38 protein-coding genes and 6 pseudogenes are annotated in these 45,436 nt (G+C 45.9%); 26 read left to right on the forward strand and 18 right to left on the reverse strand.

Features of this window, described 5'->3' with window-relative positions; all coding sequences use genetic code 11:
- Positions 1–78 precede the first annotated feature (78 nt).
- A pseudogene (locus FS806_RS16825) lies at positions 79–507 on the reverse strand (class I SAM-dependent methyltransferase); the annotation flags it as partial.
- A 341-nt stretch (positions 508–848) separates the two neighbouring features.
- On the opposite strand from FS806_RS16825, the gene FS806_RS16830 reads away from it, so the two are divergent.
- A complete protein-coding gene (locus FS806_RS16830) occupies positions 849–1,592 on the forward strand; it encodes a GNAT family N-acetyltransferase (protein ID WP_260982136.1) in 744 nt (247 codons plus the stop codon).
- Positions 1,593–1,632: 40 nt separating this feature from the next.
- On the opposite strand, the gene map is transcribed toward FS806_RS16830, so the two are convergent.
- Positions 1,633–2,379 (reverse strand): type I methionyl aminopeptidase, encoded by a 747-nt coding sequence (gene map, locus FS806_RS16835; protein ID WP_144939029.1) that lies wholly within the window; start codon positions 2,377–2,379, stop codon positions 1,633–1,635.
- Between the two features lie 6 nt (positions 2,380–2,385).
- Positions 2,386–2,988, reverse strand: coding sequence for a TetR/AcrR family transcriptional regulator (locus FS806_RS16840; protein ID WP_144938966.1), 603 nt, complete (start codon positions 2,986–2,988; stop codon positions 2,386–2,388).
- Between the two features lie 297 nt (positions 2,989–3,285).
- Between FS806_RS16840 and FS806_RS16845 the strand changes: the two genes are divergently transcribed.
- A complete protein-coding gene (locus tag FS806_RS16845) occupies positions 3,286–3,651 on the forward strand; it encodes a P-loop NTPase family protein (protein WP_144938968.1) in 366 nt (121 codons plus the stop codon).
- A gap of 193 nt (positions 3,652–3,844) precedes the next feature.
- Here FS806_RS16845 and FS806_RS16850 read toward each other — a convergent pair whose 3' ends face one another.
- From FS806_RS16850 to FS806_RS16860, 3 genes are read right to left on the reverse strand one after another with little or no spacing between them, the layout of a single operon-like run.
- On the reverse strand, positions 3,845–5,026 hold the full coding sequence (locus tag FS806_RS16850; RefSeq protein ID WP_144938970.1) for an MFS transporter: 1,182 nt from the start codon (positions 5,024–5,026) through the stop codon (positions 3,845–3,847).
- Between the two features lie 2 nt (positions 5,027–5,028).
- Positions 5,029–6,309, reverse strand: coding sequence for a hypothetical protein (locus tag FS806_RS16855; RefSeq protein ID WP_144938972.1), 1,281 nt, complete (start codon positions 6,307–6,309; stop codon positions 5,029–5,031).
- Positions 6,310–6,327: 18 nt separating this feature from the next.
- Positions 6,328–7,500: an ROK family transcriptional regulator gene (locus FS806_RS16860; protein ID WP_144938974.1), complete on the reverse strand. Its 1,173-nt coding sequence runs from the start codon at positions 7,498–7,500 to the stop codon at positions 6,328–6,330.
- An 813-nt stretch (positions 7,501–8,313) separates the two neighbouring features.
- Between FS806_RS16860 and FS806_RS16865 the strand changes: the two genes are divergently transcribed.
- On the forward strand, positions 8,314–8,787 hold the full coding sequence (locus FS806_RS16865; RefSeq protein WP_144938976.1) for a DinB family protein: 474 nt from the start codon (positions 8,314–8,316) through the stop codon (positions 8,785–8,787).
- Positions 8,788–8,811: 24 nt separating this feature from the next.
- On the opposite strand, the gene FS806_RS16870 is transcribed toward FS806_RS16865, so the two are convergent.
- The 4 genes from FS806_RS16870 to FS806_RS16885 form a co-directional block, all read right to left on the reverse strand.
- On the reverse strand, positions 8,812–9,462 hold the full coding sequence (locus tag FS806_RS16870; protein ID WP_144938978.1) for an HD domain-containing protein: 651 nt from the start codon (positions 9,460–9,462) through the stop codon (positions 8,812–8,814).
- 42 nt (positions 9,463–9,504) lie between these two features.
- A complete protein-coding gene (locus FS806_RS16875) occupies positions 9,505–10,179 on the reverse strand; it encodes a hypothetical protein (RefSeq protein WP_144938979.1) in 675 nt (224 codons plus the stop codon).
- A 513-nt stretch (positions 10,180–10,692) separates the two neighbouring features.
- Complete coding sequence (locus tag FS806_RS16880) at positions 10,693–11,250, reverse strand: NADPH-dependent FMN reductase (protein WP_144938981.1); 558 nt, start codon at positions 11,248–11,250, stop codon at positions 10,693–10,695.
- Positions 11,247–12,605, reverse strand: coding sequence for an MFS transporter (locus FS806_RS16885; RefSeq protein WP_144938983.1), 1,359 nt, complete (start codon positions 12,603–12,605; stop codon positions 11,247–11,249). The genes FS806_RS16880 and FS806_RS16885 overlap by 4 nt, the downstream gene beginning before the upstream one ends.
- Positions 12,606–12,727: 122 nt before the next feature.
- On the opposite strand from FS806_RS16885, the gene FS806_RS16890 reads away from it, so the two are divergent.
- The 11 genes and pseudogenes from FS806_RS16890 to FS806_RS16940 all read left to right on the forward strand — a co-directional run bounded on the left by FS806_RS16890 (position 12,728) and on the right by FS806_RS16940 (position 26,984).
- Positions 12,728–13,831: an ATP-binding protein gene (locus FS806_RS16890; protein WP_144938985.1), complete on the forward strand. Its 1,104-nt coding sequence runs from the start codon at positions 12,728–12,730 to the stop codon at positions 13,829–13,831.
- Entirely contained in the window at positions 13,789–17,307 is a 3,519-nt protein-coding gene (locus FS806_RS16895; RefSeq protein ID WP_260982137.1) for a DUF5682 family protein, read from the forward strand. Before FS806_RS16890 ends, FS806_RS16895 begins: the two co-directional genes overlap by 43 nt.
- Positions 17,308–17,666: 359 nt before the next feature.
- A complete protein-coding gene (locus FS806_RS16900; protein WP_144938987.1) occupies positions 17,667–18,680 on the forward strand; it encodes a phosphotransferase family protein in 1,014 nt (337 codons plus the stop codon).
- 188 nt (positions 18,681–18,868) lie between these two features.
- Complete coding sequence (locus FS806_RS16905) at positions 18,869–19,120, forward strand: SDR family NAD(P)-dependent oxidoreductase (protein WP_144938989.1); 252 nt, start codon at positions 18,869–18,871, stop codon at positions 19,118–19,120.
- A gap of 205 nt (positions 19,121–19,325) precedes the next feature.
- Positions 19,326–19,805, forward strand: coding sequence for a nucleoside deaminase (locus FS806_RS16910; protein ID WP_144939031.1), 480 nt, complete (start codon positions 19,326–19,328; stop codon positions 19,803–19,805).
- A 116-nt stretch (positions 19,806–19,921) separates the two neighbouring features.
- A pseudogene (locus tag FS806_RS16915) lies at positions 19,922–20,667 on the forward strand (GntR family transcriptional regulator).
- Positions 20,668–20,759: 92 nt separating this feature from the next.
- Positions 20,760–21,944 carry an aminotransferase class I/II-fold pyridoxal phosphate-dependent enzyme gene (locus tag FS806_RS16920; protein WP_144938991.1) on the forward strand — a complete coding sequence of 395 codons (1,185 nt, stop codon included), beginning with the start codon at positions 20,760–20,762 and terminating at the stop codon, positions 21,942–21,944.
- Positions 21,945–22,301: 357 nt separating this feature from the next.
- A complete protein-coding gene (locus tag FS806_RS16925) occupies positions 22,302–23,081 on the forward strand; it encodes an ABC transporter ATP-binding protein (RefSeq protein ID WP_144939033.1) in 780 nt (259 codons plus the stop codon).
- The gene (locus tag FS806_RS16930; protein WP_144938993.1) at positions 23,071–25,239 is read left to right on the forward strand and encodes an ABC transporter permease; all 2,169 of its coding nucleotides are present in this window, start codon (positions 23,071–23,073) and stop codon (positions 25,237–25,239) included. Before FS806_RS16925 ends, FS806_RS16930 begins: the two co-directional genes overlap by 11 nt.
- Positions 25,240–25,275: 36 nt before the next feature.
- A complete protein-coding gene (locus tag FS806_RS16935; RefSeq protein WP_144938995.1) occupies positions 25,276–25,941 on the forward strand; it encodes a response regulator transcription factor in 666 nt (221 codons plus the stop codon).
- 8 nt (positions 25,942–25,949) lie between these two features.
- Entirely contained in the window at positions 25,950–26,984 is a 1,035-nt protein-coding gene (locus FS806_RS16940; RefSeq protein WP_144938997.1) for a sensor histidine kinase, read from the forward strand.
- A gap of 165 nt (positions 26,985–27,149) precedes the next feature.
- Here FS806_RS16940 and FS806_RS16945 read toward each other — a convergent pair whose 3' ends face one another.
- Positions 27,150–27,500 (reverse strand): hypothetical protein, encoded by a 351-nt coding sequence (locus tag FS806_RS16945; protein WP_222126699.1) that lies wholly within the window; start codon positions 27,498–27,500, stop codon positions 27,150–27,152.
- 59 nt (positions 27,501–27,559) lie between these two features.
- Between FS806_RS16945 and FS806_RS16950 the strand changes: the two genes are divergently transcribed.
- A complete protein-coding gene (locus FS806_RS16950) occupies positions 27,560–28,492 on the forward strand; it encodes a helix-turn-helix transcriptional regulator (RefSeq protein WP_260982138.1) in 933 nt (310 codons plus the stop codon).
- A gap of 47 nt (positions 28,493–28,539) precedes the next feature.
- The gene (locus FS806_RS16955; RefSeq protein ID WP_144939002.1) at positions 28,540–29,424 is read left to right on the forward strand and encodes a hypothetical protein; all 885 of its coding nucleotides are present in this window, start codon (positions 28,540–28,542) and stop codon (positions 29,422–29,424) included.
- A gap of 83 nt (positions 29,425–29,507) precedes the next feature.
- Here FS806_RS16955 and arsC read toward each other — a convergent pair whose 3' ends face one another.
- The 3 genes from arsC to FS806_RS16970 are packed head-to-tail and all read right to left on the reverse strand — an operon-like array spanning position 29,508 to position 31,348.
- Entirely contained in the window at positions 29,508–29,936 is a 429-nt protein-coding gene (arsC, locus tag FS806_RS16960) for an arsenate reductase (thioredoxin) (protein ID WP_144939004.1), read from the reverse strand.
- Between the two features lie 17 nt (positions 29,937–29,953).
- Positions 29,954–31,009 (reverse strand): ACR3 family arsenite efflux transporter, encoded by a 1,056-nt coding sequence (arsB, locus tag FS806_RS16965; RefSeq protein WP_144939006.1) that lies wholly within the window; start codon positions 31,007–31,009, stop codon positions 29,954–29,956.
- Positions 31,010–31,024: 15 nt separating this feature from the next.
- Entirely contained in the window at positions 31,025–31,348 is a 324-nt protein-coding gene (locus FS806_RS16970) for an ArsR/SmtB family transcription factor (protein ID WP_144939035.1), read from the reverse strand.
- 178 nt (positions 31,349–31,526) lie between these two features.
- Between FS806_RS16970 and FS806_RS16975 the strand changes: the two genes are divergently transcribed.
- The 4 genes and pseudogenes from FS806_RS16975 to FS806_RS16985 all read left to right on the forward strand — a co-directional run.
- A complete protein-coding gene (locus FS806_RS16975; protein WP_144939008.1) occupies positions 31,527–31,976 on the forward strand; it encodes a MarR family winged helix-turn-helix transcriptional regulator in 450 nt (149 codons plus the stop codon).
- Positions 31,977–32,029: 53 nt separating this feature from the next.
- On the forward strand, positions 32,030–33,100 hold the full coding sequence (locus tag FS806_RS16980; protein ID WP_144939010.1) for a flavin-containing monooxygenase: 1,071 nt from the start codon (positions 32,030–32,032) through the stop codon (positions 33,098–33,100).
- Positions 33,101–33,282: 182 nt separating this feature from the next.
- Entirely contained in the window at positions 33,283–33,441 is a 159-nt protein-coding gene (locus FS806_RS26810) for a hypothetical protein (protein ID WP_186328403.1), read from the forward strand.
- Positions 33,389–33,811 (forward strand): annotated as a pseudogene (locus tag FS806_RS16985) (chromosome condensation regulator); the annotation flags it as partial. The gene FS806_RS26810 and the pseudogene FS806_RS16985, both read left to right, overlap by 53 nt.
- 102 nt (positions 33,812–33,913) lie before the next feature.
- Here FS806_RS16985 and FS806_RS16990 read toward each other — a convergent pair.
- Both FS806_RS16990 and FS806_RS16995 read right to left on the reverse strand, forming a co-directional pair.
- Positions 33,914–34,438, reverse strand: a complete 525-nt coding sequence (locus FS806_RS16990) for a hypothetical protein (protein ID WP_144939014.1) — start codon at positions 34,436–34,438, stop codon at positions 33,914–33,916.
- A 192-nt stretch (positions 34,439–34,630) separates the two neighbouring features.
- Positions 34,631–35,494: pseudogene (locus tag FS806_RS16995) on the reverse strand (helix-turn-helix transcriptional regulator); the annotation flags it as partial.
- A 111-nt stretch (positions 35,495–35,605) separates the two neighbouring features.
- Between FS806_RS16995 and FS806_RS17000 the strand changes: the two are divergent.
- The 6 genes and pseudogenes from FS806_RS17000 to FS806_RS17025 all read left to right on the forward strand — a co-directional run.
- On the forward strand, positions 35,606–36,085 hold the full coding sequence (locus FS806_RS17000; protein ID WP_144939016.1) for a GyrI-like domain-containing protein: 480 nt from the start codon (positions 35,606–35,608) through the stop codon (positions 36,083–36,085).
- A gap of 117 nt (positions 36,086–36,202) precedes the next feature.
- Positions 36,203–36,670: a phage tail protein gene (locus tag FS806_RS17005; protein ID WP_144939018.1), complete on the forward strand. Its 468-nt coding sequence runs from the start codon at positions 36,203–36,205 to the stop codon at positions 36,668–36,670.
- A 278-nt stretch (positions 36,671–36,948) separates the two neighbouring features.
- Positions 36,949–39,602, forward strand: a pseudogene (gene ppsA, locus FS806_RS17010) (phosphoenolpyruvate synthase).
- Between the two features lie 512 nt (positions 39,603–40,114).
- Positions 40,115–41,182, forward strand: a complete 1,068-nt coding sequence (gene rsgA, locus FS806_RS17015) for a ribosome small subunit-dependent GTPase A (protein WP_144939020.1) — start codon at positions 40,115–40,117, stop codon at positions 41,180–41,182.
- Positions 41,179–42,195: an aminoglycoside phosphotransferase family protein gene (locus FS806_RS17020; protein ID WP_144939021.1), complete on the forward strand. Its 1,017-nt coding sequence runs from the start codon at positions 41,179–41,181 to the stop codon at positions 42,193–42,195. The genes rsgA and FS806_RS17020 overlap by 4 nt, the downstream gene beginning before the upstream one ends.
- A 550-nt stretch (positions 42,196–42,745) precedes the next feature.
- A pseudogene (locus FS806_RS17025) lies at positions 42,746–43,009 on the forward strand (multicopper oxidase domain-containing protein); the annotation flags it as partial.
- A 262-nt stretch (positions 43,010–43,271) separates the two neighbouring features.
- On the opposite strand, the gene xerS reads toward FS806_RS17025, so the two are convergent.
- Both xerS and FS806_RS17035 read right to left on the reverse strand, forming a co-directional pair.
- Positions 43,272–44,342: a tyrosine recombinase XerS gene (xerS, locus tag FS806_RS17030; RefSeq protein ID WP_144939023.1), complete on the reverse strand. Its 1,071-nt coding sequence runs from the start codon at positions 44,340–44,342 to the stop codon at positions 43,272–43,274.
- Between the two features lie 632 nt (positions 44,343–44,974).
- Positions 44,975–45,352: a hypothetical protein gene (locus FS806_RS17035; RefSeq protein ID WP_144939025.1), complete on the reverse strand. Its 378-nt coding sequence runs from the start codon at positions 45,350–45,352 to the stop codon at positions 44,975–44,977.
- Positions 45,353–45,436 lie beyond the last annotated feature (84 nt).

Consider the following 45,436-nt stretch of genomic DNA (forward strand, 5'->3'; position numbering starts at 1 on the left):
ATCCTACTATTTCTCCATCGATCATTGATTTCCTTTCTTTATCTAGCTATTTTGATTTTAAAGATCACGGATTCAGGTTGAATAAACAAAGTCAAAATAATCCACTGGCAGGCCACATTCTTCTTCCATGGGAGTACAGATAAATTTTGCTGATAGGCCGCATGCGTTCAAATGTTGAGCTGCTTTTTCGATTTGTTTTTCAGATATGTCCACAGCCCACAGTTCGGATGCTTTGCGTTCCCCCAGATATTGCAAGGATTGACCGTTTCCACAGCCTATCTCCAGCATCTTTTTCCCGGTGACGTCGCCAAAAAGCCGGCATTTTTCTTCTGAGACATATGCTCCATATAAAGGAAGCACGATTGCTCCTAAGAAGTCATTTCCTTTTGTATCCCAATAAAAACTGTTAATTTTATGCACATAATTCTTATCCATGTCGACCGAGACAGCGCTGCCAACCTCGCCGGCGCCTATAATATTTGTTCTATATACCGAATTCTTGTCCATACTGAACCCTCTCAAACTAAAAGTGTATTCCGACTTACGCGTTATCTCAACCACACGTATCGAACCCGAACACTCTGCGCTATTGATTCCCAAATAATGTACCACTTTTGTATAAACGATTCTACCCAAAACCTTCCATCCGGTAGATCAGTAAGAGTTCCATAATCGCTTATTTAAAAAATTTAGTCTATTCATTTTCGGGTTAAAACTGTATGTTATTTATGCGACCACGACGGCGCAAAACGATAAGGGAGGGGGAAAACCGACGCGCCATATTTAACTTGGAAGTATCAGAAGAATAACGAGCTACGTTGAGTTCCGAAACGAAAGGAAGGGTAGCGATGATTATGACACAAGAAGAAATGCTGTTCATTGTGCAATCACAACTTGCCATTGACCTTAATTGCTCAATCGATGATCTGAACGGCGAAAAGGACAGCATTATTTTTGTTGAAGCCAAGGAAAATCCCGGACGCAGACCATTTCCAAGGAAGGCACGTTATTTCGAAATTGTGTCTATGGGGAAATCAATTGTAGTATCGGCTACACCCGAACGGTTGTTAATTGCCAAAACACAGATGCAGGGCAAAAACAGGGATACCGTGTTCTCCTTACCATTTATCAGAGGTCTTTACTTGCATTTTCTGCCTGATGTAAAAAGAATAAAGCCAATATCACCGCCGAATTTTTTTTCATTTGAACGGATTAAGCGAGAAGAAGTGGTCAGTTTATTTGATGTTACAAGATTCAATGAAGCTATTATATACGATACGAATCTTCCCTGGCAGACGGATCTAGCTGTGCTTGCAAAGCGAGATGGGGAAATTGTTGGTGTGGCTGGAGCAAGCAAAACCTGTGCAAAACTGTGGCAAATTGGCATAGAAGTATTACCCAAATATCGTAATTTGGGATTGGCTAGTTATCTTGTAAACAGGTTAACTTTTGAAATATTGGGGCGTGGAGAGATACCGAGTTATGACGTAATCGCCAGTAACATTGCTTCACAGAGAGTAGCTCACCGAATAGGGTACTTTCCCGCATGGGTGTCTGATTGGCGATGCAATTTCGAAGGATTTGAACAGTAATCATATCTCAAGAAATATCCCATGAAAAGGATTGAAAATTCTATTGTGCGGTCAATATAACCGGGCCATCCGCAGTAATGGCGATCGTATGCTCGTACTGTGCGGAAAGTGAGCCGTCAGCGGTTCTGGCGGTCCATCCGTCGGCATCAATCGTCATTAACGCTGTTCCGGCATTTAGCATCGGCTCGATCGTAAAAACCATCCCTTCCTTCAAGCGGAATCCTTTGCCCGGATTTCCGACGTGGGGATAATTAGGTTCCTCATGCATCTCCCTTCCTACGCCATGACCAAGCAAATCACGCACTACCGAGAATCCGTTTCGCTCAGCATGGGTTTGAACCGCGTGCATCACATCGCCGATCCGGTTTCCGACGACAGCTTTTTCGATACCAAGATATAAGCATTCCTTCGTTACCCGCATCAGATTACGGGCTTCTTCCGACACCTCGCCGACCGCATAACACCAGGCTGAATCCCCGATCCAGCCATCCGCCTCCGCGACGATGTCGATTTTGACGATATCGCCTTCCTTGAGCGGCTTCCCGCTCGGAAAACCATGCGCAATGACGTCGTTGACAGACGCACATGTCGCAAACGGATAGCCGTTATAGCCTATCGTATAAGCCTTGGCGCCATTCTCCTTCAGGAACCGCACCGCGAAAGATTCGATATCGAGCGTCGTGACACCCGGCTGGATCATATCTGCGATTGCTTGATGAAAAGCAGCGACAATTCGGCCGGCTTTTCTCATTTCTTCAATTTCTGCTCTCGATTTCAGAATGACCATTTCCATTCATCTCTCCTTTAACTGTATGCCTGAAAAAATCATATCGACGAACCCTTCCACATCCATCTCGTTCCGCATATTGTGGTGGATGTTCAATGCTGCGCAGCCAACAAGCGAGCCAAATATCAGATTAGCTGTTTTCTCCGGCGATTTGGAACCGAATCCTTCACGAATCATTTCCACAAAGGGCAAATAAATCCGTTCCTGAAAATCGGCAAACAGCTTGCTGAACCGGTTTCCCGGGAAGTGGTGGAAATTATCCGCAACCGTTTTAAGCAAAATAAAGACGGAAGGATCCTGGATGCACTCCCGCAGGAGCAGCCCGGAGAACGACTCAGCTTTAAGCAAACCGCCGCCGACTCCTGTCAAAGCAGGCATTACTGCCGACTCTGTCCGATTCAGAGCATCCCACAGTAAATCTTCCAGAAGCATGTGCTTATTTTTGTAGTAATGATACACGGTTCCGTAGCCGAGCTCTGCCTTGACCGCAACATCGCGTATTTCCAATTGAATGCCCTTCTCCAAATATACTTCCGCAGCCGCTTGCATAATTTGGTTCATCCGCATCTCCCGGATCGCATCATTCTGTTCTTTGGTACGTGGTGACATGGCTCCTCCTTATTTAGACCTGCAGTAATGTCAATCTAAAATGAATATACTTCATTTGGAAGTAAGGATCAAGTACTTTATAATGGACTAAGAAAACTAGGCCGCAAAGGAAAAGAGTCGGGTAAAATGATAAATATATTAAAAATCTGATAGGAGGGGACTGTCATAAGAATACATATTATTGGTGGTTCAGGAAGCGGTAAGTCATATGTATCAGAATTATTAAGTCAACAATTTAATATTCCACATTATGATTTAGACGATATTTTTTGGGATAATGAAGCAGATATTTATGGGGTGAAGGCTTCAGAGGAACTACGGGATCAAAAACTTAAAGAGATTGTGAGTCACGACGCTTGGATCATTGAAGGTGTATACAGATCATGGGTAGAACCGAGTTTTTTAGCTGCCGACAAGATTATTGTAATTATGACTCCACTGTCTGTCCAAGAAACAAGAATATGGAAACGATATGAAGAACGCATTACAGGGAGAGTTGGAAGCAAAAAACGAGAGTCTCTTGAAAGTGTTAGAAACCTAATAGAGTGGAACAAAAAGTACAATCTCGAGAAGCTTCCACATTTTATAAAAAACTGTGATTATAAAGAAAAACTTATTTGTGTAACTGATAATCTCGATATCCTTAAGTTATTTCAACGTTAATGGCGAAACGTTGGTCCAGAGACATCCAGAAACAGTTTTATCAGTATGTATTCACATAAGTTTGCAGCCAGTCGGTTAGAGAAAGAGCGAGTGTTAGCGGATGTTGACCACTAATCTCGCTCTTCTTGGGATAAGTCTTTAGCTTGTTTCGTCGGGCTAAAGCATTATGAAAATGCTCCGTATGATCTTTTCTTTACTGATCGGTCACCTTCGGAGTTCGGATCAGGAAGGCGAGCAGACATATGATGGCGGTAAACAGGATAAGCAAATTAAACCCGTTGCCGATGCCGAACGTTTTGGAGACTTGCCCGATCACAACGCCGACGACGGCTCCGCCGAGTCCGGAGGCGAGATAGATGAGGCCTTGCAAGGAACCGGCTTGCTGCGTCAGCTTCGAGGCAATGCCTTGTGCAGTCGGGAACAGGACGGACATGGCGAGACCGAACAGCATCATTAAATAACTGAATTCGGTCATAAATATACGTCCAACAATCAGAGACAGCAGCGCGAATAGCGAGAAAGCAATAAGGGTGCGTCTTTCGCCGAGCTTATAAATGATAATGCCGCCTACAAAACGGCCGATGGTAAACAGGAAAGCGAAGCTTGCGATGATATAGGCCGCAGTAGACGATTTCTGCGCGGCATCCATCCCGGCAATGTCGAGCGACGAATAGAAAATCGGGAAGAAATTCAGGAACCCGGCTTCTGCCGCGACATAGAACAGAATGAATAATATAACAAGCAAAATTTGGCGATCTTGAAATAGCTGCAGTACGGATTTGACCGTCACTTTATCTTGACCTTGAGCAGAGGAGGGTTGTGCCGGTTTAAAGGAGAGCAGCGCAAATAAAATAATCGCAATCACAACCGAAACTCCGATATAAAAGAAGCGCCAGCTTATATTTTGAGCAAAGATGGCATTGAGTATTAGCGGAGTGACAATCATTCCTACGCCGAACAAGGCATTGGCCAAATTGAAGATCACGCCTGCGCGTTCTTTAAAATAAATGGGGATCAGCGTAGCCACCGACACGGTCATCGCCCCGATGCCCAGCCCGACCATCAGATAGAAGCCTAGAAAGAAGGCAACGGTAAAGGCAGCCCCCGTTCCAATTAAACCGATCATCATTAGTGCGGTACCGATGCTCATGGCCACTTTAATGCCTTTGCGGTCCGCCAAAATGCCGGCGATCAGGCTGGCCAGCAGAAATCCGATCTGGAACACCGAAACCATGACGCCCACTTGACTGATATCCAGTTGGATATCGTTCTGCACTTTCTCTAAGATGATGCCCTTCGTGTTCTGGATACCGCCTAACACAAACATGGTGGCGAATATGAGGAAAAATATAATGGGCCGTTGTATTTTCTGCATGATTAGTTCGTTCCTTTCTCCCGATAACTTTGAATGGCGTCGAACAATTCGTCCGCAGCCCAACCGTAACAATAATAGAGAAGCTCGTCCGCGGCGCTGTTCTCGCCGGCCTTCACCGCCTCTATCAAATTGGACGGCGATAGATTCCACATCTGAATACCGCTGAATATGCGTGTGTTCGGATCGGATTGAGCACGCACGATGTTATTTTGATCGGCGACGAACCGAATGGGGAAGCCTTCTTCTTGAAAGGTTTTGTAAGATAAATCATAGGGCAGATGGAAGAACCTTTTGAACGCGCTGAAGGCTTCCTCTTGCTCCTGCTCGGTATCGGCCAGATAGCCGATCAACCCCTGCACATCGGCACCACCGCCCAGCTTGTGATAAGGGAAATGCTTCAAGGCGGGGGAGAGCTTCGTTAAGCCGGCATAATCCTGCCCGAGCATCCAACTGTAGGCGGGCGGCCATAGATCCAACCATATCGTAAAGGCGTCATTGACTTTTCTTACCCGCTCGATCAACCGTCCCACAAAACCGGAAACGCTTTCTTGGCGGAAAGATATCCATGCCTGAATATGTGCGTTTTGCTCTGCATGAGAGACGGCATCATCAAACTGCTTTTCTTTTAATTTCATAGACCAGGTTTGCAGTGCTTCCTTAATCGCATTCACATCTAAATGCTGCCGGGCCATCTTCTCCTGACAATGGGAGCAGAAGCAGGTAAGCAGTCCTCTGGGATTCACTTCCTCGCCGGCCCAATCCGGATAACGGATGCGATCGATCATATAAGAGGTGAAGCCATAGCGCCGATACAAATCCACGAACGCCTTCTCCCAGAAATCAATGACATCCGGTGCATTCGGGCACAGCCAGTGGGGGATGACCTGCCCGTAAACATCCGTGACCAAATTGTTGGCGAGCAGATCCCCTTCGAAATGGCCGTTCAAAATATTCAACCAAGGAATCACTTCGAATGGCTCGTCCTGCATCGCTTCCTTAATGATCATCAGCGGATCGCGTTCTGCAGACAGTGTCGGCTCCCGGCGTTGATCGAGCCCGGAAGCTTCATAGGAAGGCAGAATCGCATGCATTGTGCCTGTACCGAAGACGACATCGCGTACTGGATTTCGGGGCAATTTTCCAACGGGATAAGGGTTTCTTTCGAAGATCGTGTTCACTTCGGGAAAAACATATTTAACATCTTTCAATTTATGAATGTAGGCGATAATTTGCGGCATACCTTCATCTATAATATCGTGAGGATGCAATTGAATGCCTGACATTTGAACCCACGCTCCTTATTAATAAAGTTGTTTGTCCTTCAGAAATTGTAAAGATGGGAAGGCTTGATTCAAGCCTAACAAGGCCATGCCCTGCAAAGCGGAATGATGCTGCAAATTAGAAATTTCAATAGCTACGTCCGTTACATCGGAAGCATGAAGACGTACCTTACGCTTCAGTTGTTCCAGAGATAATGATTTGGTGACGCTGCCCATCAACAAAATCTTTTCCGGATTCAATAGTGCTATGATATTCAAGATGCCCATCGCCAAATGATCCTCAAATTGATCGACCAAATACTTGGCCTGCAAGTCGCCTTGCTCCGCTAGACGAAACACTTCCTTGGCCGAGAGTTTTTTGTTGTATAAAGCCAGGGCAGCGGCCTCCAGCCCGGAACCGGAACAGATCATTTCAAAATGTCCTTTATCCGACGGGGCATACAAATGGCGGTTGTGAAATACCATGTATCCGATTTCTCCGGCAGCGTTTCTGGCGCCGCGTATCACCTTGCCATCAATAAGCACGGCAGAACCCAATCCCGTGCCGATCCCGATCAATACAGCGGAGCTTAAGTCTTGAAGAGCTCCTTCGTACATCTCGCCGACAAGCGCTGCGCGCACATCATTTTCAATCGTGACAGGGACATGAAACACCTCGTTAAAATACTGCGCTAGCTGAACGTTCTTCCATTCGGGCAAATTAGGGGAGCCTTCCAAAACGACGCCGTTCACGGGATCGATAATCCCCGGAGTAGCTATACCAATAAAGGAAAGACGCTCTATCGGCTGTCCCGATTGTTGGAGAAAGGCTTTCAAATCCGCTGCCATCTGTTCCAGGAAAGCTTGGCTGGTCGAGAGGGGATAGGTAGTGACGGTCTGTTCCGCGATGCATTCCCCGGCTAAATTGAACTGTCCGAAATGAATGGATGTCCCGCCCAAATCAATCGCAACCCCATAGGCGGCATTCTTGGAAAAATGAAGCTTGGTGCCCCGCTTGCTGAAATCGGTTTCCTCTTTCTCGTCATAAATCAGTCTTTCCTCAATCAGATCCTTGACGATGTCGGATACGGTTGCTTTCGTGATGCCCGATTGTTTGGCGATTTCAGTGCGGGATAGAGGTCCTGAATCTTTAATGATGTTCAGAACGATTTCTTTGTTCATCTTCCGAATCGTACTGGGCAAATGTACTTGCATTGCTAGTAATCACACTTCTTTCGTCATTAATTCCAGATACATTTAAGTTTATAAACCATACTTAATTGAGTTGAAAGGATAAAAAATATATAGTATGGAATATAAAAATTGGGGGAGACCCTTAATTTAAGTTTATAATACATCCTTAACATCATCATCGTCAATAACAATTCCTAACAACAATTGGGATGATTGGATTGAACATGAGGAAGTTGGTCGGGATCAAAAGGACATATTCCAATTCACAAGTAGGGTAGGGGGGCGATGAAAGTCCGGCTGTCCTTATCTAGGATGGATTCAAGGAAGGCTTATTCCAACAAAGGAAAAAGAGTTAATGTCCAAAACCGGCTATTCATTAACGGAATATTTACCTGGCGAGGCGTTGGAAACATATAACGAGGAGCAATTTTGGTCCATTATTCCCTCGGTCGCCAAGAGGATTTTCGGGGAAGTAGATTCGGGAAACAATACTAGTACCCACAACGGCGTCGCGGACGTTTTCAGTCGCTGAAGTTGGTGAATACCCAGTACGTTATGCGAAAGTTCACGAAGGTTAAGCTCAGAAACTTATGATATAATTTCATTAAAAGATCATGTAATGAGGCCTTATTATGAATTGGGCCACCCTTAGGAATACATTACCCAATCAATGGGTTCGAAGCCCTTGAAGCTCATTAAAACAATGGAAGAAGAATAGTTGAACGTTTATCGGTAATAAATACTTTTGCTGACCTTAATTTTCAAGGGTTCATGAATACGAAACGTAATGTGAAATCGGCATAAATCCTGAAAACCGAACAAAGGAGTTATTTTATGAAAGAAGAGGATTTTAAAGTAATTCAAACGTATAGGGAAGCAGCCAGGATACTCATGGAGGTATTAGACGGCTTAGACGATAGAGAATTGGATTTATCTAGAGGGGAAGGCAAGTGGACCATAAGGGAAATAGTGCATCATATTGTTGAATGCGATCTAAACTATTTCCAAATTAATCGATATGCACTTGCTAATACCGGCGAGAAGTATTTCTTTAATGAGTTCGACGCACACGTTTGGAATCAATCAATGAATCATAATCAAAGAGATATTAGAATCGAAGTTCAGCTGTTTAGTACTATTCGGGAATACATATCGTACTTATGCAAGATCATCCCTAACTCCTTGGACCGTATCCTAGTTCATCAGAATGGAACGGCGACTGTAAGGGACGCATTAAATCACGATATCAATCATTCTTATCATCACATTGAACAAATAAAAGAAACAAGAAGAATACATAGCATATAAAAAGAGATATTGAAAGAAATTTTGTTATTTACTTACTGTTCCTATTAACGCGATATCCGTATAAATAGATTCCTCAATATTAGGAAGCAGCCTGTAAATTGATTTTTGAATCACTTTCTCAATTTCTTGCTTAATACTGAAGTAACTCTTCCATAAAATTGGCGAATTAGAATTGATTCCATTTCTAATGGCAGCCGAAACAATTCGCTTTTCTATTGTTGAAAATCCTTTATCATCAGCTAATGCGTCGCATAATGTGACTAGTTTATCATAGATAGTCCATTCGATTTGATTAAGTATTTCATATAATTGTATCTGTATGTGTGAAGGAATTTCCCTCCAACCATTAACTGCCTCTAAGTTGGTTGATGGAAATGAGTGCGTAACGCAAATATTTGCTGTTCCCTCGTAGCCTTTATTAATCATAAATAAATACCCATCCAACGAATGAATAACCGATGGGGTATAACCTACATACCGACCGATATCATGTAATAGTCCACTGGTATAAGCTATATTGGGGTCAATTTCGCACCCTGACTTTTGTAAGTCTATAGCTATATATTCCGCCGCTCTTGCCACGTTTATCGAGTGTTGAACCCAAGTTCCCGGATTTGATATTGCCGCAGCATTCAACAATTGCTCTGCATATAATCTATCTTCAACGAACTCCATTTCATCAACTCCATTTGACAGGGATGAAAATCAGAACACGCCTTACAATACACCGTTCATTCCGGCAAATATCCGGCCCAAAATATTAAAATTTAACATGATTAAAGATAATATAATAGTTGTTGGCAGAATGACCCAAATTTGCATTTTGTTTTTCGGAATGATAAGTAACAAAACAACGATCAATATTAGATATACTCCCATAAGCCATGGTACTAAATAGTAATGATGGTGAATGGGTAAATAAGCGTCGCGTAATTTAAACCCTTCTGACAGCAATATTGTGATGGGAAGGGCTGAGATAAAATTAGAAAACCATCCTCTTCCACGCGCATACCACATGATATAAGCACAAATAGGAGATAATACCGCGCATATCCCCCAAAAGATAATGGCTCTTTCTGGAAAAAAATGCAGCACAAACGTTGTGTAAACATAATAAATCGTAAGCATCGACGCAAAAAAGGCGAATACTTTTACAGCAGCCAATTTGGGTGAGTAGCTGTAAACCGATAAAATTGTCGCAGCAAATACCCATATACCAAGACGTCCACCGATATCGTCAAATATTGGGTTGATATTAGGATCATCCACAAGTTTTGCTGCCAAACCCATAATAATTCCGGTAATCATTGCAATTACTATTGAAAAGACTTTTTGATTTGTAGTTGATTTGTTCACCATTCTAATCGGAATCATCTTATTAAATATATCCATTATACACTCCAATTCAGAGATTAATTTCATATCCGGACAAACAGCTTGAGAATGTCGATTCTCAGCTTCACTTCCTTCAATGCTATATATTACCAGATTACGATTATAATTGTTATACTGAACTGAAAATGCGGTATCAGGAGGGGGCTTTTGCCGGCGAAATAATAAAGCCCCGAAATTTCATGTAAGGGGTTCAAATTTGGAAGGCGAGCCAATATAAGGTTTCTCAGGTCATACTACGAAATGGAGTTAGATTGGTTAGACTGGTTGACACAAGAACTATTGGAGAAGATCTCTTTCGATATTAATTTTCTTAGTTATTATTTCATATTTGAAACCCTGGGGAAAAAGGATGGTTAAAAAAGTACCCGATGGATGGCAATTGAATATGTAGAGAATGAAATAAGCGAGAAGATCAGTCGTTATCATTACAACTCGATGCATTGAATTTGCAGAGACGGACGAAAGGAGCGGATTCCCTAGGGCAACCGCTCCTTAATGATGTAAGCTGAGCTAGACTCTTATCGTTCTCAGCGCCGAGGCCCACGAAACGACTTGATCCAGCATCGATGTGACCGATTTTTCTTGGTACGGTGCAGGATGGAACGTCTCAAAATTGATAAAATCCGTTTGGAGCGAGATACGGACCTGACTGCGTACATCGGCGATCTGCAGTTCCGCCAGAATCATTCTCAAACTTTCTACGGCGCTCGACCCTCCGGCCGCACCGTATCCGACGATCCCCGCCGCTTTGTTATTCCATTCCAAATACAAATAATCAATGGCGTTTTTAAGAGCGCCCGGAATCGAGTGGTTATATTCGGGTGTAACAAAGATAAAACCATCGAATTGTTGAATCTTTTTCGACCATGCTTTGGTATGCGGCTTGGTATAGCTACCGAATGCAGCCGGCATCGGTTCGTCGAGAAACGGTAGTCGATAATCAGCAATATCTACAATTTCATAGACCGAGTCTTTACGTTGTTTCGCGATTTCATAAACCCAACGGGCGATGGCCTCTCCGTGGCGCCCCGGGCGAGTACTTCCTACAATAATACCGATATTCATCATACAGCATTCCTCCTAAAATTGATTTGATATATCCATAAGATTGCTGCAATAGCAATCGTAAGGACGAGAAAAATGTTGCCGTGGATCGCTCCTTCCGAATGAAGAGCCGCAGGGTTCCATGGCTTAACTTGTTCAAAGTCGACCAGTTTTCCGTAAATCCCCGTTGCCACCGACCCGCCGATAAAATTCATCATGCTGAGCATTCCCATTCCGACCCCGCTCTGCTCACTCGACAACGTTCTGGATACCGAGTTCGACATCGCGATCATGCCGAAGGTCAGACCCACGTGACCAAGCATAAGAATCAAGGCGATATAGACGGCAGAGAACCCGATTAACGTAGACAGCAATGCGAAGCAAGCGATTAACAACCCGGATGCGATACTGAAAAGAGAAGCATTGCCCTTCGTGTCGGCAATTTTCCCTCCTCTTCGGCCCCAAATGGCTGATGCGATGGCACCGGGCACGAGCGCGAAGCCGATCAAGCTGGCTGGAAGCTTGTTGACTTGCGCCAGTAACAACGGACTGAGGAAATGCAAGGAAAAGCCGATACTGCTGAACAAGAAAGTAATCGTAACGCCTAAGGTATAGCTGCGGTTACGGAACAACCCGGGCGCAATGAAGGGGGGCGTGAAGGTACGGATTCTAACGATGAACAGCGTTAAGGCGACGATGCCGCCAATCGCCGACCATAGCGAACCGGACGTAACGGTAAGCAGCAGTAATGTCACGGCAGCTGCGAGCAGCGCCCCACCCAGCCAATCCATACTCCCTTGTGGTTGTCGCGCATCTTCTTGCAGGTAACGCCGATAGAAAGGCAGGGTCAACAGAAGGAAGAAGGGAAAACAGAATAACCATTTCCAATGGAGAATGCTTAGGATAAAGGCGGACAACACCGGTCCAAGCGCGCTGCCAATCGCCAATCCCATGAATGCGGTCCCCATAGCGGTCCCCCTGCGTTCGGGAGGAAAATATCGGAGCGGGATCAGCATCGCGCTTGCTGGAATACTGGCGGCGCCGGCAGCCTGGATACATCTTCCCACAAGAACCATCCAGAAGCTTTGTGCAGCGAGACCGATTAACGAGCCTGCGGCGAATAACAGCAGTCCGAACGTTAGCAGGTTCTTCAGCCGAAAACGGTCGGCCAACTTGCCGTAAACAACCGTTCCGATTCCGTAAATGAGCGTGTAGGACGAGGTTACCCAGCTCACCTGTGCGTTTGTAACGGAGAATTGTTCGCGAATTTGTGGAAGCACCAAGTTGAACATAAGCACGCTCATCGCCGATAAGGCCAGTGTGGCCATAACGACGTACATCAGCTTCTCACCTTCTTGTTTTTGCAAACCAACTTCCATACCGGTTCACCCTTTCATTGAATGACTGTCATGACTGACTGACATATCGCTCGAAAAAATTAGGGCAACAAAGCCCTATTGGAATATTTGATATCTACCATGGGAGCGGGAGGAAATCAATAATGGGAAAACAAGCGCAGGCTGAACAAAATTTGATGCGTCTGCCGGCCGAGCGGCTGTATGCGGCGGAGCTGGAAGCACTGATTGCGGCAGATCAAGGAAAGATACCGGCAGGCTGGCGGATGTCGCCGCAGTCGGTGCTCACCTTCATTTGCGGCGGCAAAGCCGGGAATACCGTCATAACGCCCAAATATATCGGCAACCGCCGGCTGGTAGAGATGGCGATCGCTACCTTGGTTACCGACCGGGCACTGCTGCTGATCGGCGAGCCGGGGACGGCTAAGTCATGGCTGTCGGAAAACTTGGCGGCGGCGATTCATGGCGATTCCGGCAAGGTGGTGCAGGGAACGGCCGGCACGAGCGAGGAGCAGGTGCGCTATTCCTGGAACTATGCCATGCTGCTGGCCAATGGGCCTACGCCGGAAGCGCTCGTGCGGAGCCCGATTATGCGCGCGATGGAGGTCGGCGGAATTGCCCGCTTCGAGGAAATTTCCCGCTGCGCTTCCGAAGTGCAGGATGCGCTCATCTCGATTCTGTCGGAGAAGACGATTTCGGTCGCCGAGCTCGGCATGGAGGTGTCCGCACAGAAGGGCTTTGCGATTATTGCTACGGCGAATACGCGCGACCGCGGAGTTAACGATATGTCCGCCGCGCTTAAACGCCGCTTCAATATGATCGTGCTGCCGACGCCGGCCGATTTGCAGACCGAAGTGGAGATTGTCAAGAAGCGGGTGGCGGAAATTGCGGCATCCTATGATTTGCAGGCGGCACTGCCTGCCGATGAGGCACTGCATAAAGTCGTGACGATTTTCCGGGAGCTGCGCAGCGGCATGACGCTTGACCGGAAGAATAAAGTGAAGTCGCCGGGCAATGCCATCTCGACAGCGGAGGCGATCTCACTGTTGACGAACAGCATGGCGCTGGCGGCGAGCTTCGGCAACGGAGAGCTGTCCGATGAAGACTTGGCTGCGGGGCTGCAGGGTGCGATCGTCAAGGATGACGACAAGGATCAGGTCGTGTGGAAGGAATATTTGGACAATGTGATGAAGAAACGCGGAGCCGAATGGCGCGGGCTCTATCAGGCGTGCAGGGAGATGAATCCGTGAGTTCGAGCGGGAAAACGGAGAGAGCGGTACATATTTTCGGGGTACGGCATCTGTCGCCGGGCGGCGCTCAGCATCTCAAGCAATTTCTGCATGAAATCCAGCCGACGGCAGTTTTAATAGAAGGGCCCTCCGACGCCACCCAGGAAATTCGTCACTTGGTCAACAAGTCCACCAAGCCGCCTGTCGCGCTGCTCGCCTTCACGGCCGATCTGCCCATGCGAACCGCGATGTGGCCGCTGGCGGTCTATTCGCCGGAATACCAGGCGATGAAATGGGCGGAGGAGCAGGGAGCTTATTGTGCTTTCATCGATTTGCCCTCCTCTGTCATGCTGGCGTTGGACTTAGGGCAAAGCAGGATCGATGAGCGTGGTGAGGACAAGAAGAGCGATGAGGGCAATGAAGGTAATGAGGGTGGCGAAGGCGATGTCAGCGGTGAGGGCGGAGGAATCGAAGAGCGTGATGAGGGCAATGGCGAGCGCGAAGTGCAGGAGGAGCGCCTGCATTCCCGCTCGCTGTATGAACGGATTGCAGAGCTAGCGGGCGAGTATGATTATGAAATGTATTGGGAGCGGAATTATGAGCATAATTTGAGCCGCGATGCTTATCGGCAGGCGATATTGGCCTCATCCGCCCAAATGCGTGAATGGACGGAAGAAGAGGAGTGGGTAACGGCCCGTAAAGAATACGCCTATAACGCTTTGCGCGAGCTGTATATGCTGTCGCAGATTGAGGCTGCCATAGCGGCAGGACATGCGCCGGAGCGTATTGTTGTTGTGTGCGGGGCGTATCATGCATCGGCATTGGCGACGCTGCCTGCCGGGATGACCGATGCTGAATTTGACCTGCTGCCGAAACGAAATACGAAGCTGACTTTAATGCCTTATTCGTATTATCGCTTATCGTCGATGTCCGGTTACGGTGCCGGCAACCGGGCGCCGCGCTATTTCGAGATGATGTGGGAGGCGATGGAGGCAGGGCGGCCGCAGGACTTGGCATACCGCTATCTGTCTCAGGTTGCCGGCAGGCTGCGACAATCAGGCACGCATCGCTCGACGGCCGAAGTGATTGAAGCGGTGCGTCTGGCACAGTCGCTGGCCGCGCTTCACGGGGGCAGCGCGCCGACGCTGCGGGATCTGCATGATGCGGCCCAGTCCATCTTTGGGCACGGCGAGCTGTCTGTTGTCGCGGAGCCGCTGGCCAGAGTCGATGTAGGGACGGCCATCGGCGAGTTGGCCGAGGGGGTAAGCCAGACGCCGATTCAGGACGATCTGAATCGCCAATTCAAACGGCTGAAGCTGGACAAATATAAGTCGGCCGTCGCCGCCGATCTGGCGCTCGATCTGCGGGAAAATCGCCGCGTCAAGTCGGAAGAGGCAGCTTATTTGGACCTGCACCGTTCTGTGCTGCTGCATCGGATGCAGCTTCTCGGCATTACATTTGCAAGAAAGCAGGCAAGCGGGCAGGATAGCGCAACTTGGGCGGAGCACTGGGTATTACAGTGGACGCCGGAAGTGGAAATCGAAGTGGTAGAGTCGACGCTGCTCGGAGAGACGATTGAACTTGCCGCGGCCTTCCGGCTGCAGCAGCAGCTCGAGAGCTGCACTTCCGTGTCGGAAGCCTCGGCGCTTATTCGGGTAGCATGCGAATGTGCGATGCTGTCCCAGATGGAAGCCGCTCGCGAAACGCTGCAGAAGCTGGCCGTCGACAGCCAGGATGTCGGCCAGATTGCCGGTGCGGCGCATCAGTTGGCCATCATCATCGGATATGGAGATATTCGCAAGCTGGATACGGCGCCGCTCCTGCCCCTGCTGGAGCAGCTGTTTCTGCGGGCGTGCCTCTTTCTCGTCGATGCCTGCGGCTGCAACGACGAAGCCTCCGGTGCACTGCTCACTGCTATCCATGAACTGAATCAAATTGCGCAGGAGCATCATGAACTCGTCGATGAGGCGCTATGGGTGAAGGAGCTTCATCATCTCGCGGGCCGCGATGACCGCAATCCGCGTTTGTCGGGCTATGCTTGCGCCATTTTGCTGGAACGCGGCGAATTGTCGGCCGGCGAATGTGCGGAGGAAGTGTCACGGCGCTTGTCGCCGGGCGTACCGGCCGATCTCGGCGCTGGCTGGTTCGAGGGGCTGTCGATGCGCAACCGCTACAGCCTGCTGTCGCGGATGAGTCTCTGGGAGCAGTTGAATGAGTATATCGCAGAGCTTGACGATGAGGAATTCCGTCGTGCGCTCGTCTTTCTCCGCCGAGCCTTCAGCAGCTTTAACAGCAGAGAGAAGACGATGGTCGCCGAAATGCTGGGCGAACTATGGAACGTGAACGCCGAAGCTGCAGCAGAAGTGCAGCTGGAGGAATACAGCCAGGGCGGCGGGATCGGGTTGAGCGAAGAGGAGCAGGTGATGGATGAAGCACTCGCCTCTTTGTATGACGATACTGGCGATGAAGGAGGAACCCCGGAAGCCCGTTCGGCGGGGCTTGGCAAGTCGGCGCCGCGGCTGGCGAAGTGGCTTGGCGATATCCGGACCTTCTTTCCCGAAGATGTCGTCTCGGTCATCCAGAATGATGCGATCGAGCGCAAAGGGCTGAAGCAGCTGCTCTTTGAGCCGGAAGTGCTCGGCAAGGTGAAGCCGGATATTCAGATGGTCGGATCTTTGATGTCGCTCAAAGGCAAAATTCCGGAGAAGACGAAGGATACGGCGCGCATGCTTGTGCAAATGGTGGTGGAGGAGCTGGCGAAGCGGCTGGAAAGCGATATCCGCCGCGCAGTGACCGGCGCTCTGAACCGCAGGCAGCATACGCCGCTGCCCTCGGTTAGCGGGATGGACTGGAAACGGACGATCCGGCGCAATTTGCACAATTACGATCCGGAGCGGCGCAAGCTCATTCCGGAGAAGTTCTACTTCTTCGATCGGGCACGCAGAAGCCAGGAATGGACGGTCATTCTGGATATTGACCAAAGCGGCTCGATGTCCGACTCGGTCATTTGGGCATCGGTCGTCGGCTCGATTTTTGCCAGCATTCCGGCCTTGCGCACGCGAGTGGTTGTCTTTGACACCGAGGTCGTCGACTTGACCGAGCAATGTGCCAACGACCCCGTAGATATGCTGTTCGGCATCCAGCTCGGCGGCGGCACCGATATCAACAAATCGGTCGCTTATTGCGAGCAGTTTATTGAGGAGCCGGTCAAGACAATCTTTATTCTTATATCGGATATGTGTGAAGGCGGCAATCGCGCCGCATTCGTGCGGCGTATGCGCGAAATGCGCGAATCCGGCGTGAAGACGCTGGGTTTGCTCGCTTTATCCGACGGCGGGGAGCCTTACTATGATGAAGGGATAGCCAAGTCGCTCTCGCGCGATGGCACGCCGTGCTTTGCCTGCACGCCTCAGCTTCTGCCGAGCTTTGTAGAGGGTGCGCTTAAGGGCGCAGACTTGTTTGAGCTCGCGAAGCGGGCCGGCACCAAGCTCGTTTAGCCAGGCTGTCGATTCATTGTGGGAAAGGCGTTCAACCGGATGTTGTACTAGTGAAAAGTCCAACAGGCGAAAACGTAACGGACCTGGGAGACCCTATTTCGTCAAAATAGGGCGGTTTTTTTAGACTAACGGAAACAGGTGCGCTTATTGCTTGGAATTCTCCTACTTTCGCGAGCATTTCTTGGGAATAAGGTCATCTGGTTCCGTTAAAATGATCGAAAGGCCCTTTTGGAGCGATTAAGGTCTCTGGGTTCCGTTAAAACCAAACCGTGCATGATTTTCGCATGATCTTTGGTTGTATACCATTAATCGCCAGTCTCAATTGGGCCGTTATTTTTTAACGACAGGAGGTAATCTCATTGACTGCCAAGATCCTTTTCTCTTCTAAGAAAATAGATTCGGTGACCAAGGAACAATTGCAGAAAATGCTGGATCGCTATAACCTGGGAGAACTTATATCCTTTAAACAGACTGAGAAGGGAGTTATGAAACAAACCATTTTCGTTTCATCCACCTCGGGTGATTATGTTCTCAAAGGCAATCCCATCTATGAAGGACAGTTTGTTGAAGAAAAATTCTTCATAGATCATTTAAAGGCAAGAACAGACATTCCCGTCCCCGTTCCTTACGTCCTTGATGAGATGAAGGACATCTTTGGCTGGCCCTATGCGATAATGCCTCGTTTGCCCGGAGTACATTTTAACGACCCTAAGATAGAAGCGGCAATGACTTTTAACGACAGGATACGAATAGCACGAGTATTGGCAAGAGCCTTAGCAGAAATGCATGCCTGGAAATCCGATATTTTCGGCGAATTCGACCCGATTCATAACACACTGCGTCCATTTCAAGGATCCTATCAAAACTGGCTTTTCAACGAAATCCGATTTTGGTTGGAGGATGCTAAAAAATACTCCGGCATTAGCCAAGCGGACAAAGATTGGGTGGAAGGATTGCTGGAGAGTTCAAGGAATTCCTTCGAAGAATTGCAGTCTGCGGCATTTGTTATGGGGGATTTCAAACCTGAAAACATCTTACTGCAACCTGTAGAACAAGACTGGAATTTATGCGGAATAATCGATTTTACTAACTCGTATTTTGGTGACCCCATTGCCGACTTGGCCAAGATAACCGTGTTATATCTCGATAAAGGAGAAGAGGAATTCGTCAGACATCTTCTGTCCGAATATGCGAAATTAACTAATGCAAATGTGGCTCTTAAGGAGCGGCTCATAATACATATTCTTTATCGGAAAGTGCTGGATTGGGGATGTGCTTACGCAATAAATAATGTAACTTGGAGCAAGGAGCTTTCATTTAAGGAATGGGCTTCCGAGTTCATAGACAATAAGCTGCTTGGTCTTATCAACTAATCAAAATGAGAGACAGACAAACGGAACTTTGACGAGTTCCCGCCAAGCGGCGGAAATAAATAAAGCTCACTTGGGCCATGGACCAATAGCTTTCGCCTACCGGATTTAAATCATAGCAGAAAATCGGATTTTTCGGGGACGCTAGAGTTGGGGCAAGAAACTGTGGTTTACAAAGAGACACTACAATAATGGCGGCTGAGGGAGCGGAAGTTGTCTTGGTAGGCCGGCGTAGAGAAAAATTGGCGGAAGTGGCCCAAGTCATTGAGCAGTCGGGTGGCCGAGCCCTGGTGTTTCCTGCGGATGTAACGAATGCAGAAGAGGTTCACAGGCTGCGGGATCAAGTATTAGCCCAATTGGGGCGGGTAGATGTGTTAATTAACAATGCCGGCGGTACTGGGGCCTACAGCTCCATTCATGACGCGTTAATGTGGTGTAAATAGGGCTCCGTCAGGAGCTTTTCTTATTTAACGGGAAAGAGATTATCGACGCAACTATTGAGCTTATATGTAAAACCTAAGTAAATCTAATTTTTTATATATTTTTTGTTTAGTGATTTTCGTGTTAGCATAAACAGTAGAAGGGCAGGGGACGTTGAATACGGTCCCTGCAAGATAATTCACTGCCAAATTCAAGGAGGGTTCAATGATGATAAATGATACGGATCTGAAGCATCTGCAGCGCTGTATTGAACTTGCAAAGGCTGCTCTGGAGGCCGGCGATGAGCCGTTCGGTTCTGTACTGGTCTCGGCGGATGGTGACGTGCTTATGGAAGATCATAACCATGTTGCCGGCGGCGACCATACCCAACACCCGGAATTTGCTCTGGCACGTTGGGCGGCGGGGAACATGACACCGGAAGAAAGAGCCAAGGCGACAGTGTATACCTCGGGCGAACATTGTCCTATGTGTGCTGCTGCCCATGGCTGGGTGGGATTAGGCCGGATCGTTTACGCAAGCTCTTCCGCGCAGTTGGCCCAGTGGCTGAACGAAATGGGAGTTGCCGCGTCTCGTGTCCGTAATCTTCCGATCCAAGACGTTATTCGTGATACCGTGGTGGAAGGCCCTGTTCCCGAGCTCGCAGAGCAGGTTCGCCAACTCCATCGTCAATTTTACGAGAAGAAATAGTAACTGGCCGAGTATAGGGGGCGCGAATGAACCACCGAAGGATGAAAAATCCAGTGCGGTGGTTCTTTTATTTCTCTCTTCTTCTATGCCATTATTATGAATGGGGGCGATGAAGGATGTTCCAGGATTTCAAGATCGTCGGCGACCGTCCGGTAGCGATTCAAGTCAAAGAATACGTCAAACGTTTAATTATAAAAGGGGCGCTTCAGGCGGACCAGAAGCTGCCTTCCACGCGAGAAGCGAGCGGTCTGCTTCGGGTGAGCCGCAATACAATCATTGCTGCCTATGAAGGCCTGGAGGATGACGGATTTACGTATGCAATTCCCGGCAAGGGCAGCTATGTGGCCGCCATGGCAAACCAGTCGGCTGCAGATAATCGGGGAGCTGACGGCTCTGCCGCCTGGCAGATTGACTGGAAAGCAATAATGAAACGCTGATCGACGCTCTGGAAAGCATTAAGCGTGCCCGCACCATCCATACCTCCACAGTCGACCAGTCGATTTTATATCAATATTTGCTTAACGGAAATTTCGATAAATATGTAAAAAAAGCTCGGACAGAGTATAAGCGCAAATATGAGCTGACAAAAGCATGCTGTGAAGCACATCTCCCGGAGGCGCAGCTGACTGGCGATGGGGGCCTGCATTTGTTCCTCACCTTCCCGGCAGGCGTAGATACACGCCAGCTGCTGGAAGCTTGCACAGAGCAGGGAGTAATCTTTACGCCGGGTGACAGGTTTTTTATTCAAGAAGGCGAAGGGACGAATACATTGCGGCTTGGTTTTTCACGAGTAACGGATGAAAATATCGAACGGGGTATTCAAATCATCGGAGAACAGGCGCGCAGATTTTTTAAAATATAAGGATTTATAAGTGTGCGGCCGCTGCGGGTATAACCTACATGCAGCTGCCGGATCGTATTATGAGCGGAAACAGGAATGGGGGATGATGCAGTATGTTTCGAGAAGAGGGGGCAGGGCGGTTTCTATCCTCGCGTGTACGGGGTATTCGGCCTTCGGGAATTCGTGCTTTTTTCGATTTGAATGCAGCAGGCGGGGACACAATCGCCCTTGGGGTCGGAGAGCCCGATTTCGTTACGCCGGACAGGGTACGTGAAGCTTGTATTCAAGCATTGCGTGATGGGCAGATGAAATATACCTCAAATGCCGGCTTGAAGGAGCTGCGGGAGGAGATTTCCGCTTATTTATCCAGAAGCTTCGCGCTTTCTTATGACCCTGAGCAGGAAATAATCGTGACGGTGGGGAGCAGTGAAGCCGTGGACCTGTCACTGCGGGCAGTGATTGATCCGGGAGACGAGGTGCTGATTCCGGCGCCAAACTATATTGCCTATGAACCAATTGCTTATCTGCACGGAGGTAAAATTGTGGAGGTGGCTGCTGCGGCAGAAGAACAGTTCAAGCTGACCCCGCAGGCGCTGCAAGCAGCCATTACGCCTCATTCCAAGGTTTTGATGATCAATTACCCATGTAATCCGACCGGAACCGTTATGACGGAGCAGGATTGGCTGCCGATTGCAGAACTAGTAATCCAACATAATTTGATTGTCATTTCGGATGAAGTTTATGCCGAGTTGACGTATGGGAAGAAGCATGTCAGTATCGCCTCGTTGCCGGGCATGAAGGAGCGTACAATTGTCATCAGCGGTTTTTCCAAAGCGTTTGCGATGACAGGCTGGCGGGTAGGCTATGCCTGTGGTCCTCGTGAGCTGATCGGCGGCATGCTGAAAATCCACCAGTACACGGCCATGTGTGCTCCCATCATTGCCCAGATTGCCGCGATCGAAGCGTTGCGTCGTGGCTTGGCTGCCAAGGATGAAATGATGGCGAGCTACAATGAACGCCGCAAGCTGTTTGTCAGTGGCTTGAATGCAATCGGATTGGCCTGTCACGAGCCTGAGGGGGCTTTCTATGCTTTCCCTTCGATTACTTCTACCGGTATGTCATCTGAGCAGTTTGCTCTTCGGCTGCTGGAGGAAGCGAAGGTGGCGGTCGTGCCGGGACATGTATTCGGATCAGGCGGAGAGGGCTTTATTCGCTGCTCATATGCGGCTTCGCTCGTCGATTTGGAGAAGGCACTGGAGCGGATGGGAAGGTTTATGCAGGCAATGCAGCCGGTCTGATGAAAATCTAAGCGTAAAGAGAAAACTGAGAGAGAGCTTCAACTCTTCATTGCGGCAGGTTGAAGCTCTTTTTGCTATACAAGGATAAACGGCTATCGCCGTCCTTAGGACGGGCGCGTTTACCAATGAAATATAAGAACAGGTATAGATGAAAACTTATACGCTTATATTTTAAAAACACTTCCTGTCCTCTCACCAAACCTATGTTCTATCATTGAAGCTAGTCTATCAATCTTCTTCATTTTTCCTTACACCATCTGTAAGTATTTTTAGCTTTTTATACTGGTTATAATGTGTATAGCTCAAATCGATCGATGATTATTCCGGAAAGTGATATTCAAAAAAGGAGAGTTATACATGGTCAGGCAAGAAAAATTGCTAGAGGTTCAAGACTTGCAGAAAAGCTACGGAAGGAAAAACAATATAACAAAAGCGTTAAACGGGATCAGTTTTGACATTCTCCCGGGAGAATTTCTGGGAATCATGGGACCCAGCGGCTCCGGTAAAACGACATTGCTAAACTGCATTGCGACCATTATCAAACCGACATCCGGGCGTGTCCTTTTAAACGGGAAAAACATCAGCGCTTTTGATAGTAAGGATTTAGCCGAATACCGCGGCAGTCGAATCGGCTATTTGTTTCAAAACTTTGAATTGCTGGATAATCTAACGGGTCAAGAAAATATATTATTACCCGTATCCATCCATGGGATGGAGCTGACAAAAGCGCGTGCGAAATTAGATGAGCTGGCAAGTTTCTTGGAAATTACCGACATCCTTGACAAATTTCCATCTCAAATGTCCGGGGGACAAAAGCAAAGAGTAGCCGCCGCACGCAGTTTGATTTCCGATCCGGATATCGTTCTGGCGGATGAACCGACAGGGGCATTGGACACACGCTCCGCGAGAACTTTAATGAATAAGTTGGACGGTATGAATAGAAGCAGCGGTAGAACGATTTTAATGGTTAGCCACGACCCGAATGCGGCAAGCTTTTGCTCTAGAATCCTGTTTATTCAAGATGGTGTCATCTTTCATGAATTGCGCCGCAAACAAGAGGAGTCTCGCGAGAAATTTTATGAAAGAATCTTGCAGGTGCTGGCCCAGCTTGGGGGAGGAAGCGCAAATGTTCTCTAGATTGATTTTTCGTAATGCCAAACGCAGCCGCAAGGAAAATTTGATCTACTTTGCAACACTTGTAACGGCAGTCGCCTCGTTTTATATCATTCTTTCACTTGGAAGACAAGATGTTATTTTATTTTTAAGGGAGTTTGAAAGTGATGCGATTGATAAACTTTTAGCTCAAATGCGACTTGTATATGTATTTGCTTTATTTTTATTGTTTTTCTTGATTTTATTCGCTAACCGGTACCAATTGAATCGACGAAGCAAAGAGTTTGGGCTCTATCTCATGTTAGGAATGCGTAAGGAACGCCTTGTTCTTCAGCTTTTGGCAGAGGGATTCGTTACTTCTGTTTTGGCACTTCTTGGCGGCATTTTAATCGGCGCATTTGTGGCGGAAATCATCAGCTTGACGGTTTCTAAATTAGTCGGGCAGGGAATTATCGGGCATCAAATGAGCTTGTCGGTGAGTGCGATTTTCTCTACCATCATCGGTTTTTTATTCATTCAGTGTACAGCACTCGTCATTCTTGGTGGAAGATTGTTTAATCAAGAGGTCCATCAATTGCTTTATGAGCAAATGGATAAGAAAACAGATATGGGGCATTTTAAAGGCAACGTAATCCATATTATGGCAGGTTCTGTCATGTTAGGTGCAGCCTATTGGATTGTTTTATATCATTTCATGGACTTTGCAGGCCTGCTTCTGTTTGTGGCCTTGGCGCTTGGAAGCCTGGGAACGATCCTTTTTATGAGGGGATTTGGCAAATTACTAGGCTTAATGGCTAGCTTGTCCAAGCGCAAAACGACTAAAGGGCTGCACACCTTTACATTAAGGCAGTTTCAAGAGAACATAGCGAATCGATCTGCATCTGTTGCCGTAACATCGATTCTAATTACGTTGTCAATCATTTTGCTGGCCAACGGCGCTTCAACGATTTTAAGTTCGGGAAGTCATTTATATAATAGAGATTCCTCGTTATATGATTTTACGGTTCAAGGGGATCGGCAAAAGGTTGAGCAATTTCTTACTTCAGAAAAAATGGTACCCTATGTTGAGGACCTAAATCTTTTGGAAATGGGAAGGATGAAATACCTTTATGAACATGGGGAAGAAGACTCGCCTTTATCTTTAGTTGATTGGTCCAAATTAAGGGAGCAAATCATCATGGCTCTGCCAAGCAGCTATAAAGAGCGATTTTTATCGGGAGAAATGCAGGGCTACAGTATCAGCTCGGAAAACCCTGAAGCACTTAATCTGCTTGGGGTGCTAGAGATTGATGCAGCGAAGCCTTACCTCATTCCTGAAACATCCTATAATGGACTTTTAGAAGCTATAGGCGAGAGACCTCTGAATCTGCATTCAGATGAAATTGCTTTATACTTTAATCCGGATTTTGTGCCTATGGATGATCTCGGAAGCATGCCCGTACTGGATCATATTCTGAAAAAGGCTGCAATGGAAGGGGAAAGTTTGCTGAGCATTAACGATCAGGCAATCTTTATCCGCCCATCCACTCCAATGAGAGGATTAGTCGCAGACCGTTCTATACAGATTCTTTCAGCATTTATCGTGCCCGATCCTATGTTTGAACGACTAATAAATACGGAAACCTATGTGTCCTATTGGAATTTCCGCATCCCGCCAAAGCTGCAAGACGAACAAGGTTTAATGATTCCAATGATGGAGGCTAGAGATTTATTAAAAGCTTCTGGCTTCGACTTTGAAAGTTATTTACAAAACTTTGGACGGAAACTTTTCTATGTAGTAGCCGGTAGTTATACGACATTATATATGGGATTCTTATTTTTGATTATTGCTTGTACGGTGTTGGCTTTACAATTTCTGACACAGATGAAGCAGACAGCCGGGCGCTATGTAACGCTTTCCATGTTGGGCGCCAAACGTCATCAAATGAAAAAATCAATGCATAGACAGGTGTTGTTGACCTTTCTCTTACCAATATCTCTAGCCTGCGTCAGTGGAGCGGTCGGGATAAGGGCTATGATTTCTTTTGTTATGATTCGCATCGAGGACAACGCGCTGATGTATCCGATCGCCTTTATCTTTGCCTGTATTGTCATCGTAATTTTGGCCATTTATGGAGTAACCGTTGCCCGTACGGCAGATCACGAGATCGATAAATTACGCTGGAAGCCAAATATAGATTAAGGAACCGTTTAATATCCCATCGAAGGAGGTGCCGAAGTGGCAAGGATTATCATTGTTGAAGATGATTCATGGATGAGAGAAGAGTTAATAGACATATTGCAAAAAGCCGGTTACGAAGCGGCAGCCATTACGGATTTTCATGATATAGCTCAACAAATAGCCGCTTTGGCACCAGACTTGGTCTTATTAGACATCAATTTGCCGGAACAATCCGGATTTGACATATGCCGAAGTCTAAAATCAAGGGGGATTGGTCCCATATTGATTCTTACTTCTAGGGATAAGCTGCAGGATGAATTACATGGTCTTCATTTAGGTGCAGATGATTATCTCACAAAGCCATGCAATCGCGATCGATTATTAGCGCGCATTCAGAACCTGCTAAGAAGATTTGAAAGCCAACCAGGCTGGATAGACGGGGGCGGTTTTTGGCTGGACCCCAATACCTTTACTTTGTATAAGGGCTCACAATCGTTATTATTATCAGCTAATGAAGGGAAAATTTTATTGGCTTTAGCGCAGCATAGGCCTGAGATTGTAACCAAGTCAACACTGAGTGAGCTTTTATGGGGAACAGACCAATATATAGACGAAAATGCCCTTCAAGTAAATCTCACTCGTTTACGAAAAACACTTCGACAATTAAACCTGGAAAATCAAATTGAAACGATAAGGGGTCAGGGGTATCGGCTTAGGGGGTAGGTGAAACCATGAGATGGATAAAGGAAATTTATAATTGTTTTCATGCTTATAAGCTATGGTTTCTTATTTTAATAGTGACAAATCTCCTGTTTATTTTTTTCGCCTGGTTGGCTTACCCTGAAACGTTCAAGGTGTTAGTGGGCCTGATGATAGTTTTTACGCTGGCAATGATAACGTTACCTGTCTTCGTAATTATGAGAAAACAAAAAATAATCGAAGCTGCCCTTCAAGATTTTTTGTTAGAACCGAACGAGACGAACGAAGACATATTATGCCGGGTATCTCCAAAGACACATCATCCGTTTATCCGCAGAATGGGTAGCGTCTTAAGATCCTATCAGACGGAACTCAACGAACAAGTGATGGAGTTGGCCGATTATGAAAACTATATCGAAGGCTGGGTTCACGAAATTAAAAAGCCTCTGTCTTTGATGACATTGGTATTAGATAACCGCAGTGACGAAATGTCTCCCCTTGTAAGACGGCGTATGCTTCATGTTAGAGATCAAATGCTCGGAGACGTAGAGCGAATCTTGTATTTTGCCAGGCTTGAGGCCGCTCATAAAGATTATATGTTTGAATCCATACCATTACTCGCATTTTGTAAACAGACAATGGAAGACCATCGAACGATACTGGACGAATCCGGCTTTCAAATACAGTTCATAGGTGAAGAAAGGGAAGTGATTTCCGACCGCAAAGGATTGGCTTTTATATTAGCACAAATCATCGCGAATAGTACGAAACACGCGGCACAGAACCAGGTCCATCCCATTCTGACATTTGAAACGGCTTATGACAAAGAGAGTGATCACACCATACTAAATATTAGTGACAATGGACCCGGTGTATCCGGGGAAGATTTACCCTTTATTTTTGATAAGGGCTTTACTGGAAGGAGAGGTACTTATACAAGAGAAGCAACAGGTATGGGGCTCTTCTTGGTGAGCAAAATGGCTTATGATTTAGCTATTCAGTTGGATGCAAAATCAGAGCCTGGTTCGGGATTGACCCTATCGCTCATATTTCCGCACGTGAAATAGAACCTCATTGACTCCACTCTATCATTTTGAATGACGAGCTGCTGGTGTGGATGGATTGGAGGGAATATGAAGAAGATGCGATCAAATGGTTCAATGGGCATTTGGCAGAAGCGGATCATATTGCATCAGGTCGGTAAGGATATCGCAAAGACGAGCAAAAGTGCATTAAAATCCCGCCTTTTTCCAAAAATAAGGCGAAAGAAGCTCAAATGTGCAGTTCTTTTTGCCAAAATGGGGCCATTTCGCAAAAATCGCTCCAAAGACCTGCACAATCGCTTTAGAATAAGGCAACGCGCGGCTTTTTCCCAAAAAGACCTGCAGTTTTGAAGTAGATTTTGATGACAATGACGGAATTATTCGATAGATTTCGATACCGGGCAAATAACTTCCCTGCGGGAAACAAATAGAACTCTCCACTCGTGAGGGTTCTTTTATTTTTATATAGCGGCCTGGAGAGTGGTCGTAAGGCAATGATTTTATTTTATAGCCTAGAATTGGTGACATACTAGGTGTCACTAATAAAATGGTATAATGTGTTAACCAGTTGTTCAGAGGGGGAAGCGTTTGTGAAGAGAATGGATAGGCTGATGGCTATCCTCATGGCTTTACAGCAACGGGCGGAAACGGCACAGTCATTAGCCGATAAATTTGAAGTTTCCAAGAGGACGATTCTTCGCGATATGCAATCCCTTTCGGAAATGGGAGTTCCTCTTGTCTCCATGACCGGTCCAACAGGCGGCTTTCAATTAATGGAGGGGTACCAATTATCCCCTTTGCAGTTTACTTCCCAAGAAGCACTCACTATATTGGTGTCTCTTCAGGCGATGACCAAAATGACCGATACACCGTTTAATAAAGAACGATGGACTGTTATCGATAAAATTAAAAACAGCCTGCCCGAAAATATCTTAAAACAAATCGAACCGATTCTTGAACGAACGGAAGTTGAAGTGCCAAAGCGAAATTATAAAGCCCCTCAACTGTCTGCGTTGATAGATTATACCTCGGAATCCAGATGGCTGAAAGTATTTTATAGATCTCAGAGGCATCAACGCTGGCTGTGTATTTTACCGAAAAGAATATACACATCTCATGGTTTTTGGTACTGCGAAGCCTATTCACCTACTCATGAAGAAGAGCGATTATTTCGGGTGGATCGTATGGATAAGATAGAAGTCATCGAACGCCCGGAGTATGAAAGTGAGAATCACCTCTCCCATAAGGATCAGAGCAATTCAAATAATGTGTCAAGCTCATTTAGGGTTAAGGCAAAGCTTACATATAGGGGCATGCTTCAAGTTGAACAGGATATCCATATCGGGGAATGTGTTCACGCTCTTTCCAATGAGGAGTGGGAGGCAGACTTTCAATGTCCAGCGACAGAATGGTCTTGGGCGGTACGTTTTTTCTTTTCACTAGGATCAGACGCTGAAGTGACTGAACCGGAAACATTACGTAAAGAGATTTATAGAATGGCTGAACGATTATGTAATCAATACAAATCATAAATATAGCGGATACATAATGAAAGAGAAATTATAACGAGGTGAATAATATGAATCAAACAATAGTGGAAAGGGCAAAATCATTTATTTATAACCATGGCAGACTGTTAGACAGGAGGCGCTTTGAGTACTTTTTTGAAGGCGGCAGTAAAGAAGCCGTAATCTCCGCACTTCAGGCTTATCAAAATCATGACGGAGGATTTGGAAACGCACTCGAACCCGACATCCGCTGTCCGCATAGTCAACCCGTTGCAACGGAAGTCGCCCTCTTGGTTATGGATGAGATGGGCTGCTTTGATAGGGACATCATCAGAGGAATTGCCTGCTATTTAAAGAAAATTACCGTTTCAACCGGTGGATTCCCTATCGCTTTACGAGAACTTAATGAATATCCTCATGCTCCTTGGTGGACGGTAAAATCAGATCCATTAGCAAATATTAACCCAACAGGACAAATTATGGGGCTTCTCCTTAAACAAAATGAAGTCACTGACTTTTATGAAGAAGAATGGTTTCAGCAAACGCTGCAATATCTCTGGGATTATGTTGACCGTGAGGAGCCATCAGGCTATCACGATGGCGTACAGTGGATTTCTTTTTTAGAGCATGCACCGGACCGACAAAGAGCAGAGGCGATTCTGGCCACTAAAGTAGATAAATGGTTGAGCAGACAGGATACCATTGAACGAAATCCAGCGGCTAAAGGATATGTACATAAAGTTCTAGATTGGGCTTCTTCACGAGAATGTTACGCTGCCAAGTTTATTTCGGAAGAAGAATTCAAACAGCATTTATCCCATCTCGTGGAGCAGCAACAGGAAGATGGAGGATGGCCTATGTCATGGCAGGAAGTTAGTTTAGGAGCCGCTTTGGAATGGCGGGGAGGGATTACTGTCGAACGGTTGAAAACATTGAAATCTTACGGAGTTTTATAGAAACGCGTAAAGAACAATACAGAAACCGATTCGAAGTGGAGCCAAAAAGCGTGCCATAACACTGCACGCTTTTTCCCGCAATTTTAACGATCCTCGGTTAGAAACCGTTCCAAACGCGCCTTAATCGCATCCCGAACCGCTCGAAAATGGTTCATAATTTCTTCCTCGGTTCCGGTGGCCTTGGCTGGATCATCGAAGCCCCAATGCCATTTCACTACGTTTTTATTGGAAATAACCGGACAATGTTCGTCTGCATGGCCGCATAGCGTAATCACATAGTCAGCCCGATTCAAAATCTCCGGGTCGATGACATCCGATGTATGGCCGCTAATATCGACACCGACTTCCTTCATTACCTGGACGGCACGCGGATTCAGCCCATGTGCCTCCAACCCGGCGCTTTGTACTTCGTAGCGATCATTGCCGAGTGCCTTCAACCAGCCATCCGCCATTTGGCTGCGGCAAGAGTTTCCTGTACAGAGGAAATAAACTAGTTTTTTATTATCCGACATGACGAGTCCTCCAAATGTTAAGTTGATTGCTTCGAAAAATACTTCCGCTGAAATCGAAGCGCGACGTTGACTAAGGCAATCATCACGGGGACTTCTACAAGAGGACCGATGGCGGCCGCAAATGCCGCGCCGGAATGAATACCAAACACCCCGACGGCAACGGCAATCGCCAGCTCGAAGTTATTTCCCGAGGCGGTAAATGCCAGTGTAGAAGTCACCGGATAACCAGCTCCGGCTTTCTTGCCCATGAAAAACGAAATCAGGAACATGACGACAAAGTAAATCAGGAGAGGAATCGCGATCCTCACGACATCCAAAGGCAATTGGATAATCATTTCGCCTTTAAGCGAGAACATGACTATGATCGTAAACAATAAAGCAATCAGTGTAATGGGACTGATTTTCGGAATAAAGACGGTTTCGTACCAGGACCGGCCTTTTGCTTTTACAAGCGTATAGCGAGTAATCATCCCGGCCAGAAACGGTATTCCTAAATAAATAAACACGCTCTTGGCGACTTCGGCCATCGTAATATCGACGACGACGCCTTCCAAACCGAACCACCCCGGCAAAATCGTAACAAATATGTAGGTGTACACGGAGTAAAACAAAACTTGAAAGATCGAGTTGAAAGCAACGAGTCCCGCTGCATACTCGGTATCCCCTTTACACAAATCGTTCCAAACGATAACCATTGCAATACAGCGGGCTAGACCGATCATAATCAGTCCAACCATATATTCGGGGTAACCTTGGAGAAAAATAATAGCCAAGAAAAACATTAAGATCGGGCCAATGAGCCAGTTTTGAATCAATGAAATAGTTAACACCTTGCCGTTTCGGAAGACACGGCCGATCTCTTCATATCGTACCTTCGCTAGCGGCGGATACATCATTAAAATGAGGCCAAGCGCAATCGGTATCGATGTAGTTCCGACTTGAAATTCATTCAAACCGGCGACCAAGTTAGGAAATACATAGCCCAGCCCGATCCCTAGCGCCATCGCAACAAAAATCCATAGCGTCAAATAGCGGTCCAGAAAAGAGAGGCGCTTTTTCTCTTGTTTGCTCACTTGCTGTACACTCCTTTACTCGCATGTAACCGTCAGCCCTTGCTGCTCCAATTTCCGCAGCTCCTCGGTTAAATCAGGCAAATGGGAAAGAGCATAACCAATTTCCTCTAACCGCTTCTCGTTAATCGAATAGAACACCCACTGCCCCTTTCGTGTTTCGCGGACCAGTTCGGCCGTTTTTAGACGGCTTACATGTTTAGAAATGGCTGGCTGGGAAATTTTAAAGATGGGAACCAGTTCGCACACGCAGCAATCACGAGTACGAAGCAAGGATAAGATTTTCAGCCTTGTCGGATCGGCGAGGGCTTTAAAAATATCCGCTATTTTTTCAAATTCCATTGACATGAATATCACCCCAGCAGTTATAAACCATATAACCATATTGTTATTTGTATATGAGAAAAAGTCAATACAAAAATTATCATACTCTTACAACCGATTTTCTGAGACAAAGGAAAACTAAATAATTGCAATTTGCAAATAAATGCGATATAACTGTTTCATGAGGTGAAGCATAGTGGAAAATGTACGTGAACTATTTCAAATCATGACTCGTCGCTTTGGCTTTATGAATAAAAACTGCTGTTCCGCCGGCGGCTGTGATATCTCCTTAATTCAAAGCCATATCCTTTACGAAATTGATCGTCAGCATAAGCCCTCCATGCAGCAAGTAGCAGAAGCATTAGGGACAGATATAACGACATTCAGCCGACAAGTCCAATCGTTAATCAAAATAAAATTGGTGAAAAAAACGCCCGATCCGGACGACCGGAGGGTGAATCTGCTTTCCTTAACAACGGAAGGCAAATATGTTGCGGCGTCGATTGACCGGCAAATGAACGAATATTTAAACGAAATTTTCTCATACATGAACAATTTTGAAAAAGAAACCGTCATTCACTCAATCAAGCTTTTGAATGAAGCAATGGCGAAATCGGGCCAATGCTGCTCAACCCCTAGTGGGTGATCTTTTTTTTCAAAAAAACTTGCAACTTGCAAATAATTTGAGGAGGACTTGGAATGACACCGGTTTTAGATGCAATTGTTATCGGAGGGGGGCAAGCCGGTCTTGCTTCCGGATATTATTTGAAGAAGAACGGGTTGAAATTTATGATCCTGGAAGCAGGCGAGCAAGCAACCGGTTCTTGGCCACATTACTACGATAGTCTAAAGCTGTTTTCGCCAGCTCGGTTATCATCATTGCCGGGCATGAAGATACCCGGAGCTGCAACCCACTATCCATTACGAAATGAAGTGATTCAGTATCTAAAGGAGTATGCCGAGCGCTTTGACTTACCGATCCGGACTAACCAGAAGGTTGTTGCCGTGGAGAATAGCGAGAACGGCTTTTCGATCCGAACGGCAGCAGGAGACGAATATCATGCGCAAGCGATCATCAATGCGACAGGCTCGTTTCATAATCCTTATACGCCAGCAATAAGCGGAAGGGAAGCCTTTCAAGGGGAAGTCCTCCACTCTTCAGCGTATCGAAATCCGGATCGTTACCAGGGGCAACGAGTGGTGGTCGTCGGGCGAGGAAATTCTGCGGTTCAAATTGCGGTAGAGCTTGCCGACAACAGCCATACATCGCTCGCCGTTCTTCGGCCCGTTCAGCTTACGAAAACAAAAGTGTTGGGAGTTGATCTGCATTTTTGGATCAGAGCCGTCGGCTTGGATACCTTTCCATTCTGGCGATTTGGCAAAAAGCCTCCAAGTCCGAGTTCCGTTGCCGATTTGGACGATTACAAAGCAAGATTAAAGGCTGGAAAGCCGGATCAACGGACCATGTTTACCTCTTTTTACTCGGAAGGCGTCGTCTGGCCTGACGGAATGAAAGAACCGATACAGACCGTCATCTTTGCGACCGGATATCGTCCCAATCTGTCTTACCTTCAGCCTATCGGGGCGCTTGACGCCGAGGGGAAACCGCTACAGACAGCAGGAATCAGCCTTTCCGTTCCGGGACTGTATTATGTCGGATTGGAAGGACAGCGTTCGTTTGCTTCCGCCACATTAAGAGGGGTGGGGCCGGACGCGAATTACGTTGTTCGCAAGTTACGGCGTTATCTGAAAACAAGAAAACACCTGTAGGGAGGCAAGTTCCCATAAACTTGAACCGTGGTGGACCTTAAACCGGGAAAAGTCGTTTTGGACCTCGACCAGCGAAGGAGGTTTCGAATGTTTTTTGGCCTCTCGGAAAGTCGGGGTCGACATGGCGTCGGTAATGGGAGTCGCGCCCGCAGCAACGCCCTCCAAGGAGGGTTCGCGAACAAGTGGCGAAAAATCAATTCCGCAAATATCCAATGTTGGTTTATAATGATATCACTTATATTCCAATGACATGGTACGATAGCAGACTGTTCGGCAAGGAGGTCAGACATGGATTGCATTACACCGAAAGAAGCGGCGTTAAAGGGGAAACGATGGCCTAAAGCTACCATAGCGGCGGGTTGTCGTCATACCGTTGGTCTTAAATCTGACGGCACGGTGGTGGCTGTGGGAAATAATAAACATGGCGAATGTAATGTAAGCGGCTGGCACGATATGGTGGCGGTTGCGGCTGGTAATGTTCATATGGCGACAAACACAGGCAATGCTCATACCATCGGGCTTAAATCGGACGGTTCTGTGATCGCTGTGGGTTGGAATGAGCATGGCCAATGCAATGTAAGTAGCTGGCGCGATATCGTAGCGGTAGCGGCGGGTTGCGCTCATACTCTCGGCCTTAAATCGGATGGCACGGTGGTGGCCGTGGGAAATAATCGGTATGGCCAATGCGATGTAGACGGATGGCGAGCCATCCAACTGCCAGGCAATTAGTTTTCTTTTAACCATTGGCTTGTGGATTACAGAATTACAGGGCTGCCGAATGGCAGCCCTAAAATTTAGTCGATGGAGTAACTATTATTTTAATGGGTAACCCTTTAAATATTTTTCCATAAGCTCGTTTGCTACACCAAGTGCTTCCTTCCTATTATTGGCCGGTGCTGAAATCATAAAGCCATTATTAACATCCCAGTATCCGTTAGAATCATTTTTCCAAATAGCTATCTTGCTAAAATTATTATTAACAAATATTCCACCATAGGAATAGGTGTTCGGTACTCCGTTTACAATGTATGTATAAACAATGATTGCTTCTCCATATTTTCCAAGGCGAAGTTCTAGCTCCCTTTGCTGTTCAGGAACAGGTATAGTTTCGCCCTCAATATCGATAAATCCTTTAAATGTTTTTATTCCGACAATATTTCTTTGAACTTTCCCATTAATATTTATAGTCACCTGTTTGACATGATCACTATTCTCTTCACCTAATTGAAACATGACACCTTCAAAAGTAAGTGATTGCTGCTTCGGATAGTAATACATAATGATTGCTAAAATCATCGTTGCCAGCAGCAGAGAAATAAATATCAATTTTTTTCTCAAGATCCGGGATACCTCCCTTTTTAAACGCCAAGTAGTAATAATGACTTGGTGAAAGATGATTTCCCCAGAAAATAACAATGCTCGTTGAAACAAATTAACTCATATATTCAGTAATTGTCAATATGATTTCTGTTGTTTAGAAAATCTACCTTTATTTCTAAAGATTATCTGACAAATGGTGCCCGGTAGTTAGGTGATTTCAGTTAATTCTTCTGGATGATCAACATGGATAAAAGTCTTTAAGATGGCTGTGGTTTGGTAAGGATTCGTATAGGAAATGGAAAGCTTTAAAGGATGGTATTTTTTGAACTGGGCAATCGCCTTTGGACCAAGCTCCAGAACAAGGTTGATGACTTCTTCCCGCTTGCGTAGTTTTTCTAAAATCTTTTTCTTACTTAATCTTTTTTTCGTAGGGTATGGTTTTACATCGGTGAGATTGTCGACCGGAATGATCCGCCGTTTTTCTTCCTCTAAGTCAAAGCCTTCAATTTGCCATAGGCTTTTTTCACGATAAAGGTGCAAGAGATAAATGGGATAAGACTTTATATCCTTCCCTTCTTTAACGGAAACTAATAAATAACTGTCCACAAGAAGGATTTGGATTAATTTTTCTAACATAGGATGGGGCAGATCTGACAGATCAAGCAGGTCGGGATTATTGGGGTTGGTCCCTTCGAAAAGCAAGATTTGATTTAATAGAACAAGGTCATCTTGCTGGTTTTCCGAGATGAGACCTAATAATTTTTCAGCTAAAGACTGACGGCTCTTCAGATAAGGGAGCTGCTGATTTCTCGTGGCCATAAAGGCAATAAACAGTGCTTTAATTTCATTATCGGTAAAGCGGACCGTGGGGAGGACCGAGTTGTTCATGACAAAATAACCCCCATCTCTTCCAACTTCAGCGACAAGCGGCATCCCCATAGCTTCAATTTCTCGGATATCTCGAATAGCTGTCGAACGAGAGATATTAAATTCTCGCATGATTTCAGAAATGGTAAAGTGGGCGCGGTTGTTGATATACCGCATGATGATATTTATCCGTTCAACTTTTTTCATCGGGCCCCCCTAAACAGTATCATTTTTTGACATGATTTAAAGTTATTATAAACCCATCAAGTGAAAAGATAAATCATTTGATAAATTTTTATAAAAAGGAAGGTTTTGAATATGGCGAATTATACGCTTGAGGAAAAAGACAGCTTTATCGTTGTAGGAATTGGAATTGAGCTTCAGAGCGATTACACGGACTATGTCGGCATAAACAAGGAGAAAGCAGACTTTTGGGAAGCTGTGAAACAAGATGGAAGGCTTGACACTCTAAAGGCCGTAGCCGCCAATGACTACATTTTTGCCGTGAACGAAGCGGTGAATAACAAGATGATGTATTATGCCGGCGTCATGACAGAGGCCTCGCTACCAGAAGCAACTAGAGTTATTCAATTTCCTAAAGGGGAATACTTGGTTGTAAAAGGGGAAGGGAAGACGGCTGAGGAGTTGAGTAATATGCTTACCGGCATTGCCTTCGGACAAGTCCTGCCGGAAGCACAGAATTTTGCCTATGTTGGCGGGCCAAATGCAACGGTTGAGATGGGGCAGAGAGACGGCTTAGTATATGGTGAAATGTGGATTCCCGTTGTTAGGAAATAAGGATAAACGGCTATCGCCGTCCTTATTTTAAAATAGGGGTTAGAGTCTGCTTCCGTGCGATTTATGCTCGAAGCAGGCTCTGGAACAACGCTTACAAAACTTTTTGGAGGGATGAGAATGTCCTATATCGTTGACTTTAAAAACGTGTCTACGGTTGGTTTAGAGTCTTCATCCGTAGCAGAAGCGCTTGCCGGTTTGCGAGCTAATGAAGCCCGTTACTTTATGAACAAATATAAGCATGAATTTACGGTTGTACCAGCCAGCGAAAGCCAGGAAACCCTAGATTATGTAAACCGAATTTTGAAAGAAGAACGTGACATTGAGTTTGCGGCCAAGCCTTTGGAAACGTCGCGTTTTCAAGTGGAAAATATCCAGTGGACCTTCGTTTTTTACGAGGATGGTCTTGGACTCAATGTCATGTATACGGTTGATGACCCGAAGAAGCGGGCCGTTGGTTTTAAGCTTTCTGAGGGGATGGAGGTCCCCAAGGAGTTGGAGGAGAAGAAGTTTAAGTTTGCCAGGCAGAAGTCTAAACTAGCCGGAACAATTCGGGGATCGTTTTTCGTCATTAAAGGTGAATACTAAGGGAAACACAGGTGCATACTTCCGCGAATATGTCGGTATGCCGTTAAAAAACTACGAGATTTTAGAATCTGGAAAATGATAGCGGAAATCAAAAAAAGAACCCGGATCGTTTGATCAGGTTCTTTTGTATTGCAAAAAAAACAGACATGATGATATAATCAGATCACGACTGCGACAAGAGATATATGTATAATTATCTTATCTTACACTTTAAGTATAACATGCCGAAAAACTCTTGTCAAATGTTTTTTTTCAATCTAATTTAAGGAGAGATGTTGATGAGTTCGTTGGTTCTCGGCTTCCAGGAAATCGACAAAACGCAGATTTTGCTTGTAGGCGGAAAGGGTTTAAATTTAGGGGAATTATCAAAAATTGAGGGGATACAAGTACCGAAGGATTTTGTGTGACAACCGTGGGGAATCAAAGAGCCATCGAACAAAACGAAACCTATCATTCTTTGTTGAATCGACTAACCATGCTAAAAGCAGAAGATCGAGACGATATTGCTGGAACCAGCAGGAAGATCAGGCAAATTATTATGGAAGCCGAAATTCCTTCTGACGTCGTGAAAGCCGTTACTCATTATCTCTCCCAATTTGGCGAGGAACAGGCTTATGCCGTGCGTTCGAGTGCGACTGCCGAAGATCTGCCGCATGCCTCATTTGCGGGTCAACAAGACACCTATTTAAATATTATCGGCAAAGAAGCCATCTTGCAGCATATCCGCAAATGCTGGGCTTCCTTATTTACGGATCGCGCGGTAATCTACCGTATGCAACATGGATTTGATCATCGTCAAGTTTATTTATCCGTTATCATTCAAAGGATGGTTTTCCCGCAGGCCTCGGGGATTTTATTTACCGCTGATCCAATCACCTCCAACCGAAAGCTGCTATCCATCGATGCCGGCTTTGGACTTGGAGAAGCACTGGTCTCCGGCTTGGTATCCGCCGATTGTTATAAAGTACGGGAAGGGGAAATCATCGATAAGAGGATTGCAACTAAAGATTTGGCTATCTATGCACGAAAAGAAGGCGGAACAGAGACAAAGCAAATCGATCCCGATCAGCAAAAGATTCAAACACTTACTGATGAGCAAATTTTGCAACTGGCACGCATCGGCAGACAGATCGAAGCTTATTTCGGCCAGCCCCAAGATATCGAATGGTGTTTGGTTGATAATACCTTTTACATTGTCCAGAGTCGGCCAATTACGACTTTATACCCCATCCCTGAAGCCAATGATCAGGAAAATCACGTCTATGTCTCCGTCGGTCACCAACAAATGATGACAGACCCCATAAAGCCATTGGGATTATCTTTTTGGCTGTTAACGACTCGTGCCCCCATGCGTAACGCTGGCGGAAGGTTGTTCGTTGATGTAACACCTATGCTGGCTTCACCTGCTAGCAGAGAAATGGTATTAAATAATTTGGGACAATCCGATCCGCTCATCAAAGACGCACTGATGACCGTCATCGAGCGAGGAGATTTTATAAAATCATTACCAAGTGACAAAGAACAGAGTGCCGGTAAAAGCAAAGAAGCTATACCGCCTGCGGGTTCTCAAGCACAACTCGAAATCGATCCGACCATCGTTTCTGATTTGATTCAGCGTAGTCAAACATCGATCGAGGCGTTAAAACAAAATATCCAAACGAAATCCGGATCGGATTTATTCGATTTTATTCAAGAAGATATCCAGCAATTAACGAAGACGTTATCCGACCCACAAAGTTTGGGTGTGATTATAGCTGCTATGGATGCATCATCATGGATCAATGAAAAAATGAACGAGTGGTTGGGTGAACAAAACGCGGCAGATACGCTTTCTCAATCTGTATCGGGCAATATTACTTCGGAAATGGGTCTGGCGCTATTGGATGTTGCCGATGTGATTCGTCCTTATCCGGAAGTCATTGAATATTTACAACATGCAAAAGATGATCACTTTTTGGATGAACTGACGAAATTCAATGGCGGAAAGGAAACCCGAGACGCTATCCTTGCTTTTCTCGATAAATACGGCATGCGATGTACCGGAGAAATCGATATCACCAGAACTCGATGGAGCGAAAAACCGATTACGCTTATCCCATTGATTCTCAGTAACATCAAAAACTTTGGTCCTAATGCCAGCAAACGGAAATTTGAGCAAGGGCGGCAGGAAGCATTGAAAAAAGAACAAGAGTTATTGGATCAATTGAAGCAATTACCGGATGGGGAACAAAAAGCAAAAGAAACCAAAGAAAAGATCGACCTAATTCGGAATTTTATCGGGTATCGGGAATATCCGAAATACGCCATGGTCCATCGCTACTACGTTTATAAGCAGGCTTTAATGAAAGAGGCCGAACAGCTTGTACAAGCGGGCGTTATTCATGACAAAGAAGATATATATTATCTCACTTTTGAAGAACTTCACGAAGCCGTACGCACAAAGAAACCGGATGACCCGGGTTGCATGGTCGAGCAGCAAGCAGGGCTTGCGATTAGACAGATCATCAGCCAACGAAAAGACGAGTACAAATTATATGAAAAACTAACTCCGCCTCGTGTGATCACGTCCGATGGTGAGATCATCCTGGGTAAATACAAACGAGAAAATCTCCCGGCCGGAGCGATTGTAGGTCTGCCTGTTTCTTCCGGAGTTGCAGAGGGAAGGGCGCGTGTCATCTTAAACATGGAAGACGCCGATCTGGAAGAAGGAGATATATTAGTCACCACCTTTACGGACCCCAGCTGGACACCATTGTTCGTATCCATCAAAGGCCTGGTCACCGAAGTTGGCGGACTGATGACCCATGGCGCAGTAATCGCACGTGAATATGGCTTACCGGCCGTTGTCGGAGTGGAGAATGCTACCAAACGGATAAAAGATGGGGAACGAATTCGCGTGCATGGAACCGAAGGGTATATCGAAATATTGTAATGGCTGAATACGTTAGTTGGCGGAACGCCATGTGAAGAGGTAGCTGGCTGATAAACTTTGCTTATAATCAAATTTTCTATTGATGTCTTATAAAGGGTTATGCCACACTATAGAAGTGAGATTGTATTCCAGCTTTTTCCCGCGAAAGGAGATGTTTTTAATGACTGCTTATATGGTATTGGTGGTTTTAACTTAACCGAATATCGGGCATAGTATATTCCAATCTTTATTATAGCTTGGAATGAGAGTAACCGGGAATATCACCATCTCCCGTGTTTGTTTGCTATGCCATAAACAGTAACCTTTCGTGAATACTGCTGTTAGCGGGACTGGTCGTTGCCTTCGGCAACTGCTCTCCATGCAACCCGGATACGATGAAGGTCGTATCCTTTTTTTGATTATAAGCCGACTCTTGGCTTTTCGCCGCGAAACAGCAGCTTCTTAGGAGGCTGCTTGTTCGCGGTATTTTTATGCCCAAAAACAACTTTAATTTCTAGGAGAGGATAGGTCCAATGATTGATTTGAAACAATACGGCTATATTGAAGCCGAAACGCCGCCGATAGGCTTAATACCCGGAAGGGTTACGGAACTACAGCGAGAGCAATATACCGTCATCACCGAACACGGAGAAGTGAAGGCTGTATTGAAGGGCTCGTTCTACCACACTGCGGGGACTCGGGAAGATTTTCCGTGCGTTGGCGATTTTGTATTTCTACAATACAACGAAAACGGCGCTTCGCGCATTGCCAAATTGCTGCCTCGCCGCTCGAAATTTTCTCGCGCTGACTATTCGGGACACTCGGCAGGGTATGTCAAAACCATATTGGAGCAAGTCGTAGCAACGAATTTTGATTACGTATTTATCGTGACGTCCCTAAACTGGGATTTCAAGGTCAGCCGCATCATGCGCTACCTGACGCAGACACGGCAGAGCGGCGGCCAGCCTGTCGTAATCTTAACAAAAGCTGACCTGGCCCCGGATTTCAGCGCACCGTTAGCCGAGGTTCAGAAAGCCGCTCCTGATGTGCCGGTACACGCAGTTTCCAGTCACACCGGGAGTGGTTTAGACGGGTTGAGTGAATATCTGCAACCAGGGAAAACCGTGGTATTCCTCGGCATGTCCGGCGTGGGAAAATCCTCGCTGCTAAACGCCCTGATGAATCAGGAAGTGATGACTGTCAATGCTATCCGCGAGGCCGACAGCCGGGGCCGGCACACAACGACGCATCGCCAGCTTTTCATGCTCCCTTCCGGCGCGATGGTTATTGATACGCCGGGTATGCGTGAACTTGGGCTGTTCGGTGCGGACGACGGGATCAGCGCGGGATTTAACGATGTGGAGGAATTATTCACACAGTGTCGCTTCAATGACTGCCGTCATCAGACGGAGCCGGGCTGCGCAGTCCTTGCCGCCCTTGCCGATGGATCATTGGCGCCAGAGCAATGGGAGCGTTACCTTGTACAGAAGCGGGAAAACAAGTTTGTGGATGATAAATCGGGGTATCTAATGGATAAACGGGCGTGGCAAAAATCGATTGCCATGCGACATAAGAGTAAAAACGGAGGGTACAAGAAATGAACAACCATAATGAAAGGATTGTAAAGCCCGAAATACTGGCGCTTGCTTTGGGTAAAATGCTCGACAAGACGATAATCCGCGCGGATTATCAACTTAAAGAGCTGCAAGGCGGGACAGTAGGAGATGTTTGGCTTGTAACAGGCATGGTTGAAACTTCCGATGGTGAAAATCTGCCGTATAAGATGGTTTGGAAAACACAGAAAAAATTTGAGCGTTACGGTGATCCGGAATCATGGCGAAGGGAATACGACCTCTACGCATCAGATTTCCAAAAGTTGTTCTTCGATTCGTTCCGTTGTCCGGAGTGTTATCACGCCGAAATAAATGGCGATGAGATTCAACTGTGGATGGAATATATTGATGGTGTATCAGGCTTAAATCTGACCTCGGAAATGTATGAACGTATAGCCGAGGAATTGGGGCGATTTCAAGGCAGGTTGTATACTGAACGGCCGAAAGTATTGCAGAATCTGTCCAATTTAAGCAAGGTTGAGTTTATGAAAAACTACTATCTGCGGTATCGGTCATGGAATGTTTTGTATGATTATATACGCTCCGATGACTGCGAAATTCCGAAGCACCTATGTAAAATGCTCATAGACATAGATAACCACGCGGACGAAATATTCAGACGCATTGAAAAGCTGCCAATAGTGCTTTGCCACAGAGATTTTTGGGTGGCAAACATATTCTATTCGGACAGTAAAATCGTACTTATCGATTGGGATACCGCCGGATGGGGGTATATGGGCGAGGATATCGCGAGTTTAATAACGGATGAAGCGGACGTCCCTCATATGATTGAATACTACCAAAAATGCATTCCGGCGTATTACAGAGGTTTTTCGGAATATGCGGATGTGTCCCATATCTCCGGCCATTGTATCTATGAACTTATCCTTGTTATGTTCGGCTACAGGCTTGTGGAATGGTATAAATTCGCTGAGTCGCCCGAAGATAAATCAATGCACCTTAATGCCTTGCAAAAAATCCATGAGATGAGAAATATGTAGATCTTAGAAATCGGTACTATTCCGCAGGCGAGTGTCGCGGCGAATTGTAATATAATGGATGAAATTGGAAGCGGAGCATTTAAAAACATTGGTTATGCAAATCTAAAGAATCGAGGGGAATATTCGAACGTATAAGGATTCTAGTGATTTAAAACGTATGCAGCAACTCACAAAAGGTGATTTAGCTTAGCAGCGCCATCGACACGTTGGGAGCGAGGATAATTGGATTACTGCAATTTGGGAAATTGATAATAAGCAGTAGCATGGGGATGGATTAGACTTCCTGTAACCTATCAAATTGACCCCAGCTATCCTGGGTTGTCAAAGGATGTTATTGATTGGTTTGATAGAATGACCGAAACCAATGAACAAAGAGTAACTGTCCTAGAAGCGGAGTCCCATTCCAATAGCAGAAACTCCTGAAGTCCTCACGAAAATTTCATTGGATAATTGCCCTTTCCCAGTTACATTGCCAGAAAAATTTAAGGCAAGACATATCAAGGGTACTGAGGATTTAACAAATCGAGCGGCAGTACACAAGGCTGCATTCCATTCAACAAACCTTCACGGGCATCATATGACGTTATTGAAGAAGAACGGCAAGAAAGTAAAGACGCCTTGGATGACCGACACGTTAAATGTCTATGCAGGTGAGACTTATGAGGTGGCATTTATCGCGGACAATCCTGGAATGTGGATGGATCACTGCCATAACTTGGACCATGCTGCGACAGGGATGACCTTACACTTGATGTACGACAACATCACCCCTTCTTATGAAGCAGGAACGAGATCAGGGAATTTGCCGGAATAATAATGAGTTGCAGGGATGCGGTGCACGTAATTGACTACTTCCACTTATACATCCTTCACCAGAAGAATAAAAACGAGCCGGATTTCCTTAACGTTCGGAAATTCCGGCTTGTTTGATCAAATCTTCACTTAGCGTACGTATTCCGCGTTTTGTTGGCGGGACCCCCAAACGTCTGATCGAGCCCTTGTAACATTAATTGAAAACGGGGCACTTGTTTAGATGTAGTAATAGCAGCAGGGAAGAGCCCATGGCAATTTCATCATCATAAACGATTGATGGCCGCTTCCATCGTTTTATCAGTGAGCTGTGCATACAGCTCCGTTGTGTCCGTGCTTGCGTGACCTAGTTGCCGCTGCGTTTTATAAATATCATTCTTTAAATAATAGCTTGTCGCAAACGAGTGCCGGAGCTTATGTACCGTGAGCATCGGCTTGCCGAATGCAGCAGCATATTTGCTCACCATTTGTTGAATGGCGCGTTTTGACATACGTTTGGCTTGCGAGGCACCTCTAGGAATGGCCAAAAACAATGCTTTTTCCGTTCGATCATGAGGGTAAACGATAGAACGCATTTGCAAATATTGCACCAGAGCTTCTTTACCGGTTTCCGTAAAAAATATGCTCTGTTTGATGCCCGGATCCTTGCTGCCTTTACGGTAAATGTGCGCTACTTTTTTCGTTACATCGATGTCATCGATATCCAGGTTTACAACCTCGGAAACGCGCATACCAGAGGCTAAAATGAGGGTGACAATTGCTGTGTCCCGAACTCTGTTCATTTGATAATAATGGAGCGCTTGCGGGTTGTCGGAGATTTGAGTAATGCAATCACGCGCAATGAATGCGCAGAAGTCATGAATCTCCGTATCGTCTTCTAGAATCTTGCCGTGCAACCGGCTTGCCATCAGTTTCGCATTGGTGAGCCGTTGTGTTTTTAGTTTTGCCATGACATTTCGCTTTAAAAGGGGATAGTGGTCGTCATCCTCGGCAATCTGGCTTAAATAATGGAACAATGACTTGAGGGAAGCGATTTTACGCTCACGTGTCACCTTGCTGTTCTGGTTTCGAAGCTGCAGATGAAGCTTGTATGTGTCGATATTTTGCAAATTTAGCTGTTCGAGATCGAATAGGGTGATCTGATCCATAGAAAGGGCAGAGGAGAGGCCTTCCTGAATCATCCAGTGAAAGAACATTTCGAAATCCCGTGTATATTCCAAAAGGGTGGAAGGGGAGAGATCAGCAAGCTTGTGCTGGATATATTGCTCGACATACCAGGGAAACAGGGGGAGCCGCCGCTCCAATAAATGTAAGTCTTGAGCCTTGATAACGTTCATAGCAACACACCTCCAATATAGTTAACCACATTAATTATTGTAATAGGAACATTAGTTCCTGTAAAGTGTTGATTATTAATATCATTAACTATATACACAAAAAACGTATTTTGTGCGTAAGATGGTCAATAGATCGCTGCCCTAAACCGAGCAGCGATCTATTAGGTAAGCAGCGCAGCAATTGCTCCAGATCGAAGTGCATGTAAATGAAATGGACTTCGTTGCGAGAGACAAGCGGTTCCTGCAGTGTACGGACGCTTGTCTCGTTTGCAGCAGCAACGTGCTGAACGTATGCCGCAGATGGTGAAGGGAATAGCGATGCTGCGGCAAACCCGCTTAATCAGTTCCCATTTAAAAATGCGGTGAAGGCCCCGCGGGATCGATCGCGTGGCCGTACCCGTTTACAAATACCGGTTCTTTAAAACGCGACCTCATCAAGCAAAGTACGATATCTCTCAATGAGCGGAATGACGATTTCATGGAGGGGCAGCAGCCCGGCTGCTGGATCGATTTGCTCCCAAGTCAAATCCACAGGCTCTTGCCGACGTATTCCGGTAGTGGCGGCGAGCTTAAAGATCAGTTGAAACTCGAAATCAAGCGCCAGTTATTGGTACGCGTCTCACATTCTCTATTTAGTTTACATAATATACATTATCGGACTCAATAGTATTATTTCTTTTTCCGATTCTGCCGCTGTTCAATTCTGTAAACCTAACTGCATTTTTAAATATTGCTTGCTCCGAACAATAACTAATATACCTCAAAAGCATTAGTGCAATGGTCAGCGATCCAATTTGAATTAGAAAAACATTTACTGGAACGGATTGAGTAATGGCATCCAATACAACTTTTGGAAGCCATATTCCCATAAACGCTAATGCTATATCCGAAATAATCCGAATAAATGGAACTACAGCGGCTTTCTTCTCAAATAACCATTGCTCATAAATCATAAATTTTAGATTATTAAAAAATCCATGAGTATTTTTTTCATTTTTGTTTTTCAGCACCTATACTCTCCCTCAATAAATTAATATTTTCTCCGTTTTTCTCCCTATTTCGCATGATTTCATCTTTGACTTACGAAGTGCTTG

Source organism: Paenibacillus sp. 32O-W, from assembly GCF_007679495.1.
GTDB classification, from domain to species: domain Bacteria; phylum Bacillota; class Bacilli; order Paenibacillales; family NBRC-103111; genus Paenibacillus_L; species Paenibacillus_L residui.

Bases quoted from the DNA above. Each gene is read 5' to 3' on its own strand.
- FS806_RS16970 (WP_144939035.1), bottom strand. From the start codon at position 31,348: ATGGAATTTGAAAAAATAGCGGATATTTTTAAAGCCCTCGCCGATCCG.
- rsgA (WP_144939020.1), top strand. From the start codon at position 40,115: ATGATTGATTTGAAACAATACGGCTATATTGAAGCCGAAACGCCGCCG.
- FS806_RS16885 (WP_144938983.1), bottom strand. From the start codon at position 12,605: ATGGAAGTTGGTTTGCAAAAACAAGAAGGTGAGAAGCTGATGTACGTC.
- FS806_RS16950 (WP_260982138.1), top strand. From the start codon at position 27,560: ATGGATAGGCTGATGGCTATCCTCATGGCTTTACAGCAACGGGCGGAA.
- FS806_RS16930 (WP_144938993.1), top strand. From the start codon at position 23,071: ATGTTCTCTAGATTGATTTTTCGTAATGCCAAACGCAGCCGCAAGGAA.
- map (WP_144939029.1), bottom strand. From the start codon at position 2,379: ATGGTCATTCTGAAATCGAGAGCAGAAATTGAAGAAATGAGAAAAGCC.
- FS806_RS17005 (WP_144939018.1), top strand. From the start codon at position 36,203: ATGTCCTATATCGTTGACTTTAAAAACGTGTCTACGGTTGGTTTAGAG.
- FS806_RS16880 (WP_144938981.1), bottom strand. From the start codon at position 11,250: ATGATGAATATCGGTATTATTGTAGGAAGTACTCGCCCGGGGCGCCAC.
- FS806_RS16955 (WP_144939002.1), top strand. From the start codon at position 28,540: ATGAATCAAACAATAGTGGAAAGGGCAAAATCATTTATTTATAACCAT.
- FS806_RS16895 (WP_260982137.1), top strand. From the start codon at position 13,789: ATGGCGCGGGCTCTATCAGGCGTGCAGGGAGATGAATCCGTGAGTTCG.
- FS806_RS17020 (WP_144939021.1), top strand. From the start codon at position 41,179: ATGAACAACCATAATGAAAGGATTGTAAAGCCCGAAATACTGGCGCTT.
- FS806_RS17000 (WP_144939016.1), top strand. From the start codon at position 35,606: ATGGCGAATTATACGCTTGAGGAAAAAGACAGCTTTATCGTTGTAGGA.
- FS806_RS16870 (WP_144938978.1), bottom strand. From the start codon at position 9,462: ATGGAGTTCGTTGAAGATAGATTATATGCAGAGCAATTGTTGAATGCT.
- FS806_RS16830 (WP_260982136.1), top strand. From the start codon at position 849: ATGATTATGACACAAGAAGAAATGCTGTTCATTGTGCAATCACAACTT.
- FS806_RS16855 (WP_144938972.1), bottom strand. From the start codon at position 6,309: ATGTCAGGCATTCAATTGCATCCTCACGATATTATAGATGAAGGTATG.
- arsC (WP_144939004.1), bottom strand. From the start codon at position 29,936: ATGTCGGATAATAAAAAACTAGTTTATTTCCTCTGTACAGGAAACTCT.
- FS806_RS16940 (WP_144938997.1), top strand. From the start codon at position 25,950: ATGAGATGGATAAAGGAAATTTATAATTGTTTTCATGCTTATAAGCTA.
- FS806_RS16890 (WP_144938985.1), top strand. From the start codon at position 12,728: ATGGGAAAACAAGCGCAGGCTGAACAAAATTTGATGCGTCTGCCGGCC.
- FS806_RS16850 (WP_144938970.1), bottom strand. From the start codon at position 5,026: ATGCAGAAAATACAACGGCCCATTATATTTTTCCTCATATTCGCCACC.
- FS806_RS16925 (WP_144939033.1), top strand. From the start codon at position 22,302: ATGGTCAGGCAAGAAAAATTGCTAGAGGTTCAAGACTTGCAGAAAAGC.
- xerS (WP_144939023.1), bottom strand. From the start codon at position 44,342: ATGAACGTTATCAAGGCTCAAGACTTACATTTATTGGAGCGGCGGCTC.
- FS806_RS16865 (WP_144938976.1), top strand. From the start codon at position 8,314: ATGAAAGAAGAGGATTTTAAAGTAATTCAAACGTATAGGGAAGCAGCC.
- FS806_RS16840 (WP_144938966.1), bottom strand. From the start codon at position 2,988: ATGTCACCACGTACCAAAGAACAGAATGATGCGATCCGGGAGATGCGG.
- FS806_RS16905 (WP_144938989.1), top strand. From the start codon at position 18,869: ATGGCGGCTGAGGGAGCGGAAGTTGTCTTGGTAGGCCGGCGTAGAGAA.
- FS806_RS16860 (WP_144938974.1), bottom strand. From the start codon at position 7,500: ATGCAAGTACATTTGCCCAGTACGATTCGGAAGATGAACAAAGAAATC.
- FS806_RS16875 (WP_144938979.1), bottom strand. From the start codon at position 10,179: ATGGATATATTTAATAAGATGATTCCGATTAGAATGGTGAACAAATCA.
- FS806_RS16920 (WP_144938991.1), top strand. From the start codon at position 20,760: ATGTTTCGAGAAGAGGGGGCAGGGCGGTTTCTATCCTCGCGTGTACGG.
- FS806_RS16910 (WP_144939031.1), top strand. From the start codon at position 19,326: ATGATAAATGATACGGATCTGAAGCATCTGCAGCGCTGTATTGAACTT.
- FS806_RS16980 (WP_144939010.1), top strand. From the start codon at position 32,030: ATGACACCGGTTTTAGATGCAATTGTTATCGGAGGGGGGCAAGCCGGT.